Source organism: Natronomonas salsuginis (assembly GCF_005239135.1).
Lineage (GTDB): Archaea > Halobacteriota > Halobacteria > Halobacteriales > Haloarculaceae > Natronomonas > Natronomonas salsuginis.
Map to the genome: position 1 here is coordinate 1 of NZ_QKNX01000002.1, position 56,763 is coordinate 56,763.

General features: G+C 61.8%; 55 protein-coding genes and 1 tRNA gene (1 of these 56 only partly in view). 43 read left to right on the plus strand and 13 right to left on the minus strand.

The features are described 5' to 3' along the window. From DM868_RS04735 to DM868_RS04795, 12 genes are all read left to right on the plus strand, one after another. Positions 1 to 858: dihydrolipoyl dehydrogenase family protein (locus tag DM868_RS04735; protein ID WP_170964432.1), on the plus strand; the 858-nt coding region annotated here is incomplete at its 5' end. A gap of 59 nt (positions 859 to 917) precedes the next feature. After that, positions 918 to 1,721, plus strand: coding sequence for a prephenate dehydratase (pheA, locus tag DM868_RS04740; protein ID WP_137275722.1), 804 nt, complete (start codon positions 918 to 920; stop codon positions 1,719 to 1,721). Positions 1,722 to 2,001: 280 nt separating this feature from the next. Beyond that, positions 2,002 to 2,229: a DNA-directed RNA polymerase subunit H gene (locus tag DM868_RS04745; RefSeq protein WP_137275723.1), complete on the plus strand. Its 228-nt coding sequence runs from the start codon at positions 2,002 to 2,004 to the stop codon at positions 2,227 to 2,229. After that, entirely contained in the window at positions 2,226 to 3,791 is a 1,566-nt protein-coding gene (locus DM868_RS04750; RefSeq protein ID WP_137275724.1) for a DNA-directed RNA polymerase subunit B'', read from the plus strand. The genes DM868_RS04745 and DM868_RS04750 overlap by 4 nt, the downstream gene beginning before the upstream one ends. Position 3,792: 1 nt before the next feature. Further along, the gene (gene rpoB, locus DM868_RS04755) at positions 3,793 to 5,619 is read left to right on the plus strand and encodes a DNA-directed RNA polymerase subunit B (RefSeq protein ID WP_137275725.1); all 1,827 of its coding nucleotides are present in this window, start codon (positions 3,793 to 3,795) and stop codon (positions 5,617 to 5,619) included. Continuing rightward, positions 5,619 to 8,798: a DNA-directed RNA polymerase subunit A' gene (locus DM868_RS04760; protein WP_137275726.1), complete on the plus strand. Its 3,180-nt coding sequence runs from the start codon at positions 5,619 to 5,621 to the stop codon at positions 8,796 to 8,798. Before rpoB ends, DM868_RS04760 begins: the two co-directional genes overlap by 1 nt. Beyond that, positions 8,791 to 9,999 carry a DNA-directed RNA polymerase subunit A'' gene (gene rpoA2 / locus DM868_RS04765; RefSeq protein WP_137275727.1) on the plus strand — a complete coding sequence of 403 codons (1,209 nt, stop codon included), beginning with the start codon at positions 8,791 to 8,793 and terminating at the stop codon, positions 9,997 to 9,999. Before DM868_RS04760 ends, rpoA2 begins: the two co-directional genes overlap by 8 nt. A gap of 27 nt (positions 10,000 to 10,026) precedes the next feature. Then, a complete protein-coding gene (locus DM868_RS04770) occupies positions 10,027 to 10,452 on the plus strand; it encodes a NusA-like transcription termination signal-binding factor (RefSeq protein WP_137275728.1) in 426 nt (141 codons plus the stop codon). 13 nt (positions 10,453 to 10,465) lie between these two features. Then, entirely contained in the window at positions 10,466 to 11,119 is a 654-nt protein-coding gene (locus DM868_RS04775) for a flavin reductase family protein (RefSeq protein WP_246049017.1), read from the plus strand. Positions 11,120 to 11,561: 442 nt separating this feature from the next. Then, complete coding sequence (locus tag DM868_RS04785) at positions 11,562 to 11,990, plus strand: 30S ribosomal protein S12 (protein ID WP_015410678.1); 429 nt, start codon at positions 11,562 to 11,564, stop codon at positions 11,988 to 11,990. After that, a complete protein-coding gene (locus DM868_RS04790; protein WP_137275729.1) occupies positions 11,990 to 12,601 on the plus strand; it encodes a 30S ribosomal protein S7 in 612 nt (203 codons plus the stop codon). Before DM868_RS04785 ends, DM868_RS04790 begins: the two co-directional genes overlap by 1 nt. Before the next feature lie 108 nt (positions 12,602 to 12,709). Then, a complete protein-coding gene (locus DM868_RS04795; protein WP_137275730.1) occupies positions 12,710 to 14,080 on the plus strand; it encodes a PQQ-dependent sugar dehydrogenase in 1,371 nt (456 codons plus the stop codon). Between the two features lie 19 nt (positions 14,081 to 14,099). On the opposite strand, the gene DM868_RS04800 is transcribed toward DM868_RS04795, so the two are convergent. Beyond that, the gene (locus DM868_RS04800) at positions 14,100 to 14,852 is read right to left on the minus strand and encodes a DUF5781 family protein (protein ID WP_137275731.1); all 753 of its coding nucleotides are present in this window, start codon (positions 14,850 to 14,852) and stop codon (positions 14,100 to 14,102) included. 489 nt (positions 14,853 to 15,341) lie between these two features. Between DM868_RS04800 and DM868_RS04810 the strand changes: the two genes are divergently transcribed. The 7 genes from DM868_RS04810 to DM868_RS04840 all read left to right on the plus strand — a co-directional run bounded on the left by DM868_RS04810 (position 15,342) and on the right by DM868_RS04840 (position 21,827). Further along, entirely contained in the window at positions 15,342 to 17,531 is a 2,190-nt protein-coding gene (locus tag DM868_RS04810; RefSeq protein ID WP_137275732.1) for an elongation factor EF-2, read from the plus strand. Positions 17,532 to 17,697: 166 nt separating this feature from the next. Beyond that, positions 17,698 to 18,222 carry an amino acid-binding protein gene (locus DM868_RS04815; RefSeq protein WP_137275733.1) on the plus strand — a complete coding sequence of 175 codons (525 nt, stop codon included), beginning with the start codon at positions 17,698 to 17,700 and terminating at the stop codon, positions 18,220 to 18,222. Then, the gene (locus tag DM868_RS04820) at positions 18,219 to 19,166 is read left to right on the plus strand and encodes a homoserine dehydrogenase (RefSeq protein WP_137275734.1); all 948 of its coding nucleotides are present in this window, start codon (positions 18,219 to 18,221) and stop codon (positions 19,164 to 19,166) included. The genes DM868_RS04815 and DM868_RS04820 overlap by 4 nt, the downstream gene beginning before the upstream one ends. Before the next feature lie 164 nt (positions 19,167 to 19,330). Next, entirely contained in the window at positions 19,331 to 20,596 is a 1,266-nt protein-coding gene (tuf, locus tag DM868_RS04825; RefSeq protein ID WP_137275735.1) for a translation elongation factor EF-1 subunit alpha, read from the plus strand. A 3-nt stretch (positions 20,597 to 20,599) separates the two neighbouring features. Continuing rightward, positions 20,600 to 20,908, plus strand: a complete 309-nt coding sequence (gene rpsJ / locus DM868_RS04830) for a 30S ribosomal protein S10 (protein ID WP_137275736.1) — start codon at positions 20,600 to 20,602, stop codon at positions 20,906 to 20,908. A gap of 171 nt (positions 20,909 to 21,079) precedes the next feature. Next, positions 21,080 to 21,151 (plus strand) — tRNA-Ala (locus DM868_RS04835). Positions 21,152 to 21,617: 466 nt separating this feature from the next. Continuing rightward, positions 21,618 to 21,827 (plus strand): hypothetical protein, encoded by a 210-nt coding sequence (locus tag DM868_RS04840; RefSeq protein ID WP_137275737.1) that lies wholly within the window; start codon positions 21,618 to 21,620, stop codon positions 21,825 to 21,827. A gap of 2 nt (positions 21,828 to 21,829) precedes the next feature. On the opposite strand, the gene DM868_RS04845 is transcribed toward DM868_RS04840, so the two are convergent. Then, entirely contained in the window at positions 21,830 to 22,060 is a 231-nt protein-coding gene (locus tag DM868_RS04845) for a FaeA/PapI family transcriptional regulator (protein ID WP_137275738.1), read from the minus strand. A gap of 232 nt (positions 22,061 to 22,292) precedes the next feature. Between DM868_RS04845 and DM868_RS04850 the strand changes: the two genes are divergently transcribed. Further along, the gene (locus DM868_RS04850) at positions 22,293 to 22,877 is read left to right on the plus strand and encodes a hypothetical protein (protein WP_222845476.1); all 585 of its coding nucleotides are present in this window, start codon (positions 22,293 to 22,295) and stop codon (positions 22,875 to 22,877) included. Between the two features lie 163 nt (positions 22,878 to 23,040). Further along, positions 23,041 to 24,939 (plus strand): Rrf2 family transcriptional regulator, encoded by a 1,899-nt coding sequence (locus tag DM868_RS04855; protein WP_137275739.1) that lies wholly within the window; start codon positions 23,041 to 23,043, stop codon positions 24,937 to 24,939. A gap of 236 nt (positions 24,940 to 25,175) precedes the next feature. Here the strand turns inward: DM868_RS04855 and DM868_RS04860 are convergent, their stop codons facing one another. From DM868_RS04860 to DM868_RS04875, 4 genes are read right to left on the minus strand one after another with little or no spacing between them, the layout of a single operon-like run. After that, positions 25,176 to 25,565: a hypothetical protein gene (locus DM868_RS04860; protein WP_137275740.1), complete on the minus strand. Its 390-nt coding sequence runs from the start codon at positions 25,563 to 25,565 to the stop codon at positions 25,176 to 25,178. A 2-nt stretch (positions 25,566 to 25,567) separates the two neighbouring features. Further along, positions 25,568 to 28,261, minus strand: coding sequence for a DUF1156 domain-containing protein (locus tag DM868_RS04865; protein WP_137275741.1), 2,694 nt, complete (start codon positions 28,259 to 28,261; stop codon positions 25,568 to 25,570). A gap of 9 nt (positions 28,262 to 28,270) precedes the next feature. After that, positions 28,271 to 29,191 carry a hypothetical protein gene (locus DM868_RS04870; RefSeq protein ID WP_137275742.1) on the minus strand — a complete coding sequence of 307 codons (921 nt, stop codon included), beginning with the start codon at positions 29,189 to 29,191 and terminating at the stop codon, positions 28,271 to 28,273. Next, positions 29,184 to 32,012, minus strand: coding sequence for a hypothetical protein (locus tag DM868_RS04875; protein ID WP_137275743.1), 2,829 nt, complete (start codon positions 32,010 to 32,012; stop codon positions 29,184 to 29,186). The genes DM868_RS04870 and DM868_RS04875 overlap by 8 nt, the downstream gene beginning before the upstream one ends. A 598-nt stretch (positions 32,013 to 32,610) precedes the next feature. On the opposite strand from DM868_RS04875, the gene DM868_RS15055 reads away from it, so the two are divergent. From DM868_RS15055 to DM868_RS04895, 5 genes are all read left to right on the plus strand, one after another. Further along, on the plus strand, positions 32,611 to 32,748 hold the full coding sequence (locus DM868_RS15055; protein ID WP_170964433.1) for a hypothetical protein: 138 nt from the start codon (positions 32,611 to 32,613) through the stop codon (positions 32,746 to 32,748). 315 nt (positions 32,749 to 33,063) lie between these two features. After that, a complete protein-coding gene (locus DM868_RS04880) occupies positions 33,064 to 33,312 on the plus strand; it encodes a hypothetical protein (protein ID WP_137275744.1) in 249 nt (82 codons plus the stop codon). A gap of 75 nt (positions 33,313 to 33,387) precedes the next feature. Continuing rightward, entirely contained in the window at positions 33,388 to 33,579 is a 192-nt protein-coding gene (locus DM868_RS04885) for a hypothetical protein (protein WP_137275745.1), read from the plus strand. A gap of 10 nt (positions 33,580 to 33,589) precedes the next feature. Next, a complete protein-coding gene (locus DM868_RS04890; RefSeq protein WP_137275746.1) occupies positions 33,590 to 33,853 on the plus strand; it encodes a hypothetical protein in 264 nt (87 codons plus the stop codon). A 67-nt stretch (positions 33,854 to 33,920) separates the two neighbouring features. Next, on the plus strand, positions 33,921 to 34,931 hold the full coding sequence (locus DM868_RS04895) for a hypothetical protein (protein ID WP_137275747.1): 1,011 nt from the start codon (positions 33,921 to 33,923) through the stop codon (positions 34,929 to 34,931). 6 nt (positions 34,932 to 34,937) lie between these two features. Here DM868_RS04895 and DM868_RS04900 read toward each other — a convergent pair whose 3' ends face one another. Next, complete coding sequence (locus tag DM868_RS04900) at positions 34,938 to 35,942, minus strand: tyrosine-type recombinase/integrase (RefSeq protein ID WP_222845477.1); 1,005 nt, start codon at positions 35,940 to 35,942, stop codon at positions 34,938 to 34,940. A gap of 621 nt (positions 35,943 to 36,563) precedes the next feature. On the opposite strand from DM868_RS04900, the gene DM868_RS04905 reads away from it, so the two are divergent. Then, the gene (locus DM868_RS04905; RefSeq protein ID WP_137275748.1) at positions 36,564 to 37,073 is read left to right on the plus strand and encodes a phosphate-starvation-inducible PsiE family protein; all 510 of its coding nucleotides are present in this window, start codon (positions 36,564 to 36,566) and stop codon (positions 37,071 to 37,073) included. 557 nt (positions 37,074 to 37,630) lie between these two features. On the opposite strand, the gene uvsE is transcribed toward DM868_RS04905, so the two are convergent. The 3 genes from uvsE to DM868_RS04915 all read right to left on the minus strand — a co-directional run bounded on the left by uvsE (position 37,631) and on the right by DM868_RS04915 (position 41,004). After that, the gene (gene uvsE, locus DM868_RS04910; RefSeq protein ID WP_137275749.1) at positions 37,631 to 38,530 is read right to left on the minus strand and encodes a UV DNA damage repair endonuclease UvsE; all 900 of its coding nucleotides are present in this window, start codon (positions 38,528 to 38,530) and stop codon (positions 37,631 to 37,633) included. Positions 38,531 to 38,705: 175 nt separating this feature from the next. After that, positions 38,706 to 38,879: a hypothetical protein gene (locus tag DM868_RS15060; protein WP_170964434.1), complete on the minus strand. Its 174-nt coding sequence runs from the start codon at positions 38,877 to 38,879 to the stop codon at positions 38,706 to 38,708. A gap of 355 nt (positions 38,880 to 39,234) precedes the next feature. Continuing rightward, the gene (locus DM868_RS04915) at positions 39,235 to 41,004 is read right to left on the minus strand and encodes an L-aspartate oxidase (RefSeq protein ID WP_137276389.1); all 1,770 of its coding nucleotides are present in this window, start codon (positions 41,002 to 41,004) and stop codon (positions 39,235 to 39,237) included. A 131-nt stretch (positions 41,005 to 41,135) separates the two neighbouring features. On the opposite strand from DM868_RS04915, the gene DM868_RS04920 reads away from it, so the two are divergent. Together DM868_RS04920 and DM868_RS04925 are read left to right on the plus strand one after the other, a co-directional pair. Continuing rightward, positions 41,136 to 41,483 carry an MmgE/PrpD family protein gene (locus tag DM868_RS04920; RefSeq protein ID WP_281280676.1) on the plus strand — a complete coding sequence of 116 codons (348 nt, stop codon included), beginning with the start codon at positions 41,136 to 41,138 and terminating at the stop codon, positions 41,481 to 41,483. Positions 41,484 to 42,055: 572 nt separating this feature from the next. Beyond that, positions 42,056 to 42,943, plus strand: a complete 888-nt coding sequence (locus DM868_RS04925) for a fumarylacetoacetate hydrolase family protein (RefSeq protein ID WP_137275750.1) — start codon at positions 42,056 to 42,058, stop codon at positions 42,941 to 42,943. Positions 42,944 to 42,964: 21 nt separating this feature from the next. Here DM868_RS04925 and DM868_RS04930 read toward each other — a convergent pair whose 3' ends face one another. After that, positions 42,965 to 43,573, minus strand: a complete 609-nt coding sequence (locus tag DM868_RS04930) for an MBL fold metallo-hydrolase (RefSeq protein WP_137275751.1) — start codon at positions 43,571 to 43,573, stop codon at positions 42,965 to 42,967. Positions 43,574 to 43,684: 111 nt separating this feature from the next. Between DM868_RS04930 and DM868_RS04935 the strand changes: the two genes are divergently transcribed. The 11 genes from DM868_RS04935 to DM868_RS04985 all read left to right on the plus strand — a co-directional run bounded on the left by DM868_RS04935 (position 43,685) and on the right by DM868_RS04985 (position 53,193). Continuing rightward, the gene (locus DM868_RS04935; RefSeq protein ID WP_137275752.1) at positions 43,685 to 43,861 is read left to right on the plus strand and encodes a DUF5786 family protein; all 177 of its coding nucleotides are present in this window, start codon (positions 43,685 to 43,687) and stop codon (positions 43,859 to 43,861) included. Continuing rightward, on the plus strand, positions 43,858 to 44,439 hold the full coding sequence (locus DM868_RS04940; protein ID WP_137275753.1) for an endonuclease dU: 582 nt from the start codon (positions 43,858 to 43,860) through the stop codon (positions 44,437 to 44,439). The genes DM868_RS04935 and DM868_RS04940 overlap by 4 nt, the downstream gene beginning before the upstream one ends. A gap of 77 nt (positions 44,440 to 44,516) precedes the next feature. Then, positions 44,517 to 45,095: a uracil-DNA glycosylase gene (locus tag DM868_RS04945; RefSeq protein WP_137276391.1), complete on the plus strand. Its 579-nt coding sequence runs from the start codon at positions 44,517 to 44,519 to the stop codon at positions 45,093 to 45,095. A gap of 103 nt (positions 45,096 to 45,198) precedes the next feature. Beyond that, positions 45,199 to 46,344 (plus strand): nitric oxide synthase oxygenase, encoded by a 1,146-nt coding sequence (locus tag DM868_RS04950; protein ID WP_137275754.1) that lies wholly within the window; start codon positions 45,199 to 45,201, stop codon positions 46,342 to 46,344. A 432-nt stretch (positions 46,345 to 46,776) separates the two neighbouring features. Beyond that, positions 46,777 to 47,421, plus strand: coding sequence for an imidazole glycerol phosphate synthase subunit HisH (hisH, locus tag DM868_RS04955; protein ID WP_137275755.1), 645 nt, complete (start codon positions 46,777 to 46,779; stop codon positions 47,419 to 47,421). A 373-nt stretch (positions 47,422 to 47,794) separates the two neighbouring features. Beyond that, the gene (gene phnD, locus DM868_RS04960) at positions 47,795 to 48,817 is read left to right on the plus strand and encodes a phosphate/phosphite/phosphonate ABC transporter substrate-binding protein (RefSeq protein WP_137276392.1); all 1,023 of its coding nucleotides are present in this window, start codon (positions 47,795 to 47,797) and stop codon (positions 48,815 to 48,817) included. Next, on the plus strand, positions 48,817 to 49,650 hold the full coding sequence (gene phnC, locus DM868_RS04965; protein ID WP_137275756.1) for a phosphonate ABC transporter ATP-binding protein: 834 nt from the start codon (positions 48,817 to 48,819) through the stop codon (positions 49,648 to 49,650). Before phnD ends, phnC begins: the two co-directional genes overlap by 1 nt. Position 49,651: 1 nt before the next feature. After that, positions 49,652 to 50,452, plus strand: coding sequence for a phosphonate ABC transporter, permease protein PhnE (gene phnE / locus DM868_RS04970; protein WP_137275757.1), 801 nt, complete (start codon positions 49,652 to 49,654; stop codon positions 50,450 to 50,452). After that, complete coding sequence (gene phnE, locus DM868_RS04975; protein WP_137275758.1) at positions 50,452 to 51,246, plus strand: phosphonate ABC transporter, permease protein PhnE; 795 nt, start codon at positions 50,452 to 50,454, stop codon at positions 51,244 to 51,246. The genes phnE (DM868_RS04970) and phnE (DM868_RS04975) overlap by 1 nt, the downstream gene beginning before the upstream one ends. A gap of 55 nt (positions 51,247 to 51,301) precedes the next feature. Continuing rightward, positions 51,302 to 51,982 (plus strand): HAD family hydrolase, encoded by a 681-nt coding sequence (locus DM868_RS04980; protein ID WP_137276393.1) that lies wholly within the window; start codon positions 51,302 to 51,304, stop codon positions 51,980 to 51,982. After that, positions 51,979 to 53,193 carry an FAD-dependent oxidoreductase gene (locus DM868_RS04985; protein ID WP_137275759.1) on the plus strand — a complete coding sequence of 405 codons (1,215 nt, stop codon included), beginning with the start codon at positions 51,979 to 51,981 and terminating at the stop codon, positions 53,191 to 53,193. Before DM868_RS04980 ends, DM868_RS04985 begins: the two co-directional genes overlap by 4 nt. 96 nt (positions 53,194 to 53,289) lie before the next feature. On the opposite strand, the gene lrp is transcribed toward DM868_RS04985, so the two are convergent. Then, complete coding sequence (lrp, locus tag DM868_RS04990) at positions 53,290 to 53,742, minus strand: HTH-type transcriptional regulator Lrp (RefSeq protein ID WP_137275760.1); 453 nt, start codon at positions 53,740 to 53,742, stop codon at positions 53,290 to 53,292. Between the two features lie 127 nt (positions 53,743 to 53,869). Between lrp and glnA the strand changes: the two genes are divergently transcribed. The 3 genes from glnA to DM868_RS05005 are packed head-to-tail and all read left to right on the plus strand — an operon-like array spanning position 53,870 to position 56,288. After that, positions 53,870 to 55,243: a type I glutamate--ammonia ligase gene (gene glnA, locus DM868_RS04995; protein WP_137275761.1), complete on the plus strand. Its 1,374-nt coding sequence runs from the start codon at positions 53,870 to 53,872 to the stop codon at positions 55,241 to 55,243. Positions 55,244 to 55,294: 51 nt separating this feature from the next. Continuing rightward, the gene (locus DM868_RS15240) at positions 55,295 to 55,738 is read left to right on the plus strand and encodes a hypothetical protein (protein ID WP_187349119.1); all 444 of its coding nucleotides are present in this window, start codon (positions 55,295 to 55,297) and stop codon (positions 55,736 to 55,738) included. Continuing rightward, complete coding sequence (locus DM868_RS05005) at positions 55,704 to 56,288, plus strand: DUF309 domain-containing protein (protein WP_137275762.1); 585 nt, start codon at positions 55,704 to 55,706, stop codon at positions 56,286 to 56,288. The genes DM868_RS15240 and DM868_RS05005 overlap by 35 nt, the downstream gene beginning before the upstream one ends. A 22-nt stretch (positions 56,289 to 56,310) precedes the next feature. Here the strand turns inward: DM868_RS05005 and azf are convergent, their stop codons facing one another. Next, positions 56,311 to 56,763 carry the 3' portion of an NAD-dependent glucose-6-phosphate dehydrogenase Azf gene (azf, locus tag DM868_RS05010; RefSeq protein ID WP_137275763.1) on the minus strand. Its footprint extends 306 nt past the window's final position, so 453 of the gene's 759 nt are visible here — the last part of the coding sequence; the start codon falls outside the window, past its right edge — the gene reads right to left on this strand; it ends in the stop codon at positions 56,311 to 56,313.

Below are 56,763 nucleotides of genomic sequence, written 5' to 3' on the forward strand. Positions count from 1 at the left end.
ATCGGGATGGAGCTGTCGACGATGCTCGCGAAGCTCGGGACCGAGGTGACGGTTGTCGAGATGCTCGACGACATCCTGCCGGGGTACGACGAGGACGTCACGCGACTGGTTCGCAAGCGCGCCGAGGAGTTGGGCATCGAGTTCCACTTTGGGGAGGCCGCCCAGGGGTGGGAGGAGGTCGCCGCGGCCGCGCGAGTGACGACCGAGACGGAGGACGGCGAGACGAGCGAGTACACCGCCGAGCGCGTCCTCGTCGCCGTCGGCCGCCAGCCCGCTTCGGACACGTGCAACGTCGAGGCCGCCGGCGTCGAGTCGACCGACCGAGGGGTCATCGAGACGGACGACGCGGCGCGGACGACCGTCGAACACATTCAGGCGGTGGGCGACGTGGCCGGGGAGCCGATGTTGGCGCACACGGCGTATCGGGAGGGCCACGTTGCCGCGGAGGTGATCGCGGGGGAGCCGTCGCGGCTGGATTATCAGGCGATTCCGGCGGCCGTCTTCACGGATCCGGAGATCGGGACCGTGGGATTGAGCGCCGCGGAGGCCGAGGCGGAGGGGTTCGAGCCGGTGGTCGGTGAGATGCCGTTCCGAGCGTCGGGGCGGGCGCTGACGCTCGGTATCGAGGAGGGGCTCGTGCGGATCGTCGCCGACGCTGAGACGGAGTTCGTGTTGGGCGGGCAGATCGTCGGGCCGGAAGCGTCGGAGTTGATCGCCGAGGTCGGACTGGCGATCGAGATGGGGGCGCGCCTCGAGGACATCGCGGCGACGATCCACACGCATCCGACGCTGTCGGAGGCGGTCGGGGAGGCGGCGGCGAACGCGCGCGGTGCGGCGACCCACACGCTCAATCGGTAGGCGGATCCGCTCGCTGGGTACCCCACTCCTTTTAACTGCAGGCGGACTACCGGAGGCCGATGAGAGCCCTCACGCTCGGCCCGGAAGGAACGTACTCCCACCGCGCGACGAAGTCCGTCACCGACGACATCGAGTTCGTCGAGTCGGTGACGGGCATCGTCGAGGGGGTCGCCGGCGGCGAGTACGAACGCGGCGTCGTCCCGATCGAGAACAGCATCGAGGGGTCGGTCACCGAGTCGCTCGACGCGCTGGCGGACAGAAACGTCGCGGTCGTCCGCGAGATCGTCACGCCAATCCAACACGCTCTGCTCGCGCAAGCGAGCGAGTTTCAGACGGTCGCGAGCCACCCGCAGGCGCTCGCGCAGTGCCGCGACTTCCTGCACGAGGAGTATCCGAGCGCGAAAACGGAGGCCGTCGCGTCGACGGCTCGCGGCGTCGAGCGCGCCCGAGAGGATCCCACGGTCGCGGCGATCGCCCATCCCGCGACGGCGGGCGACGACCTGCAGGTGCTCGCCCGCGACATCCAGGACAGCACTTCGAACGCGACCCGGTTCGTCGTGCTCGCGCCCGAGACCGAACGCTCCGACGCGGGCGGCAAGAGCACCGTGATCGTCTACCCGAACACGAACTTCCCCGGGCTGCTCCTCGAGATGCTAGAACCGTTCGCAGAGCGGGATATCAACCTCTCTCGCGTCGAATCGCGCCCGAGCGGCGAGCGCCTCGGCGATTACATCTTCCACTTCGACTTCGCGGCCGGGCTCTACGAGGAGCGCGCCCAGGAGGCCGTCGACGCGCTGCGCGAGATCGCCACCGACGGGTGGGTTCGCGTCCTCGGCTCCTACGACACCGAACACGTGCTGTGATCGTGACGCGTTCCGTCAGTCTCTGTACCGCTTCGTGAGCGCCCGCTGAACGTGCGGCGCTCCCCGCGGCCAGCGCTGCATCGGTGCGGTATCTGTTGGATAGCTTTTCACAAGGGTTTTTGAGTGATGCCGACCAATGTGGCTTCACGAGCAGTTTCCGGGCCGAACGGGAGGCGGGCCGGATAGCCGCCGCCGTCTGATTTGACAATCCTTAAATCCTCCCCGCGTATAACGAACTGTAGTATCTCGTGACAGCTTCTTTCCCCGGCCAGCCAAACACATGGTAGACGTAAGCCAACACAATCTGGTTCCGGAGCACACGGTCCTCGACCACGAAACCGTCGAGGACGTGCTCGCGGAGTACGACGTCCGTCGCACAGACTTACCGAAAATACAGCGCCGCGACGCCGCCCTGCCCGAGGATGCGGAGGTCGGCGACGTGGTGAAGATCGTTCGCGACTCGCGAACCACCGACGAAGCGGTGGTGTACCGACTGGTGGTAGAATGAACAGGCAAGACCGACGCGCGATTTCGCGGGAGTACTTCTCGCGGGAACGACTGGCGGAGCACCACTTCCGATCGTTCAACAACTTCCTCGAACACGGCATGCAGCGGGTCGTCGACGAGAAGGAGTCGATCGAGACAGACATCGGCGACAAGGAGGGCCAAGAGCCGGTCCGCGTCGATCTCAGCAACGTCCGGGTCGTGACCCCACGGGTTCGGGAGGCCGACGGCTCCGAGGAACTGCTCTACCCGCAGGAGGCCCGCCTCCGGAACATCACCTACTCCGCGCCGGTGTTCATGGAGATGAGCATCGTCCGCGGTGGCGAGGAGGAGGAGGAACACGTGGTCGACCAAGCGGAGACGAAGGTCGGTCGCATGCCGATCATGGTCGGCTCGAACAAGTGCAACATCGCCGATTTCACCCGCGAGGAACTCATCGAGATCGGCGAGGACCCCGCCGACCCCGGCGGCTACTTCATCGTCAACGGCTCCGAGCGCGTGCTGATGACGAGCGAGGACCTCGCGCCGAACAAGATCCTGGCCGAGTACGACACGAAGTACGGCGACGAGATCCAGATCGCGAAGACGTTCTCCCAGCGCCGCGGCTACCGCGCGCTCGTGCTCTGTGAGCGCAACCGAAGCGGCATCCTCGAGGTGTCGTTCCCCTCGGTTTCGGGCTCGATCAACTTCGTGACGCTCGTCAGAGCGCTGGGGCTCGAATCCGACGAGGAGATCGTCCACCGCGTCTCCGACGACCCCGAGATCGTGAAGTTCATGCTCGAGAACTTGGAGGCCGCCGAGGTCGGCTCGACCGCCGAGGCGATCGAGACGCTCGGTCAGCGCGTCGCCGCCGGGCAGGGAAAGAACTATCAGCTGAAACGTGCGAACTACGTCATCGACCGGTACCTCCTGCCGCACCTCCACGAGGAGGGCATCGAGGACGAGGAGGTCCGGATGAACAAGGCGGTCTACCTCTGCCGGATGGCCGAGGCGTGCTTCGAGCTGGCGCTCGGTCGGCGCGAATCCGACGACAAGGACCACTACGCGAACAAGCGGCTGAAGGTCTCCGGGGACCTGATGAAGGACCTGTTCCGGACGGCGCTCAACAAGCTCTCACGCGACGTGAAGTACCAGCTCGAACGGGCGAACATGCGGAACCGACAGCTCTCGGTGAGTACGGTCGTCCGCTCGGACGTGCTGACAGAGCGGCTCGAACACCCGATCGCGACCGGCAACTGGGTCGGCGGCCGCTCCGGCGTCTCCCAGCTGGTCGATCGGACCGACTACATGGGCGTTCTGAGCCACCTTCGACGGCTTCGCTCGCCGCTCAGCCGATCGCAGCCCCACTTCGAGGCGCGGGACCTCCACGCGACCCAGTGGGGTCGCATCTGCCCCTCCGAGACGCCCGAAGGACCGAACTGCGGGCTTGTCAAGAACTTCGCACAGGCGATGGAACTGTCCCAGAACGTCACCGACGAGCGCGAACTGAAGCGCGAACTCGCGTCGATGGGCGTCGAGGGGATTCCGGGAATCGAGACGGTCGAAGCACACACCGCGGACGACTAACATGAGCCAGGGACGAGAAGCCAAAGTGTACGTAAACGGGAGCCTCATCGGCACCCATCCGGACCCGCACAGACTCGCAAACGACATCCGAGAATCGCGACGCCGCGGCGAGATCGACGAGATGGTCAACGTCTCCGTCCGCGACCGAACGGACGAAGTCATCGTCAACGCCGACGCCGGCCGTGCCCGCCGCCCGCTGCTCGTGATCGAGGACGGCGAGCCGATCATGAGCGACGAGGAACTAGAGGCCGTCAAGGAAGGCGAACTGGCCTTCGAATCGCTCGTCGACCGCGGCTACATCGAGTTCATCGACGCCGAGGAGGAAGAGGACATCTACGTCGCCGTCGACGAGGACGACCTGACCGAGGATCACACCCACCTCGAGGTCGACCCGCAGCTGATGTTCGGGATCGGTGCGGGGATGATCCCATACCCGGAACACAACGCGTCGCCGCGGATCACGATGGGATCGGGGATGATCAAGCAGTCGCTCGGCCTCCCGAGCGCGAACTACCGCATCCGCCCCGACACCCGACAGCACCTGCTGCACTACCCGCAGCTGTCGATCGTCAAGACACAGACGACCGAACAGATCGGCTACGACGACCGACCGGCCGCCCAGAACTTCGTCGTCGCGGTCATGAGCTACGAGGGGTTCAACATCGAGGACGCCCTCGTCATGAACAAAGCGAGCGTCGAACGGGCGCTCGCCCGATCGCACTTTTTCCGGACCTACGAGGGCGAGGAACGGCGCTACCCCGGCGGCCAGGAGGACCGCTTCGAGATCCCCGAAGACGACGTGCGGGGCGCCCGCGGCGAGGAGGCCTACACCCACCTCGACGAGGACGGCCTCGTCAACCCCGAGACGGACGTCGGAGAGAACGACGTGTTGCTCGGCAAGACGTCGCCGCCGCGGTTCCTCGAAGAACCGGACGACATGGGTGGCCTTTCCCCGCAGAAACGGCGCGAGACCTCCGTGACGATGCGATCCGGCGAATCCGGCGTCGTCGACACGGTCACGCTGATGGAGGGCGAGGACGGCTCGAAGCTCTCGAAGGTGAAGGTCCGCGACGAACGGGTCCCCGAACTGGGGGACAAGTTCGCGTCCCGACACGGACAGAAGGGCGTCGTCGGCCACCTCGCACCGCAGGAGGACATGCCGTTCACACAAGATGGCGTCGTTCCCGACCTCGTCGTCAACCCGCACGCGCTGCCGTCGCGGATGACGGTCGGTCACATCCTCGAGATGCTCGGCGGCAAGGTCGGATCCCTCGAGGGCCGGCGCGTCGACGGGACGCCGTTCCAAGGCGAAAACGAGGACGAACTCCGGCAGGCGCTCGTCGACCGCGGCTACAAGTCCAACGGCAAGGAGATCATGTACTCCGGCGTCACCGGCGAGAAGATCGAGGCCGAGATCTTCGTCGGCGTCATCTTCTATCAGAAGCTCTACCACATGGTCTCGAACAAACTGCACGCCCGTTCGCGCGGGCCGGTGCAGGTGTTGACGAGACAGCCGACCGAGGGGCGCGCCCGCGAGGGCGGCCTCCGGATCGGTGAGATGGAGCGGGACGTGTTCATCGGTCACGGCGCGGCAATGACGCTCAAGGAACGGCTCCTCGATGAGTCCGACCGCGAGGACATCTACGTCTGTGGACAGTGTGGTATGAGCGCGGTCGAGAACGTCGAACAACGACGCGTCTACTGTCCGAACTGCGACGAGGAGACGGACGTACACGAGGTCGAGATGAGTTACGCGTTCAAGCTGCTTCTCGACGAGATGAAGGCGCTGGGTATCGCCCCGCGCATCGAACTGGAGGACGCTGTATAATGCACGGACAAACCCCAAAAGAGATCGGCTCGCTGAGTTTCGGGCTGATGGATCCCGAGGAGTACCGGAACATGTCGGCCACGAAGATCATCACGGCCGACACCTACGACGACGACGGCTTCCCGATCGACATGGGACTGATGGATCCCCGACTCGGCGTCATCGACCCCGGACTGGAGTGTAAAACCTGCGGGAAACACAGCGGCTCGTGTAACGGCCACTTCGGCCACATCGAACTCGCCGCGCCCGTCGTCCACGTCGGCCACGCCAAGTTGATCCGCCGACTGCTCCGCGGCACCTGTCGAGGGTGCGGCCGCCTCACGCTCGCGGACCCCTCCGACCGGGAGTACCGCCGCGAGTTCTTCAAAGAGCGCGACGATACCCCGCCGCGAACCTGGTTCGTCAGCCCTGAGGACGCCCGAAGGGCTCAGGAGAAAGCCGAACAGGCCGCCGAGCGGAAACGCCAGCAGTTCCTCGACCAACTCGAGCGCACCCGCGACCTCGGCGAGGATCCCTCGCGCGTCCTGAAGGCGGCGATCCGACAGGCGCGCGACGCCGACTACTGTCCGTACTGTACGGAGGACGACGACTACCGACGGGATTACCCGACGGCCCAGTACGACATCAATCACGAGAAACCGTCGACGTATCTCGAACAGGGGCCAGTCCCCGATTCGGACGTTCGCGATCTGCTCGCCGAGGCCCTCGAGGGCGGCGAGGGTGGAACCGAGATCGAACTCGGCGAACTCGTCGAGGTCGTCAACGACGTCGTCGAGACGTGGGGTGGCGACGCGATGCTCACCGTCGCGGACATCAGCCGGCTGATGAGCGGGCAGGGGCCGGGCGACAGCGAGCGGATCGGCCGCGAGCACGTCTCCTTACTCCAGATCATCGGCGAACAGATGTCCTCTGACGGTCCGTTTGGTGGCCGCTTCGAGAGCGCGCCCGCGCCGGACGCCTTCGTCTCTTACAGCGGCGACAAGCTGATGCCGAGCAACATCCGCGATCGCTTCGAGGCGATCCCCGACGAGGACATCGAGACGCTCGGAATCGACTCGGAGCGCTCTCGACCCGAGTGGACGATCCTGACCGTCCTGCCGGTGCCGCCGGTGACGGCGCGCCCGTCGATCACGCTCGACAACGGTCAGCGGAGCGAGGACGACCTCACGCACAAGCTCGTGGACATCATCCGGATCAACCAGCGGTTCATGGAGAACCGCGAGGCCGGCGCGCCACAGCTCATCATCGAGGATCTCTGGGAGCTGTTGCAGTACCACGTCACCACGTTCATGGACAACGAAATCTCGGGGACGCCGCCGGCCCGACACCGCTCGGGGCGACCGCTGAAGACGCTCAGCCAGCGGCTGAAGGGCAAAGAGGGCCGCTTCCGCGGCTCGCTGTCCGGAAAGCGTGTCAACTTCTCGGCGCGAACCGTCATCTCTCCGGACCCGACGCTCTCGTTGAACGAGGTCGGCGTCCCGGACCGGGTCGCCAGCGAGATGACCCAGACGATGATCGTCAACGACCGGAACCTCGAGGACGCTCGTCGATACGTCGCCAACGGGCCGGAGGCCCATCCCGGCGCGAACTACGTCAAACGTCCCGACGGTCGACGCCTGAAGGTCACCGAGAAGAACTGCGAGGAGCTCTCCGAGAAGGTCCAGCCCGGCTGGGAGGTCGCACGCCACCTCATCGACGGCGACATCGTCATCTTCAACCGACAGCCGTCGCTGCACCGGATGAGTATCATGGCCCACGAAGTGGTCGTGATGCCGTACAAGACGTTCCGGCTCAACACCGTCGTCTGTCCGCCGTACAACGCCGACTTCGACGGCGACGAGATGAACATGCACGCCCTCCAGAACGAGGAGGCCCGCGCGGAGGCGCGCGTCCTCATGCGCGTCCAAGAGCAGATCCTCAGCCCGCGCTTCGGCGAGAACATCATCGGCGCGATCCAGGACCACATCTCCGGGCTGTACCTGTTGACCCACGAGAATCCGGAGTTCAACGAGACGCAGGCGCTCGATCTGCTCCGGGCGACGAGCATCGACGGGCTGCCGGAGCCGGACTTCACGAACGAGGCCGGCGTCGAGTACTGGACCGGGCGGACGCTCTTTTCGGAGCTGCTGCCGGACGGACTCGACCTCACCTTCACCTCCTCGGCTGGCGACGACGTCGAGATCGTCGACGGCGAACTCGTCGCGGGGACGATCGACGAGGACGCGGTCGGCGCGTTCGGCGGCGAGGTCGTCGACACGATCTGTAAGGTCTACGGCAACACCCGCGCCCGCGTCTTCATCAACGAGGTCGCGACGCTCGCGATGCGGTCGATCATGCACTTCGGATTCTCGATCGGGATCGACGACGAGTCGATCGAACGCGAGGCCGAAGAGCAGATCGCCGAGGCGATCGACAACGCCAACGAACGCGTCCAGACGCTCATCGAAACGTACCGAAACGGCGAACTCGAATCGCTGCCAGGCCGGACGGTCGACGAGACACTGGAGATGAAGATCATGCAGACGCTCGGCAAAGCGCGTGACTCCGCCGGTGACATCGCCGACGATCACTTCACCGACGACAATCCGGCGGTCGTGATGGCCCAGTCCGGTGCGCGTGGCTCGATGCTCAATCTCACGCAGATGGCCGGCTGCGTCGGCCAGCAGGCGGTTCGTGGCGAGCGCATCAACCGCGGCTACGAGGACCGTACCCTCAGCCACTTCAAGCCGAACGACCTCTCCTCGGACGCCCACGGGTTCGTACAGAACTCCTACCGAAACGGCCTGACGCCGAAGGAGTTCTTCTTCCACGCGATGGGCGGTCGCGAGGGGCTCGTCGACACGGCGGTTCGAACCTCGAAGTCCGGCTACCTCCAGCGGCGGCTGATCAACGCGCTCTCGGAGCTCGAAACGCAGTACGACGGCACCGTTCGGGATACCTCGGACACCATCGTCCAGTTCGAGTTCGGCGAGGACGGTACCTCGCCGGTCCGCGTCTCCTCCGCCGAGGAGTTCGACATCGATATCGACTCGATCGCCGACCGGATCCTCGACGAGGAGTTCGAATCACCGGCCCAACGCGAGGAGTTCCTCGGCATCCAAGAGCCGAAAACGAACATCTCCGAACACGGGGAATCGTGGCGCTCGGTTTCGGGTGCGGAGGTGGAATCGGATGACTGAGATCACCGAGGAGATGGAGGCCGTCGTCGAGGACAGCGACCTCCCACGACGGCTGAAGGACAACGTCTACGCAGCGATCGAGGCTCGCGACGGCGTGACGGTCGAAAACGTCGAGGACATCACCTACGGCGTCGAATCGCAGTACCTCGAATCCCGCGTCGATCCGCTCGACCCCGTCGGGACCGTGTCCGCCCAGAGCATCGGTGAACCCGGTACGCAGATGACGATGAACACGTTTCACTACGCGGGCGTAGCGGAGATCGACGTGACCCAAGGGCTACCGCGGCTCATCGAGCTAGTCGACGCGCGAAAGACCCCCGACACGCCGATGATGACGGTTCATCTCGACGGCGTCTACGCGACCGACCGGGATCGCGCCCACGAGGTCGTCTGGGAGATCGAGGCGACGAAGATCCTCGCGCTGGGTGACGTCTCGACGAACGTCGCGGACATGCTCGTCCAGATCGATCTCAACGAGGAGACGCTGGCCGAGCGATGGCCGACGGTCAACAGCATCGACGACATCGCCGGCAGAATCGCGGGCACGATCGAGGCCGAACTCGGCGTCGAGACGGACCGACCGTCGACGACAACCGTCCAGTTCGGCCCCGAAGAGCCGTCCTACCGGCGGCTGCTGCAACTCGTCGAGGAGCTTCGCGAGATCGTGTTCAAGGGGATCGAGGAGATCAACCGAGTCGTCATCCGCAAGGAGGATCTCGACGCCGGCGAGCAGTTCGTCCTCTACACCGAGGGCTCGAACCTGAAGAAGGTCCTCGACATCGAGGGCGTCGACGCCTCGCGGACGACGTGTAACAACATCCACGAGATCCACAGCAACCTCGGAATCGAGGCGGCCCGCGAGGCGATCATCGAGGAGACGATGAACACGCTCGAAGAGCAGGGGCTCGACGACGTGAACATCCGCCACCTCATGCTCGTCGCGGACATCATGACGAACAACGGCGACATCGAGTCGATCGGCCGTCACGGCATCTCGGGCAACAAGGATTCGGTGCTGGCACGCGCCGCGTTCGAGGTGACCGTCAACCACCTCATCGACGCCGCGATCCACGGCGAAGTGGACGACCTCGACGGCGTCACGGAGAACGTCATCGTCGGCAAGCCGATCAAACTCGGCACCGGCGACGTCGACCTCCGGATGGGTGCCAGACAGTCCGGTAGCCCCTCTGCGGACGACTGATCGACGCTCGGCTCACTTCATCCCGTTATGATCGTTACCCTCTCTGACGAAGCCAGACAGTACATTGCCCTTTTCGACGACGAGACGGACGTGCCGGCGATCGACTGCGTCGTCGACGATGAGTACGATCGCCTCGCCTTCGTCGTTCCCGCGGGGACGATGGGTCAGGCGATCGGCCCCGGTGGCAAGCACGTTCGCACCGTCGAATCGGCGCTCGGACGGACCGTGATCGTTGTCGAAAACGCGGATAGGGCCGCTGATTTCGTCGCGAACGCCCTCGCCCCCGCGGCGGTGTACAATGTCACGATCAGCGAGAACGACACGACGATCGCCTACGCCGAGGTCGACCACGACGACCGCGGAGTCGCGATCGGCAAGGACGGCCGCCGGATCGATCTGGCGCGACGGTTGGCGAAGCGACATTTCGATATCGACGGCATCGAGCTGACCTGATCGGGCCGTTTGATTGCGCGAACGCGCCGCAGACGAATTTAGTACTCGACGATCGAACCTGGCTTCGGTCACCGATGATCGAGTACGACGCCCGCGAGATCGGCACCGACGAGAACGCACGAATCAGCAAGACCGCGGTCACCCTCGGCCGATCGCGTGGGTCAGCACCGTTGACGGGGACGGCACCGAGAATCTCGCGCCGTTCAGTTCGTACAACTACCTCGGATCGAGCCGGCCGGTGCTCGCGTTCAGTGCCGCGACCGAGCAGGACGGCGAACCGAAAGACACCGTCGACAACGTCCTCGAAACCGAGGAGTTCGCCGTCAACGTCGTCACGGAGCCGCTCATCGAGACGATGGACGCGATGGCCGCGGGGCTGCCGCCCGAGGAGATCGAGTTCGCGTTCGCCGACGTCGAGCGCGCCGAGTGCCGGCAGATCGCGCCGCCGCGGGTGGCCAACGCCGCGGTCACGATGGGGTGTACGCTGTACGACACGCTCGACCCGTACGACCGGACGGTGATTCTGGGCGGCGTTCGACACTACCACGTCCCCGAGGACGTGCTGACCGACGGGAGGATCGATTCGCGAAAGCTCGCGACCGTCGGTCGGTTGGACAGTCCGTACTACACCGTCTCCGAACCGGTCGAGTTCGAGCGGCAGGTCTGAGTCGGCTCGGTTGTGGTATGGGGTTGATTTCATATCCTATGGATACATCAGCTGTGAGGTCCCCACGTGAACGCAACGGGGGAACGCCTTTCACGAGACGGGGAGGGGTGTTACGAAATGTCGCCAACCGGTTCCGATACCGAAGGATTGGACTTTTCACTCCGTAATGCGATTCTAGCTGTGCTTCTGCTTTTCATTGTTAGGCTCGGAACAGGGTGGGCGAGAGGCATCGTGGAAGGGGACTATCTGATAGGTATAGTAGGCTTGATTCTTGCTCTTGGACCGATCGTCTGGTTGCTGTTTGTAATCAGTGAGGCATATTTCTGAAAACTCTCTCAGATGTACTGTTGAGAGCAATTTCCGCCGCGACCGAATGGACGAAGCAAACCCGACGAAGAAAAAGATGGTGCTTAAGTAGCTCCGTAGGGAACGAACTGGTACTATGGCGAACGGCAAATACGCCGCGCGCAAACTCAAGAAGGACCGCCAAAAGCACCGGTGGTCCGACTCTGACTACGCGCGCCGTGCCCGCGGACTCGGCAAGAAGTCCGACCCCCTGGAGGGTGCCCCGCAAGGTCGGGGTATCGTCCTCGAGAAGGTCGGTATCGAAGCAAAGCAGCCCAACTCGGCCATCCGAAAGTGCGTCCGGGTGCAGCTCATCAAGAACGGCAAGCAGGTCACCGCCTTCTGCCCCGGCGACGGCGCGATCAGCTTCATCGACGAACACGACGAGGTCACGATCGCCGGCATCGGCGGCGCGAAGGGTCGTGCGATGGGCGACCTCTCGGGCGTCAACTACAAAGTCGAGAAGGTGAACGGCGTCTCGATGATCGAACTCGTCCGCGGGAACGCGGAAAAGCCGGTGCGATAATGAGCTCGGAAGCCCCCGAGCCGGACGCGCCGGCCTCGACCGACGACGAGCGCGTCTCCGCGAAGCTCTTCGGCGAGTACGAGATCGACGAGATCGAGTACGCCGACGAATCGACGCGACGCTACCTCTCGGTGACGCCGATCGCGCACACGATGGGCCGTCACTCCGAAAAGCAGTTCAAGAAGTCCGAAATTTCGGTCGTCGAGCGGCTGATCAACCGGCTCATGCAGACCGAGGAGAACACGGGCAAGAAACAGCAGGCGACCCGGATCGTCCGCGACGCCTTCGAGATCGTCGAGGAGCGAACCGACGAGAATCCCGTGCAGGTGCTCGTGACCGCCGTCGAGAACGCCGGCCCCCGCGAGGAGACCGTTCGCCTGAAGTACGGTGGCATCTCGGTCCCGAAGGCCGTCGATGTCGCCCCGCAGCGGCGCGTCGACCAGGCGCTGAAGTTCATCGCGCAGGGCACTCAAAGCGGCTCGTTCAAGACGACGACGCCGGCCGCCGAGGCGCTGGCCAACCAGCTCATCGGCGCGGCGAACTACGATCTGCAGGCCTACCCGATCGGGCAGAAAGAAGAGCAAGAGCGCGTCGCCGCCGCGGCCCGTTAAGCTCCGTTCGCTTTCTCCGCCTCTCGGACGTTCGTGCTTCGACCGCCGTACGGGCGGTCACTTCACGAAAGCAGTACGTTTTACCGATCGGCCCCGTACCGTACTGACATGTCCTCTCCCCTTCGTTCGCGTTCGCGACTCCGGCGTCGCGAACTCCTCCTCGCGGCCGGTACGGCCGCGACCGCGTGTGCTGGCTGTATCGGCCGCGTCGACGACGGTGCGACCACTCCGCATCCCGACCCGGAACCGGTCGAGTCGGCGTTCGACCTCTCGGTCGAACACGATATCGAGTCGTGGGATCGCTACGACCCCGACTGGACGGCTCCCGAGACGTCGCCGCTCGATGCGACGTTCGACGTCGAACCAATCATTGAAGGGCTCGAAATCCCGTGGGATCTCGAGTTCGCGGCCGACGGGACGTGTTTCATTTCCGAGCGCGTCGGTCGGATCAGTCGCTACGAGGCCGGCGAACTCGACGCCGTCACCGAACCCGACGCGGTGATCGACCACGCGACGTCGATCGAGGCCGGCGAGGAGGGTGGATGGTGGGAGGCGGGCGGCGAGGGCGGCTTACTCGGAATCGCGCTGCATCCGAACTATCCCGACGTGCCGGTGCTCTACGGGTTCTACACGTACGAGACGGACACCCTCAGAAACCGACTGTCGTACTTCGATCTAAGTGGCGACGACCCCGAGGAGACCGTCGTGATCGACGCGATTCCGGGCAACGACTACCACAACGGCTCCCGGCTCGCGTTCGGGCCTCGCAACTATCTGTGGGTCACGACCGGCGACGCTGGCGAGGGAGAACTGGCCGCCGATCCGAACAGCCTCGCCGGCAAGGTGTTGCGGCTCGAACCGGACGGCACGGCACCGGACGACAACCCGGACGTCGGCGATCCCCGCGTGTACAGTTACGGACATCGGAATCCGCAGACGATGACGTTTCTCCCGGACGGGACACCGATCGTCACCGAACACGGCCCGTCGGCGCGCGACGAGGTAATCGCTCTGGCGGCGGGCGGCGACCACGGTTGGCCGACGGTCCGAAGCGGCGGCGGCGACGACGAGTACGGTCGCTACGAAGACCACGACGGGGTGACGCCGCCGATCGTCAACACCGGCTCGTCGGACGTTTGGGCACCTTCCGGCGGGGCGTTTTACACCGGCGACGCCCTCTCGTCGCTTCGGAACCGGCTTGTCATCGGCGGCCTCGGATCGCAGACGCTCCGTAGCGTCACTCTCTACCGAGGAGCGGCCGCCGATATCGGTGGGTCGCGATACGACGACGAGTGGCTCCACCCCGACTACGAGGCAGTGGTTCACGAACTCTTCGAGGACGAACTGGGCCGAATCCGCCACGTCGAACAGGGGCCGGACGGCGTGCTCTATGCGATCACATCCAACCGAGACGGACGAGCCACTGATCCGTTTCCGACCTCTGGGGACGACCGACTGGTTCGGATCGTCGAGGCGTAGACACGACGCAGTTTCGATCTCAGTCCGCGGCTTGCTCGTTCGAGAGTGCGTAGGTGCGCGTCACGTCCACGAGCGCCTTCCGATACTCCGACTCGTCCGGGTCGTTCCCGAGCGAGCGAAAGTGGGTCTTAAACTGTGGGAACGGGATGCTCGGCGCGTCCGCGGCGGCCGCGGCCGCGAGATCGTACAGCCGGTGGTCGGCGTCGATCGCGTCGTGTCGCTCGAGCAACGCGAGCGCGAACGCGGCGTTGACCGCGGTGATCTCGGGATCCGCCGTTTCGGTCAATCGCGTCCACCCGACCGGCGCGCTTGACGGTGTTTCGACGAGCGCGCGCGCCAGCGAGGACTCCATAAAATCGACGAGCTTCGCCGTCGGGCCGATGTCGAGCGTGATGTCGTCGGCGTAGATGTCCTTCATATGGTTGGCGATCTGATAGCAGTGCGAGAGCTTCCGTCGCTCGACGCTGCGGCCGGCCAACGCCAAAAAGAGCGCCTCCTCGGTTGGTTGTAGGTGAGAGGGGTGTCCCTCTTCGTAGCGCGCCATGTGGGCGAACTCGTGGAGCGCGAGCTCTCTGGCCATCGCGGAGGTCGCCGCCCGCCGCGAGACGATCAACTCGTGGCGATCGTCGTAGTGGCCGACCATCGTTCGCTCGTCCGGGTTGTCGCGAATCTGCACGACGACCGGCTGTTCGAGGTCGTACTCCGTTGCGAGCAGATCACGGGCGCTGAAGAACGGTTCGACCGGGCCACCTCCCCGCACGCGAACATCCATGTCATACGATACCATGCGCTGGGCGGATTTCACTGTTTCGCCGTCGGCGACCGTCGCCGGGTTCTCCACGCGTCAGTATCCTTTCGTTCGCGCCGGCTGAGCGACCGCTATTGCTCGCACGCTATCGGCGGCCGTCGGTACGGCGGTTCGAGACGCCGCTCCGTTCCTCGCGATCACGCTTCTGTGGAGCGTCGTCATGTTGATGTTCTATGCGCTCTTTCTCGTCACGAAACCGACCGGCGTGACCTACGGACCGGTGATCCATGGGTCGGTGTTCGCCCCGCCGCTGATCGGCTTCTTCGGACACGTCCTTCGCGGGGCGCTTCGCTTCGCTCGTGACGAGCCTCGGCGCGAAACCGCCGCGCCGAAACACCGCGAGACTCGCCAAGCTCGTCTCGCGAGCTTCGAAGTGGCGACAGTCGCATACGCTCCTTCCCGCCACTTCGAAACACTACCCTTTTCACGATGCTGTCGAAAAGAGGCAGTATAATGGGCCGACGCAAGAAGATCGTACAGGAGTGTGAACGGCTGATGGACGAACCGGAGAACATCCGGAACATCGCCATCGCCGCACACGTCGACCACGGGAAAACGACGCTGACGGACAACCTGCTCGCCGGTGCGGGGATGATCTCCGACGACACGGCCGGACAGCAACTCGCGATGGACACTGAGGAGGACGAACAGGAACGCGGGATCACCATCGACGCGGCGAACGTCTCGATGACGCACGAGTACGAGGACACGAACCACCTCATCAACCTCATCGACACGCCCGGCCACGTCGACTTCGGCGGCGACGTGACGCGTGCGATGCGCGCCGTCGACGGCGCGCTCGTCGTCGTGGACGCCGTTGAGGGCGCGATGCCCCAGACGGAGACGGTGCTCCGACAGGCGCTTCGCGAGGGCGTCAAACCGGCGTTGTTCATCAACAAGGTCGACCGCCTCATCTCGGAGCTTCAGGAAGGCCCCGAGGAGATGCAGCGACGTCTCATGGGCGTCATCGGGGACGTGAACGAACTCATCCGCGGCATGACCGATGAGATGGACGACATCGACGACGACTGGACCGTTTCGGTCGAGGAGGGGACTGTCGGGCTCGGCTCCGCGCTGTACAAGTGGGGCGTTTCGATGCCGTCGATGCAGCGAACCGGGATGGACTTCGGCGACATCATCGACCTCGAGCAGGCCGACAAGCGCCAGGAGCTCCACGAACGGACGCCGCTGTCCGACGTTGTCCTCGACATGGTCTGTGAGCACTTCCCGAACCCGGTCGACGCTCAGCCCCGTCGTATCCCGCGCATCTGGCGTGGCGACGACGATCTAGATGTCGCCAATTCGATGCAACTCGTCGACGAGGACGGCGAGGTCGTCCTCATGGTCACCGACATCGGGATCGACCCCCACGCGGGCGAGATCGCCGCGGGTCGCGTGTTCTCCGGCACCATCGAGAAGGGACAGGACCTCTATATCTCCGGGACGGCCGGAACGAACCGCGTCCAGAGCGTCGGTATCTACATGGGTGGCGAGCGCGAGGAGGTCGACCGCGTCCCGGCAGGCAACATCGCCGCCGTGACCGGCCTCCGCGACGCCATCGCCGGCTCGACGGTTTCGTCGGTCGAGATGACGCCGTTCGAGTCGATCGAGCACATCTCCGAGCCCGTCATCACGAAGTCCGTCGAGGCGAAGAGCATGGACGACCTGCCGAAGCTCATCCAGACGCTCCAGCAGGTCGCAAAGGAGGACCCGACGATCCAGATCGAGATCAACGAGGACACGGGCGAGCACCTCATCTCCGGGCAGGGCGAACTCCACCTCGAGGTCATCACCCAGCGTATCGAGCGCAATCAGGGGATCCCGGTCAACACCGGCGAACCGATCGTCGTCTACCGCGAAGCGCCGCAGACGGCCTCCCGCGAGGTCGAGGGGCGATCGCCGAACAACCACAACCGCTTCTACATCACTGTCGAGCCGCTCGGCGAGGACATCGTCGAGGCGATCAAACTCGGCGAGGCGACGATGGATATGCCCGAACTCGAGCGCCGCGAGGCGCTCATGGAGGAGGGCATGGACAAGGACACCGCCCAGAACGTCGAGCACATCTTCAAGAACAACGTGTTCATCGACGACACGAAGGGTATCCAACACCTCAACGAGACGATGGAGCTCGTCCTCGAAGGACTCGAAGAGGCCCTCGAGGACGGCCCGCTCGCGGCCGAGCCCGTCGAGGGGTCGCTCATCCGACTGCACGACGCCCGACTCCACGAGGACGCCATCCACCGCGGTCCCGCGCAGGTCATTCCCGCCGTCCGCCGCGCCGTCCACAACGCCTTGATGGACGCGGAGATCAAACTGCTCGAACCGATCCAGCAGGTCCGCATCGACGTGCCGAACGAGCACATGGGCGCGGCCTCCGGCGAGATTCAGGGTCGACGCGGCCGCGTCGACGACATGTACCAAGAGGGCGATCTGATGGTCGTCGAGGGGATCGCCCCCGTCGACGAGATGATCGGGTTCTCTTCGGACATCCGCAGTGCGACCGAGGGTCGCGCGTCGTGGAACACCGAGAACGCCGGCTTCCGGGTCATGGCCGACAACCTCCAACCGGAGATCATTCACGAGATCCGCGAGCGGAAGGGCATGAAGCTCGAACTGCCCGAAATGGTCGACTACTTCTAACTCGAACCGTCCGTTTTCGGCCGCCAACGCGGTCTTCTCGACACGATCGCCCAGCCACTGCCCCGTTTGCCCGCTCTCGATAGCGGAGACGCTTGCGAATCCCGGCGCTCTTATAGCCACCGCCACGTGAGTGTGTAGTAATGATCGAACGTGCAGAGGTGGACCGATGAGCGAGGCTGACACGCGCTCGTACACGGTCCGTCTGGAACTCGTCGACGAACCGGGCGAACTGCTCGGCGCGCTTGAGCCGATCGCCGAAAACGGCGGCAACCTGCTGTCGATCTTTCACGAGCGGGGGAACGTCACGCCGCGAGGCCACATCCCGGTCGAAGTCGATCTCGAGGCGACCGAAGTGCAGTTCGACGTGATCGTCGAGGCGCTTCGCGACGCCGGTGTCAACATCATTCGCGCCGGTGCCGAGCGGTACGGCGCGGAACTGACGGTGGTCCTCGTCGGCCATCTCGTCGAGACTGACCTCTCGGACACGCTCCAGCGGTTCCGCGACTGCGGTGGCGTCTCGGTGGCCGACTTCTCGCTGTCGGCCCCCGCCGGCACCGAGGGGCCATCCAGCGCTCGACTCCGCCTCGTCGCCAGCGAACAGCAGACCCACGCGGCGCTCTCGACCGTTCGCTCGATCGCCGAGGAGAAAGACCTCCGCGTCATCGAACCGCTGATGGAGGTGTTCGGATGAGACTCGCCGTCGTGGGCGTCGGCGCGGTCGGCGCATCGGTGGTCGAACTCGCCGGCGAGTACGGACACGAGGTCGTCGCCGTCGCGGATTCGACCGGGGGCGCAGTCGACGACTCCGGACTCTATGCGGACGCGGTGTTCGACCGGAAGCGGACCGAGGGAACCGTCGGCGACGCCGACCCCGAGTCGGTCTTCGACGCCGACTACGACGTGCTGGTCGAAGCGACGCCGACGACGCTCGGCGACGCCGAGCCCGGCTTCTCACACGTCCGGCGGGCGCTCGCCGACGACCGCCACGTCGTCTTGGCGAACAAAGGGCCGGTCGCCGAACGGTACGACGAGCTTCGGACCCTCGAAGCCGAGTCGGCCGGGACGGTGCTGTTCGAGGCGACCGTCGGCGGCGCGATTCCGGTGTTGTCGACGATCGCCGATCTCAACGGTCAGGTCACGGCGGCCCGAGGTATCCTCAACGGGACGGCGAACTTCATCCTCAGCCGGATGGCCGCCGAGGGGCTCGGCTACGAGCACGTCCTCGCGGAGGCGCAGGATCTGGGAGTTGCCGAAGCCGATCCGACCTTCGACGTGGAGGGAACCGACGCCGCGCTGAAGTGTGTCATCCTCTCGAACGTCCTCTACGAGGACAGCTACACGCTCGCCGACGCCGAGGTCGAGGGGATCGCCGACCTCCCGGGCAGCGCGCTCGAGTTGGCCGCTGAGGACGGTCGGACGATCCGTCTCGTCGGCGAGGTGTCGCCCGATGGGGTCCGCGTCGGCCCGCGATTAGTGGCCGAGAACGGGACGCTCGCGGTGTCGGGCACGCTGAACATCGTCCAGTTGGAGACGACCCATGCCGGTCGACTGAACATCTCGGGACGCGGTGCGGGCGGTCCGGAGACGGCGAGTGCGGTGTTGGCGGACATCGGCCGCCTCCCCGACACGGTGTGAGCGCGTCGTAACCGGGATCCGATTCGGAGTTCGATTTCTCCGGCCTCCGTGGTATCTGCTCGCAAACCGCCCGACGCGTCCGGATTCGGCGGAATCCTTTCGAAATCGTTTTACGGGGCACCGACAAAAGAATCCGATATAGCGCATCCGCGCGTGAGACAACAATGAGCGACAAACCACACCAGAACTTGGCCGTCATCGGCCACGTCGACCACGGGAAGAGCACGATGGTCGGGCGGCTTCTCTTCGAGACGGGGAGCGTACCCGAGCACGTTATCGAACAGTACCGAGAGGAAGCCGAGGAGAAGGGCAAGGGCGGATTCGAGTTCGCCTACGTGATGGACAACCTCGCGGAGGAGCGAGAGCGCGGTGTCACGATCGACATCGCCCACCAGGAGTTCGACACCGACGAGTACTACTTCACCATCGTCGACTGTCCGGGTCACCGCGACTTCGTCAAGAACATGATCACCGGCGCGAGCCAAGCCGACAACGCCGTGCTCGTCGTCGCCGCGGATGACGGCGTCCAGCCGCAGACCCAAGAGCACGTCTTCCTGGCGCGAACGCTCGGTATCGACGAGCTCATCATCGCGGTCAACAAGATGGACCTCGTCGACTACAGCGAGGGCGACTACGAGTCGGTCGTCGACGAAGTCAAGAAGCTCCTCCAGCAGGTCCGCTTCAACGTCGAGGACGCGAAGTTCATCCCCACCTCCGCGTTCGAGGGTGACAACGTCTCCGAGGAATCGGAGAACACGCCGTGGTACGACGGCCCCACCCTGCTCGACGCGCTCAACGACCTGCCGGAGCCGCAGCCGCCGACGGACGCGCCGCTGCGTCTGCCGATTCAGGACGTCTACACGATCTCCGGTATTGGGACGGTCCCGGTCGGACGTGTCGAGACAGGTATTCTCAAGACCGGCGACAACGTCTCCTTCCAGCCCTCCGACGTGAGCGGCGAAGTGAAGACGGTCGAGATGCACCACGAAGAGGTCCCGCAGGCCGAGCCCGGCGACAACGTCGGATTCAACGTCCGCGGCGTCGGTAAGGACGACATCCGCCGCGGTGATGTCTGCGGCCCCGCCGACGACCCGCCGACGGTCGCCGAGACCTTCCAGGCGCAGGTCGTCGTCATGCAGCACCCAAGCGTGATCACCGCCGGCTACACGCCGGTCTTCCACGCTCACACAGCACAGGTCGCCTGCACCATCGAGTCGATCGACAAGAAGATCGACCCCTCCTCCGGCGAGGTCGCCGAGGAGAACCCGGACTTCATCCAGTCCGGCGACGCCGCAGTCGTGACGGTCCGACCCCAGAAGCCGCTCAGCATCGAGTCTTCGAACGATATCCCCGAGCTGGGTAGCTTCGCCATCCGTGACATGGGCCAGACCGTCGCGGCCGGCAAGGTCCTCAGCGTCAACGAGCGATAACGCATGCAGCAGGCACGCGTTCGCCTCGCGGGCACGGCTCCCGAGGACCTCGACGGCATCTGCGACGACGTTCGCGAAATCGCGGACAAGACCGGCGTCGCGCTGTCGGGTCCGGTGCCACTCCCGACGAAGACGCTGGAGATCCCTGCGCGGAAGTCTCCCGACGGTGAGGGGACGGCCACGTGGGAGCACTGGGAGATGCGCGTCCACAAGCGCCTCATCGACATCGACGCCGACGAACGCGCGCTCCGACAGCTCATGCGGATCCAAGTCCCGAACGACGTCTCGATCGAGATCGTCCTCGAGGACTGAGCGACGGCGGCGGCCTCACGGAGGCCCCGCTGTCCGGAACCGCACCAACGCGACGCCTCGTCGGATCCCGTGTCCGCCGTAGCGCTCACGCGCGATCGTCCTACCGATCGCCCGATTTCGGCGACGGCAAATCAGAAGGTTCAAACGACTCTCTCGGCTATCGTCGGTTGCGGGCTCGTAGATCAGCGGCAGATCGCTTCCTTCGCAAGGAAGAGGCCCCGGGTTCAAATCCCGGCGAGTCCATACGCGCTACGCGCGTTCAGTAATCGCAACACGGCGTTGCTTCTTTAAATACTTACCTCCCCCAGAAACCCGTGTGTTCGTACCGTCGTCCGGCACCGCTTGCCGGTAGTGTGTTGATGATTTTTTCTCACTACCCCGACGACGTACCGCGGTTTTCTATAATGACGGCTCCGACCAACCTTGTCGGTTGAGCCGCGCGCAAGCCTCGGCGACTACTGCTACGAACAGTCGCCTACCGGCTCACCAACTCGCGTCTCATACCGCGCGCCAGAACCCCACTCAGCACCGCGTGTTGACGATTTCTCCTCACTCACCCCGCACTGTCTGGCGATTTTGAATAATGACGGAGCAACTTGACGCACGCGAACCCGATGAGCGCCGCGCGCGCACCTTCACGAAGAATTGACCCGCGCCGATTTTTGTCTTTAAACTTACAGTTCTGCGGCTCATAGAGGTGGGTGTTGGTATGACTGACTCCGACCTTCCTTTCGATGTCGAACAGTTAGCCAGACTTGTTGAGGGGCATAAGAACACCACTTCTCGGACGAAGCAACGATTCATCGAACGCAACATCGTCGATGTGGCTCTCGGCAATCCCGTCTCCGAATTAAATGAGGACGAGTACGACTCCACGTCGGTTGAGGCTCGAAGAGACGTGTTAGAGCGGATTGGGTGATGCTACGGCTCGGAGGTAATACTCCAAATCAGCGAGTTACCTGCTTCTTTCGACGTGACTTTGCCCTCATCTTCGAGTCTCCGGAGTCGGTAATCTGCATTACGACGCGTACAACCTACGAGGTCGGCTACCTCTTTGGTTGCCGCAGGCTGTTTCTCGCTGACGGCTTCGATGAAAGCGTCATCAGAGTACGTCTGTCTTCCATCGCCGCCGGTACTTTCGTCGGCAGTCATACGAGAGGCTACGCGATGAGCCGTCTTAGAATTTCCTACATAGGAACGCTTATGCTTGTTTCCTACGTAGGAAATAATAGAAGGAGACCGTACCCTCGGGGCGTTGGAAAACGCCCGGTGCTGGAACACCGGACGGTGGCCTTCTGTGGACCCAGAAAGCCATGCGAAGCAACAACTCTACCGCTGAAAAGCGCATCGCTATTCAGAACGCCGTCGTCTGCGAGGTGGTCGCGTGAGCGACAAACCGAGCCGGAACGAGGAGCGAGTCGTCAAGTGCCCCGTAGAAGGGTGCGACGCCGAGAAATTGGCCCGCGGGATGCACCTCCACGTCCTCCGAAGTGTCGGCGACGGGCACGGCGACTCGGGAGAGATTCCAGACGATGTCTCCTTCGACGACCTCGAAGAAGCCGGAACGCAGGAGGTTGAGGTGAACTACCCGGCAGAGCGCGAAGTCGAGAGCGTGGCTCGGCTCTGCCCGTATTGTGGCGTACCGTTCAAAGGTAAACAGGGGGTGCTGATTCATCTCGGACAGGTCGCCGGGCGGAAGAACCACCCGCCGAATGCCTCGAAGGTCCACGAGCCGGAGGACTTCCCAGTCGTTGAACTCGACGATGACGAGAACATCGTTGGTGTCGTGAGTAGTCGTGCTGCGGCCTCCCCGGATAGCGACGCCGACGAGCAAGAAGCCGATGAGCCGGAGGCGTTCGCGACGTTCTCGAAGGACGATGTGGAACGCCTCTACGAGGCCGTCTCGAAGGCCGGGGACAAACAAGCGAAGCGTATCCTCCTGCGAGCCTACCTCCATCAGCATGAGTAGTTGAGGTATCTCAAATTCACTTACACCCCGGTGACGAAACGGCTATATTTCCTGCTCACGTTTTGTTTAGTGAGGCGGTTTCCTCGAAATTCTCTGACCCAGACTGTGTAGAGTCCGGTCTGACTCAAAGTTAGAGATGCGGGGATTTTCCGCCTGTTCTCTCATGTCTACAGTAGACCAATCAGCCGACGGCATCGCCAATACACGTAGCCTCACGACCGAGCAGGCACGGCGTAGATTGACTAATTGTCTCCAACGTGCCCTCTCTGACGAATCTGATACGCTCATCGACGCACCCACTTCTCTCGGGAAAACGCACATCGTCGCCTCCACGCCGTGGAGTAACTATTCAGAAATCACCGGGGGCCAGCCAGTAATCCATCTTCATGGGACCAAGGAAACCCGTCGAAAAGCCGCTGAGATGAGCCGGCACGCTGGCGTCTCGTACGTTGAACTGGAAAGCGGTCTTGATGTCTGTCCGACCGCAAACGGTACTTTCGACACGGAACTCTCCACCGTAGACGGGAAGTCCGCGTCCAAGTGGCTCATGAACGTCGTAAACCGGGGTGGCTACGAGTTCCACGAGGCACATCGGATGCTCCGGAGCCGTCTTGGAAAACTGCCCTGTGAAAACGACGGAGGCTGTCCAAGCAGTAGGCGGTGGGACGACATCCTCGACGATGAGGGCGAGCAGAGATACGACGTAATCCACGCAACATACGACTTCGCCTACGTTGAGCAGTTCGTCGAGGATGCAAACATCGTGTTCGACGAACAGCCCGTCTTCAACGAGGAGGTGAAAAACAAGGCAGAGTTCCTGAAAAACTCTGTAAACGAAGTCCTGTCGCAGTCAGACGACCATCTCTCGTGGGTAAATCTCGTTGATGCAGTTCTCGACCAAGACGAGGGTCTACTCGGAAACTATCAAAAGTTCCTCGCTCATACGAGCACTGGGCACAGGCCTTCCGGGCTGGGATACATTCACAGTCGAGTTCAGGACATCGCTGGAGCAGTCGCTCGCGCGGAGAGGGTGCTGGATGGAAAGCGATACTTCGGGAGGACGGGAGACACCTTGGTCGTTCTGGGCGAGCAGGGGTCGCTCCGGCAAGTCCACCAGCCACCGAACCTCTCTGATGTGCGGTGCGTCATCGGTCTCGATGCTCACCCGTCACTCCTTCTGTGGCGTCTCAATACTGTAGACGACCTCCAGTTGGAGGCCGTCCTCACTTCGGACGAACGCACACGGTGGCGAAAAGAGCGCCGAGGTCTCCACCTCGTTCAGGTAGGGAGGCACGCTCGTCCGTACACACGCGGATGGCGTGGTAAACATCCCGCAGAGAAAGCGAGGGCTATCATCGCCGAACTCAAACGGCACTACGGCTCCACGTTCCGAACCAGCATTAGTAGCAAGGCTATCGAAGGCGACGTTCGTCGGATGCTCTCCGGTGTTGGCGTGAGAGGTCTCGAAACGATGCACTTCGGCGACTTGAAAAGCCGAAACGACTTCGAGGATGAACGTGTCGGTCTTGTGGTCGGATGTAACGACCCCGGCGATGACCGTATCCTCGACCTGCTGGCGTTCTGCGAACTCAACGCTCTCCCGAAACTCGACGAAAACGGAGAGCGTGACTACGGACGAGAGTTCGTGGGACCGAATGCCGACGCCGCCGCTGAGTTCCTCGCCTCCGTTCGAGAGAACAACCTCGCTCAAGCCGTTGGACGGTACGCTCGCAACCCGCAGGACGAAGACTTCGAGGCGATGGTCTACGTCTGGAGTTCCGCGCTCCCTGACAGTCTGACCGACAGCATCGTCTCTGGAGTCATCAGTCGGGTGACCGACCTCAAGGACGAAATCGAGCAGTACGTTCGTCGAGAAGGAACGGTCACGAAGAAGCAGGTGGCCGAAGCAGTCGATACCGGAGACTCGTATGCCTACGAAGTCTTGCAAGAGTTGGCGGAGCAGGGCATCGTGACGGTCTCGAAGGGAACGGGCTACTACGGGGCAGACGAATACCAATACGTCTCGGGAACACTCTCACCGAGTGTGGAACTTGGCTTCTGAATCGTTCGCTACTACGTTCAAAGACTTTGTACGTGTAAGCGAACGGTTGAGGAACGCCTACTGTTGGACGGCCACTCGTGCTACAGTTTGCTTCTGATTACAACGCGTTCCAAACCGATGACCCGGCTGGACTGGAACCGTCTCCAGATGTAATGACCTCTACGTGTTCTGCCACTGTCCCTGTCGCTCCGAATTCTGAGTCCGCAACACGATGGATTTCGGACGCTTATGTAACCTTACTTCCGAGCCACCGCGTGTCCCGCCTTAACGACGCGCGGCTCCTCCACAAACAGATTACCCACCGGGAGGTAGACGGCGTCGCCACCACGTTCGACGCGAACGCTGAACACATCGTCGTCCACGAGGTCGCCGTCGAAGACGAACTGGACGGCCTTCGGACCGCGGAACGACCCGCTCTCACGAAGCACGTCACGGAGTTTGCGGGCGGCCTCATCGAGTTCATCCGCGTCGGTCTCGTACAGCAGGTCTTCAAGTCGCGTCACCGTTAGACGCGGCGGGAGCGTCCCGTCGTTGGCGAGCCGGCGGAAAAACGCGAGCGCCGGCAGTTCCTCCTCGGTGTCCTCCACGCGCTCCGTCACGAGATTGTAGCCGGCGTTGAGTGACATGGTCAGAATTGGGAGAGGCTCATTTCCATCACGTTCTCGTAGCGGTCGTCGCCCGTCGCGTCGGCGAGGAACTCCGCGAGTTCTTGTAGGTCGTCGGTTTTCCACTCGCTGAGGAACTCAGAGGTGTTCTGGTCGGTCTTGTAGAGGTGGTAGAGGTACTGCACCTTGTCCACGTCGAGGAGTGCGTCGGAGTCCACCTCGTCGCCGTTGAGCGTCTTCTGGGAGCCGTCCCCACTCTTGCTGAGGTTCCGCTCGATGTGGTGGACGCGCTCGTCGGCGGAGACCGGCTCCTTCTTGTCGCGCGGCCCTTTCACGAGTTTTTCGTCTTCGAGGTCGCTGACGTTCAGGTTCTTCGCCAGCAGTTGCTTGTTGAGGTCGTCGTAGCCCTCGGGACCGCGTTGAACGAACGCGGCGTACGCCTCGCTGATGGAGTCGATGCTTGCCGGGAGGTTGACCGAACCTTCGAGGACCTGCTCGATGATGGAGTCCACCGTGTCGAGCGCCTCGTCAATGTCGGCCTGCTCACCTTCGGAGTAGACGTTCGGGTAGTGCCGGGAGTAGTAGTACATACACTTCCCGCGGAGGATGACGCCGAGGTCGGCCTTCGAGAGGTCTTCGTGACGCTCGCGTTCTTCGGCGGCCATGTCCTGCAACTCGAAGAACAGGTTCTGGCGGAGTTCAGTGAGAGTGATTTCCTCGTCGGCCTGCTCCTTGTTCGCGTAGATGAGGATGTCATACTCCGCATTGTCGAGGTCGGCGATGTGCGGATTGTTTGGCATTTCTGACTGGACGGGGTACGCGCCGGTAACGGTGAATCCGCTCCGGATGAGGGCCTCCAGAATAACCGACCACGCCTCATTCTCGTTGTGATGGTAAGTGAAAACCATCTCGCCGTCCTGCTTCAGGACTCGGTGGCACTCTGAGAAGACGTTTGCAAGCGACTCAACGAAGAACTCCTCGCCTTTGTTCGCGTTGTTGTTGGCGACGATTTCACGGGCTTTCGGCACGAGTTCCGGTTTGAACTCCTCGTACTCCTCGTGGAGGCACTCTCGGAGCCATACGTAGAAGTAGTCGGATAGTTCCGAATACTGGACGTTGTCGTAGTACGGTGGGTCGGTGATGACGAAGTCTATAGACTCGTCTTCCTCACCCATCCGTTCCGAGGTCTTACAGTTCAGAGCAGTAACGCGACTTTCAGTGATGTCCTCATTGTCGACATAGAATTGCTCTACGTCCCCTTTTTGACGATTTTTGACCTTCTCGAAAGGCCGTTCACAATACTCTTTTGCATCGTAGACTTTGTCAAAGAAGTTCTTTAATGAGGAAATATTCCCTGCGTCGTTCAATGGATTCGGCTCAACTGGCTGAACTTTAGGACTGAAAGCATGGCGTTCAAATACGCTAATTCCTTTGGAGTTACCAGCATGCCAGCGGCAGAGTTTTGAATTGTATTCTAAAGAAGCAGATACTGTTGTAATCAGAAATTCAGCGATGTTCTGTTCGTCGGCATTTTTCAAATTAAGCCCGCCTACTCTACGTGCTTTGTCAAGTAACAGACCAAAGGTAAGGAGATGACGGTCGGTGAATAGTTCGTTAAACTTCTCATAGTTGTAATTCAGTAATGCACCGCTCTTGTCCCCGTCGGGAATCTTTTGTTCGGGAATAGGTAGGTTCTCACGTAACTGTCTAAATCTCTGTTCTGACTGTCCGACGCGCTTCGCATCGTCCTCGTCAAACTCTTTAATGCGTTTGTTTCCACGGGGGTCAACATACTGAAGCGCGAATCGGTCAAACGTGGGGCGTTCATCGTGACGCTTGAGAGTTTCTTTGACATCGTGTTTGTGCCCGTTAGAACAGGTGTACTTTCCGTATCCGTAGGTGCCGTCGTTAGGGTCAAATTCTTGACCGCAGTTTAGGCAAACTTCATTACCATCTTCAGAAACAGTAATAACTCCTCCATCAGCGACTGAAACTTCCGTACCCTTGTCGAGACCTTTGCTTCGGTCTTCCAGTTCGATGATGCGGTCGTCGCAATCTTGATTCGGACAGTAAAGTGCTCCCGGACGCGTTTTCATAGTCTTAGCCAGTTGGTAGCGGGGGAACAACTGAACTTTCTCATCACACGTCAGGCAGGGGATACGCTGTGACTGGAAGTAGTAGAGGACTTCACACTCTTTCCCTGTCTCCGGGTCGATAGTAGTGTAGTATTCTTCGAGTTCCTCACGCGTCTCCTCAAGAATCCGGTCGAACTCGCGTTCGAGAGCGTCGAGATTCACGTCGTCCATCGACTTCTTCTCGGTCCACCACGCAACCGGGTTGAGTTCATACCCGATGACGTCCGCACCGAGCCGGTTGCTCTCGACGAGCGTCGTCCCACCTCCTGCAAAGGGGTCGAGAACGGTCACGTCGCGGTCGATGTGTTCGTCGTTCGGATTAATCTCGTCGTGGTAGGAGTCAAGATACAAGCCGTAGTGCGTTCCCGTGGTTCGCTCGGTGAGGATGTCATCTTTCGTGATGGTGTCATCCGTCATCGCTGCGAGGCTGAGACACCGGAACGTCGAGCCGGGACGACGCGCCCACCACTTGTGGAGCGAGTAGATGGGTCGGTACACGTCACGGCGGTAGGTCTCCTTCTCGGCCAGTTCGTCCATCAGGTTTAGCGGGAGTTTGTCCCACGTCTCGGTTTTGTCAGTCATAATCTCCTCTTAGGTGGTAATTCGTAGAACGGGCGTCAGGCACTCCGGCAGGCTGAATCCCCCGTGCATGATTCGCTTCGATGCCCCGCGCTTGGTCCACGTGTAGTGACCTTTGACCACGTAGTGCCCGCCGACACGCTCGATGACGCCGGACTCGCGCAGTTGGTCGAAGGCGTACCCGTCCTCGACCTCGCGGTGGCGTCCGTGGAACTTGTTCGAGAGCGCCTCCTCGTCACTGTCCGAGAGCGCGTAGGGATTCCCCCCGAGATGGTTGATGTAACCATGGTCGCTCGTCACGAGGAACTCCCCGTGAACGCTCTCGGTGACGATGTCCTCCAGCAGGCCCTTCACGTCCTCGTAGATGTCGGTTAACTCCTCGACCGAGTAGTTTCCCTTCATCGCCTCTTCAAGCCGTTGGTCGGGGTGGCGCGTCCAGACGTACTCCGGCTCGGTGCCGGGCAACTGCGGGACATCGAGGTCGCCCACGAAGCGGTAGTCGTCGCGGTTGACCGCCGACGGACTGTTGGCATCAAACCACTCGCGGCAGATGAACTCCGTCGCGGAGGGCAGGCGCTCGACAGCGGCCCAATCGAAGGACACGTTCCAGTCGTGGTCCGCCGCGAGGTCTCGTTCCAGTTGGAACCCCTCGCGGAAACTGAGCGCGTCCATGATGACGCCACAGCCGGAGTCAAGTTGCGTGATGGGATGGTCACCCATCGAAGCCTTCAGTTCGTCATACAACTTAGGCTCTTGCTGGCCGAGGTGGTGTTCGAGCGCGCGCGTTCGGTACTCCGAGTCGTTGAGATTGCGGTCAGCGAGCGCGTCCGGCTTCGACCAGATACGGCGGAGGCACTCGAACGTGCCATCGAGAACGGATTCGCCGCTGACGAGTTCTGCGAGTTCGTCCGCCCCATAGAGTCCGTCAGTCACCCTTCTCGACCTCCATCCAGACTCCGAACTCGGCGTCGTCCGGCACGTCGAGCCGGAGTAGTACGTCGTTGAGCAGGTCGTCCCGCGAGAGAGGTATCTCCGGTGAGATGGTCAGCGTCTCATCGACTGTTACGTGGTCGGCAAGGCTGTCGGCGTCCAGACCGCGGCTGGCGACGCCGTCATCGTCAAGCGTTCCAGTATACGAGAGGTGGAGCGTGTGAATCTTCGAGTCGATGCCGAGTTCCCGTTCCAATCCGTCGATGAGTCCCGGCTTGTCGTCGGCGTCGAACTCGCCCATCAGCGGGAACCGCGTGGTGTTGCTCACTTCGAGGTCTTCGTCTTCGACCTCATCTTTCAGTTCCTCGAACTGCTTCACGAGGTCAGCGGTGTTGCCGCCCTCGACGGTGACCTTCCCCTCCTTGATGTCGGAGGCGTCGAACTCGAAGCCGCACTCGCATTTTGTGCCCTCTAACTCGTTTCCGCATTGCGGACAGGTGAATACCTGACTCGCTTCCGCAGTCGTTCCGCCGGCCTCATCGGTTCCGGGACTCGCCGTAGACGAACTGCTTGTCGTCTGCGTGGTGGTGGCATCGACGGAGATAGTCGCTGGCTCGTCGTCATCGTCGTCTTCGACGGTCTGGACGTAGTCCCCGTGGACAAGGACGGTGTCGCTCCCAATGCTCCCGACGCGCTGGCCGAAGTAGGTTCCAACCTTGACGACCTCGTCCTGACATAGCGACTGAATGGCGTCCGTGAGTTCGCGCTCGTCTGTGAGGGTCGGGTACGTCGTGTTTCGGTAGAAATCGTTGAGCAGATGCTGGTACTGGATGCCTCCCCCTTCAGCGGCTTCCACGGCCTCCTCTACGTCAGAGCGGAGTTGACTGCTGTCAGGGCTGACGACCTTGATGGTGGCGTTGTAGAAGTCGGCGTTCCCGCTCACCGGGAGTCCCTGTGGGAACAGGCCACGCTCCGTCGACGTGTGAACCGTTCCGTACTTGTCACGTACGCGGTCGCGTAGGTTCTGGTAGTTCTGGTCGTGGATGTCGTCGAAGCCGTCGGGAAGAACTTCCTCCTCGCGCTGGAGTTCCTCCCCGGCGACGACCTTCCGAGCGAGTTCCCGAATCCCCGTATTCGAGTCAACGCTGGACCGCTTCTCTGGCGTCACGAGAACCAGCGTGTTGTTGAACTCCCGCTCTTGGCCCGTCGTGAGGGCCTCAAACTCCTCATCGTAACTTCGTTTCGCGGCGAGGGAGACAACCACTTTTAGCGTCTTGTTGTCGGGGATGTCCTGCTCGGTGTTGACCGGGTTGAGGATGTGGACGTTGTTGTGTCCGCCGAACAGGTCGTCCTTGACGAGCCGCTCGACGCGATGGATAGCCGTGTTTTTGTGGATGTCCTCGGCCTTCTTTTCGATGCGAGCCGCGGGGTTCTCGTCTGTGTCGAAGGCGTACTCGCCGTTAATCCGGAAGACGTGCCACGCGTGTCCGAACACGTCCTCGGTGAACGTCTGAACGATTTCGTGGGCGTTCTTGCCCTTCCGCATTGTACCCATCAGCATCTGCCGCTTGTTCGCGCCCTCTTCTCCGCCTCGTGCGAGACTGTGGAGCAAGACGATGTTGAGCAGTTCCTCAACGTGCGGCTCGAAGACTCGCTCTCCGTTGCGGTCGTCCGAGGTCGCTTCCCCGAGGCGGTGGTAGTCGTTCAGATACTTGCTCACCAGTTCCCCGTCGATGAACCGGAACCACCCTGTGTACTCAAACACGTCAACGTCGCCGGTCAGGATGAGGTCCTCCTTGTGGTAGTTCCCAGCGAATATTTCGGTGAGGAGGTGGAGGAGACCGCGGGCGTCCTGATGGCCCTGTTGTTCGGAGAATTTGTCCATCAGGGTGTCCAACGCGACTGGGTGGAAAGGATAGTAGTCCTCGATGCGACCCTCCATCTCCTGATAGTCGGTGAGTTGAATCTGTCCGTTGTTCCGGTATACGTCGGTGTACTCCTGTGCCAACGATGCGAGGCCGTCGGGGTCGGTTACGTCCCCAACGAGCCGGTGGAGGAGGAACCGAATCTTCTCGTCACGGCGGCGTGAGAGGTCGTGGCGAAATGGGTTCGTCCGCGGGAGAATCGCCTCCACGTCTGCCTCCTCGAACAGGAGGGAGACGTAGACCGCGAGCGGGGTGTCGTCTCGTCCCGCGGCTTCGAGGAGGTTCTGGAGGAAGCCGAGGTTGTCGTCGCGGTACTCGGCTCGTCCGCTCATCCCGAACCACCGCTCGAACTCGTCGATGAAAACTGCGGTCGGTTGGTCGTCAAGTGCGTCTCGAATCTCGTGGACTCCCGGCGGGTTTCCGGTTTGCCACGCGTCGATGTCCAGATAGTCTCCGACGGCGACGTGGAGTTTGTCGTAGTCGCTATCGAGGTTCAGCATCTGGAGGGCAGAAGTCTGCGCGTCGTCGGGAAGGGAGGCGTCGATGTCGTTCTCGTTGAGCCATCGCTGTCCTAAGTCCGGGGAGGACAGCAGGTGGTACAGCACGAGTTCGATGTGGCTCTTACCGCTCCCGAACTCGCCACCGATGATGTGTGCGCCTTCGGAGACGCTCGTGGAAGCATCGAACTTCTCCGTGGTCCGTTTGATTATGGTAGTGAGCGTTTCCGTCGGGTAGGTTATGCTCAGAATCCGCTCGGCGTTCTGCTCGGGCGATTCTCGACTGTCGTAGAGGTTGTACAGGCTGACTTCGTCCAGAAGGTTGTCAGCCGTGATTTCCCCGTCTTCCGCCTGAATCTCCTCAGACGGAGTAATATAATCGGAAATTACACGAGAACTCATCTATTCTTAGTGTAAGTGGCTGTCAATTAGTCCTTGCGTTGACCGTTTACACTATCGAGAGGAGAGATGGTTGACCGCTTCAGCGTCTGTACAGGGAAGCAATTCCTGAAAAATGCAGTCAAATCTGACCACAATAGTGAGTCGAACTTACCAAATTTCGCGCGTGCCTTGCCGACTGGTGTTCCAACCCCCGACCCCTCCCTCCAGTAGACCTCCGAGAACAGGAGAATCCACTCACAGCCATCCCCGTTTGACTGCGCTTTCTGGCGGTATGGCTCCTCTCGGCGTGAAGTCGGGGCCAAGGCGCGTGCGCATTGGCTGTCGCCGACCGGTACTCTGAACTTCATCTTTCGAGGGGGTCGCTCTCTCTAAGGTTACCACTCTTAGGGTATCTACTCTCCGTGGCAACTCGCTCTTAGAACTCGTGTTTAAACTCGATGACCCCCCGGAGTACAGTACGCTCTGTTAGAACACGTTGGTTGAGAGGATGGGTTTACACTCTCTATTAGAACACGAGAGTCCCGAGAACGAGCCTTTTAGAAGTTGTATTGAAAGAATTGAAATTCACGGTTAAGCCCTCTCGAAACGTAGAGAGGGTATGGAACTCACGCCGAGAGAGGCGGCCTTTCTGCTCGACGAGATGAGCGAGATAGAAGACGACGAAACGAGGTACCCGTCGGCTCGAACCGAAGCGAGGCGGCTCCGCAAGAGGGCAGAGGCCGCGCTCACGGAGTAATCAAAAACGCGCGCGTTCGGATTCTCCCGAGCAGTTACTATCGTCGGCTTGCTTCACAGCGTATGTACAGAGGCAAAGAGAGGTTCGTCTCGGGAACTGCCCCGAGACCGGAGCAACCGCGGTGGCGCTCATCGGGTCGATACGACTGGAGACACTCGGCAGGGATTGAGAACGAGAATTCAACGCAACCCAAGCCACGGAGGTTTCGGCAGGGGTTGGCTTCGAGGTCTCGAACTCGGGGAGCGACCGGGGCAGAGCAGAAAGTGAGCAACTCCGTTTGGGTGACTGTATCGAACCGGAGGGGTGGTCGGCTCTATGTCTGACCGACCTATCCGGGTCCGATTGACAAAGACGCTCGGGCCGAACCAGCATCCAGAGTGCGGCCTGTTCACCGTACCTCCCGACGAGGCAATCACGATTACTCGGGGGATTGTTACGCAGGTCGCCCGGGAACGGCTCGGCGACGCTGACGGAACGGCATCGGACACAGAGGTTCTCGACGAAGCGACTGCCGTCCTCAAAGAAATCGAGGGAGAGTTAGAGAGACGGTTTGATACGGAGTAGATTGTCGGGGGGTCATCGAATTACACCACCTGATGTCAAATAGGCTTAAGATGGACTGTTCAATATAACTAATTGATGACAGACATCGGGGAAGCCATCTCCGCCGCGCTAATTTTGGTCGTAGGAGCAGGGGTACTTGCCATTATGGCTGGTGCTGATACATCTCTTGTAACTAACTTAATGTCGAGTGGTATAACACTCATCGTCTACGTTGGTGTGTTTGGGATTTTTGCGCTGATTCTCCTGAACATCGTCCAACAAATCTGAGGGTGGTAAGATGTCTGATGAATCTATTTGGAATCGCGTACAAGCAGAGATGCAGAAAGACGGACTTGACCTGCTTGAGCAAGTATTGGCTCTAATTACCGGAGGTGTCCTTGGGGGTAATGCGCTTCGGATAGCAAATGCGGACTTGCCAATTTTGTATGAATTAGGTGCGTATGCCGGTTTATTCGTTCTTGGATTTATTGTACTTGGAACGACACATCTTGTTGTCTCCTACAACCGTGTACTCAGCGCAGATGTAGAAGATGATGAATAGAGACCTCACCAATTCATCGTGAATTGGGGAGGTGATTTTATGTACTTGATACCAGTAACTAAATTGAATGGTTGATTTCCTGCCATATGCCGCCGTTGCTGGTGGAACACTCCTCTTTTCTGGAGGGGTGCGTCGAGTGGGTGAACTTATTGCTGAGGGAGGTTGGAATCGGATTTTAGCAGACACTGTTGAAAGAGACAACAAGAAAGACAACAAGCAGGTTCTGAGTGCATTAAAATCACAACAAGGTCAACTTGAGCAGAAAGAAAAACAGATTCAGAGCCGAGAACAGGAACTATCCGAAATCCGTGGTGAAAAGCAAGAACTCAAGAAGCGTCTATCGGACTTTGAACGAATCACTCACTCTCTGAAACGAGAAAATTTAGCCAGAGAACGTCTTATAGAGCGGTATTGGCAACCTCTACATGCGGTCATCCTCTGTTTTGCGGAGCAAACACACGACGGTGAAGAGTCTGACAAGTGGCTTCGTGACTTGCTAAAGGAAAGGTACAACCTCCACAACCTAACAGGATTCACTACTATCATTCCTCCCGCAGAAGTTCCCTCAAAACTCAAAGGAAAAAACAACAGTCGCGAGAAACTGAAGGATTGGATTGAGGAAGACCTGTATGGACAGTATGCTAATGCGAAGTCAACCATCTGCTTTGCAGGCGTGATTGACTTACGAAATGTCTATTCTCGTACTGACCTCGAAAACGAAGAACGTACACCCCTTTTCAGCACTATAGACGAGGAACTGGAATTAGAGGAGATTTTTAGTGAAGAGGATTTCTCCAAATTACTCGCTTCAGACGGAGTTAATCTTTCAAAAGCCATTGAACAAGGCGACATCCCGTTTTTGGCTTCAAAAGCAATCTCATCGGATGAGTTAGACCGGGTTCATGACCACCAAGATGAGATTGAGTCCAGTCTTGGTAACCCTAATCTGCGAACTATTGCGGAGGAGGTTGATGTTTCCAGTCTCTCCGAGGCCCTTTCACCATACGTCGAGAGTCCCGAGGATGTCGCTTCGTCGATTAAAGAGGAAGCAAAAATTTGGAAGAGGGAACTCTACTAATGGTATCTACACGTCCACGAGGTAGTCCTCCCGCCGTTCCATCTGCTCGTTCTTCGTCGCTTTGTCGTAGTGCTTGTCCATCACCCCACGAGACATGTCCACACGGTCAGCGGTCACGTCCTTCGGCTGGCCCGCGTTCAGCGCCTCGGTAACGTAGCCGCGCCGGAGCGCGTGCGGACTCACCGACGCAGGGCACTTGCTCGCGGTGTTGTAGGAGGTCGCCTCGCACTCCGGTAAGTCGCGACTCATCGGGCACTCCCCGGTGTAGTGGCACGGTCGAGTCGCGGTGTAGATGTTCCGCTGAATCGTCGTCGGCTCGCACCGCTTCCCGTGGCTCGACATCAACAGCGGCGTCCGTCCGTGTTCGTCCTCGCCGCCGGGGTGATTGAACCGGAAGTAGTCACGGAGGACCGCGGCGACTTTGTCGCTGATGCGAATGTCGCGCTCGCCTTTGCCCTTGTTCTTGAGCGGGGTCTCGGTCTCCGGACGGTGACGAACGCGGAGGTAGGGCCTGCTCCCGTCCTCAAAGTCGTCCGTGTCGAGCGCGTACAGGGAACTCCGGCGCATCCCGGTCTTCCAGAGGAGCAGGACGATGACGTGCCGGAGGGTCGCGTACTCGTGTTTGTCGAGGTAGTCGATGATTTGGGTCGCTTCGTCCTTCGTCAGGACGGCGTCGGCTACCTCCTCGGCGTCATCGGGTTTGGGGATGCGGACCATCATCCGCAGGTCTTTCGGAACGGCGTTGATGTGCTCGCAGAAGCGGACGAAGTCCTTCACGCAGGTCATGTCTGTCTTGAGCGTGATTGTCTTCACCTGCTCCTGTCGCCACTCCTTGAACTGCTGGATGTCGTCGCTGGTGAGGTTGTTGAGGTTCGTGAGGTCCTCATCTTCGAGCCAGCCGACGAACTTCCGCAGGGTCGTCTCGTAGTTCGAGAGCGTGGAGTCAGTCACGTCGTTGGCCTTGTCGTTCAGGTAGCGGTTCATTGCGTCACGCGGCGGTGTGGCGTTCATGGGTTGTCGTACCTCGGTTGCTGAACGCCGTCGCGCGTGTTCGTACTCGGGAATTGGCACCCCGCGAGTTTCTTCGTGCCCACACGGCGAAGCAAGCCGAGGCGGCCTGAGAGCCGCCGAGGGTTGCTCTGAGCCGTGTAGAGGCCCGGGGTTCAAATCCCCGCGAGTCCATTTCCTTCGTTCGCTTCGCTCACTCAGTCAATGAACTCGCCGACCTTCGCAAACCCTTCGGGTTTGCTCAGTCCCGGCGAGTCCGTTTTTAATCTATTCTTTCACACGGCGTGGCGAACCCCCGGCGAGTCCACTTATATACCTAAACCGCTGGAAAGCGGATTGGTATTTATCATCTAACTGCCAGAGATCTCATCACAATTCGTACACTATGATAACCACTAACGGCCGCAGCAATCAGTTCAAAACCAACCGCCAGCTGAGAAAATCCTCATATAGATAGTGCCCCCTGTTGAAATCATTAATCGGTGATATGTTTTTGCTGTCGTGCTGAATGTAGAGGTTCTGTGCAGCAAGGATTCGGCTGCTACGACCAACGGTATATCTGTCCGAGGCCCATACGCCTTGGTGTATGATCAACAGACGCCCCCAGAAAACATTCCTCGATAAATGAGCGGTGGCGACCAGTCTTCACCCCCGCAGAACTCGTCCGACAGCATCGAGGGTGAGTCTCCAAGATCATTCGCAGAACGATACTCACATCTCATGAGCCGATTCGTCCACGGGGTCGAGCTCGCTGCTGCAACCGTTTTTGCCCTGCTCTTTGCGATCGGAGTCATCGACCTCGTACTCCAGATACTCGAGTCCGTGAGATCAGGCACGATCACCGATCCGCTCGTCGTCATCAGCTTCATCGACACTGGGCTCCTCTTGTTGATCATCGTTGAGGTGTACCAAACGGTACTCGCGTACGTGGAACAGAACAACACCCGAAAAATCGTCCGGCTGGTCATTTACACCGGTGTCATAGCGATGGTTAGGAAAGCCATCATCTTCCGAACGGGGGAGTATGCCACGCTTGAGGACGCCCTGTTGGCCGCTGGATCCTACGCAGTGATTATCTTTTCGCTGGTTGCGTTGCTTTTTGTCGAGCGGATCTACGGGGACGACCCCTCCTGATGTCCGACGAATAACTCCGGTGGTGAGATGTACCCACGATAGCAGCCCCTGTCGAATATGGACCGCCGAAGGATCCGCCGTTCGCGTTCGGAGGCTCACGAACTCCACTGACTTCGCACTCAAAGCCGCGTACTACATACGCGCCCTCTATTCAGCACGCCATTCGTATCAACTGCTGAGGACTTCAACGGAGCCACGGTCTTCGCTATTGTTGTCGGCTTCCTCTTCGCGGCTCTCGCTATTGGTCGATTCTATACCGTTACAAAGCATCAATTACTCGAAAATAAAAGCAACATTTTGATGTAGTTGTTCGGTTCGCGTATCTGCTAGCAGATGTCTATTGGAAACGTTGTTGAGACAATAGGATTTCAACAGGCCACCCGAGTTTAAGCCATACGACCTGTGAGTTGCGTCCTGACCGGGATGCCGACGAGGCACCCTGACTGCCCGGCGGCGTGAGTATCCGGCCGACGCACATCTGTGACTACGGGACAGTCGCTGGTCTCTGGCTTCCGCGGTGGACACTCGAGAGGTGCCGAGATATTCTCGTGCCAGAATCACCCGGCATCCCGGATGCGCGGAATCGACTGCTCTTTACCGGTCGACTCGACCATCACGTCCGACGCACGTCGCAACCACTCCGGGACTGCCCTGACGTGTTCCGCGTGGTTCTGCGGGCGAGCGTCTGTCGCGCCGTGTAGACGTGCTGGTTCGGAGTAGTGAGTAACCGGGCGGACATCGCCCCACGTGTCACGCGCTACCTCGAACCCCTCGCGGTAGGTGAGTCCACGATCGGTGAATCCGTGGTGGTGATAGTCGAACGTAACCGGAGTGCCAGTCCGCGTCGCCACGCTGTCGGCGAGTTCGTCGACACTCCACAGCGACTCGGTATCGTCGTTCTCGACGGTCAGCCGGTCCCGGGCACGCGGCGGCAGGTCCTCGACGACATCACAGAACCGGTCGGCCGTCGCGTTTTTGTCCCCGTAGTGGGCACCGATGTGGACGTTGATTGCGTACCGTGGCGACCGTGGCAAGTCCATCAGGTCAAGCCACCGCCCGTGGTGGGTCACCGATTCGACGGAGCGAGCAACGGTGTCCGCGGACTCGCTCGCAAGTTTGCACCAGTGGCTTGGATGGAAGGTCAGGCGTGTCCCGGTTTCCTTTACCAAGTCGCCACAATCGCGAGCGAGCGAGCGTATCCGCTCGAAGTTCGGGAGGTCAGCGATGTCGAACTGTGAGTTCCACGGGACGAGCGTGGAGCTACAGCGGTAGAATCGGATGTCGTGGTCGAGGTTCCACTCGAGAATCACTCGCAGGTCCGCGAAGTTCTGTGCGGCCAGTTCACCGGCGTACGCGAGTCCCCGCTCCTCCCACGTCTGCTTGTGCATGTCGCGGTTACACCGTCGTGGCGGCTCTTCGTCTCGGAGGGTGTGGTTCATCGCCGCGTACCCGAGCATACGCTCACTTGGTCGCCGAATGCATAGATGTGTCCACTGCAGACACGGGCGGGTAATCACGCGCTTCGGGACACACGCCTCCGAAGTGGCCGTCGGTCTGACTGCCACTGGCGGACAGGGTCACGTACTGGCATTGCGGCGGTCGGGATTTTGTCGCCGTATTTGAGGCGACGACTCACACGTCGTCGCTGGCCTCCGAATCGTCCCCGCGTCGCGCAATCACGATGCCAGCGACGAAGAGGACACCTGCGAGCGCGAGGAGGCCGATGGTGAGGACATTACCGTCCAAGAAGAACGAGCCCCCTGCGAGGAGGGCAGCCGTTATGTGAAGGATAGCTGTCTGGTTCACACGTGTGTCAGGTGTTAGAGGGACTAAAGTGGCGCGGACCAGCGTGCTTCTGTGGCCCTCCGAGGAGAGGAGCGCGCTGTCCGGTATCGCTTCGGGCCGTGTTTGTCGTCACAGTGAACGCCGGGTGGCCGGCGTACACCTCGGCGGTTACAGCCGTCGGCGTGACATCGGCCTGTGCTAGTTAGGACACGTTGTCTCGAAGAAAGGGCCAGAACTGACAGACGATGGGGGTACATTCGGCCTCGGCGTCGAAACGTACGTACTCAGCATAGGGACGAGCCGGGTATTTGCTGTCCGCTCGCAGCTACGCTGGAACGCGAGGACGGCAACTGCACCGGTCGTAGTCGACTCGTCGTTACTCCAGTTGGTGGTAGTCGAGTTCGTGGCCTTCGTCCAGTGCGTCCTGCACGGCTTCACTGGGGCTGTCGACGGAGCCTTTGCTGATAGTCATCCGGCCGAGGTCGGCCTGCTCGTACCGGATGTTACGACGCCACGTCTCGTCAGTATCTGGGTGGTCCGTCCGGTAGTGGGCACCGCGTGACTCGGTTCGCTCACGTGCCCCTTGGAGGATCGTCTCGGCAGTCGTCAGCATGAAGCCGATGTCGATGGCGTACTCGAAGGACCGGCTGGTAAGCGGTCCGACATCTAAGTTGTCAGCCTTCTCGCGGACACGCTGGAGCGCGTCGAGTCCGGCGGTGAGTGACTCCTCGTTACGGAGTAGACCCGCGTGCTCCCACATAATGTCCTGCAGTTCCTTGAAGACGGTGTCCACGTCGTGCGTCCCGTTGCTCCCGGCCAGTTCGGCGAGTCCAGCGATGTGTGGCTCTGTGACGCGCTCGGTCAGATCGTCCGGAATCGTGCCGGCTCCATCGACTCGGTCGGCGATACGTTCGCCGGCGACGACACCGTACGCGATGGTTTCGGCCAACGAGTTGCCACCGAGTCGGTTCGCGCCGTGGACACCGGCCATCGTCTCGCCGATGGCGAACAGTCCGTCGACATCGGTTTCGCCGTGGTCGTCGACGACGACGCCGCCCATTCCGTAGTGAGAAGTCGGAGCCACCTCAACCGGGTCCGTCGACATGTCGACCCCGAGGTCTTGGAACCGCTCGTACATCCGCGGTAGCCGCTCTTTGATGAACTCGTCGTCGCGGTGAGAGATATCGAGATAGACGCCACCGTTCTCAGTGCCCCGGCCCTCGGCGATTTCCTGTGCGATAGCACGGGCCACCACGTCACGGGCATCGAGTTCCATCTGGTCGGGCGAGTACCGCTCCATGAACCGTTCGCCGTCGGCGTTGAACAGTCGGCCACCTTCACCACGGACGGCTTCCGTAACGAGCCGCCCGCTCCACGGCTCCCACCCGGAGTCGGACTCGTCGACTGCCATTCCAGTGGGGTGGAACTGGACAAACTCCATATCCATCAGTGACGCACCAGCGTCGCACGCCAGTGCTGCCCCGTCGCCGTTGTTCTCGTCGTCGCGCGAGGTATGTCGGTTGTAGACGGCCGCGTGCCCGCCTGCAGCGAGTACAATTGTTCCGGTGTTGAACAGAACGTACTCGCCGCTGTCCATATCGAAGCCGACAGCACCGTACACTTGCTCGCCGTCCGAGACGAGCTTCGTTATCATCACGTTCTCTCGGTATGGGACATCAAGCGACTGTGCACGGTCGACAAGCGTGTTCAGTAGGGACTCTCCGGTGTGGTCGCCGGCGAAGGCGGTTCGGCGGTACGATTGCGCACCGAAGAACCGCTGGTCTATTTCGCCGTCGTCGGTCCGGGAGTAGTCCATCCCCCACTCGTCGAGTTCACGGAGTCGCGCCGGCATCTGCTTGGCGACCGTCTCGACCTTGCCGGGGTCGTTGACGAAATGTCCCTCGTTGAGCGTGTCCGCGGCGTGGATCGTCCAGTCGTCTTCGGGGTCGTGAGTGCCGAGGGCACCGTTGATACCGCCGCGGGCCCACGTCGTGTGTGCATCGCCGTGATTCCGCTTACCCAGCACGAGGACGTCTTCGACGCCACGTTCGGCCAGTTCGATGGCCGTTCGGGCACCAGCGGCACCTGCACCAACTACGAGCACCGAGACGTCGACTTCGACGTACTCGGGAACGCTTGTCTCCATCGCATTGTCGGAAAAGCTCACAATTTATAATGTAGTTCAAGCCTCATGAACCCTTCGCGTGTGCCCCCACACGCGTCAATCGCAGGAAACCGCTCTACAGACTATCCACTCCCTTCGGCATTGGTACTCGGGTGCTGTCACTCCGGGTGACGCGAACCAGCGGCATCAACGAGCGGAAGGGTATCGCGAGCGGGAACGCGACCCGCAACGGGGTTTATGTCTGTCTACTGGCCGAGAACGGTATAGAGGGTCCGACAGACCTCTCCGAGAGCCAGAAGGGCTGGAAGCAAATCATCGGCGGTGAGTTCGACCTGGACATCAGTCCCGAGTGCTCGCAGTACGGCGATTCTCAGAGTGAACATTTCAACGCGCTATCAAGAGATGCGACTCAACGGAAAGTGTACGGTCGTCGCACACTTCGAGCAAACGGGCTGGACGATCACTACCGACGAGATTGTCGGTTAGTCCCGTCGAACTAACGACGGGACTGTCGAGGTGCTCCCGGCATGACTCGCTCCTTTGACTTCCAATCCGCTCGCGACGACGGTGGCGACTCCTGGACCGCGCTGATACGTCTAGGGGTCGAAATTCGGTCGGATGGCGTTCGCGTCTTCTCTGGTCGAAAGCCGCCGTTTCTCTAGACGCGCCGAGACGAACTGAAGAAGCGTTTCGACTCGACCCATTAGGGCGCTCCACACGGTCCCGTCGTCAGCGTCGTGCGTCACCACCGTCCATCGACGGCAATCGGACACGCCACCGGTACGCCGGTACGATATACCTACCAGTTTAGTACGACGACGTTAATGACCACACAACTCGATGACGGACATTCACTTTCCACGGGAAACGAAGGGCTGCTACTACCAGCGCCCCGGGAACTGCTGTGCCGTCTGTTATCTCCGTCTCACTCGGTCGCTTCTCACGCCGAGTTGAAGCCAACGCGACGACACACCGCGGCCGTCGACTCGCGAAGGGGCCTGTCTCTCCATTCCTCGCCACGACTTCGCACCGTTTTATATGTCGCGGGTGATTGTACCGACCGAACCAACGCATGAAACTGGGCCAATTCGAACTACCTGACCACACAGCGGCGAGAGCGGGAGCGATCACCGAGGACGGTGTCGTCGATCTGGCCGACGCCGGCGAGCAAGCTGGCGTGGCGCTCCCGAGCGAGACGTGCGAGCTCTTCGACGTCTGGAACTGGCGCGAGAAAGTCGAACTTGCCGTCAAGTACGCAACGGAAACCGGCGAGGCGATCCACGCTCGCGAGGACGTCACTGCGACCGCGCCGATCACGGATCCGCAGAAGGTCATCGCCATCGGCCTGAACTACATGGATCACGCCGACGAGGGTAACATGGATCTCCCCGGTTCGCCGCTGATCTTCTCGAAGTTTCCACAGGCGATCGTCGGCCCGAACGACGCGGTCGAGTGGGATCCGGAGCTAACCGCGGAGGTCGACTACGAGGCCGAACTGGTGGCGGTCATCGGCGATCGCGCCCGCAACGTCGATGTCGACGAGGCGCTGGAGTACGTCGCCGGCTACACCGTCGGCAACGATGTCTCCGCGCGCGATCTGCAGATGTCGGACGAGCAGTGGGTTCGCGGCAAGAGCCTCGACACGTTCGCCCCGCTTGGCCCGCACATCGTCACACCCGAGGAGCTCGACGACGTCGAGTCGCTCGACATCTGGACGGAGGTCAACGGCGAGCGCCTGCAGGACGCGAACACCGAGCAGCTGATCTTCTCGATCGCCGAACTCGTCTCCTTTTGTAGCGAGGCGTTCACGCTCGAACCCGGTGACGTAATCTTCACCGGAACCCCCGACGGTGTCGGCTACTTCCGTGATCCGCGCATCACGCTGGACGACGGGGACACGATGACAGTCGCCGTCGAGGGGATCGGCGAACTCACGAACGAGTGTCGCCACACCGAGTAGCGACGGGCGAGTCCGGCCGGTTCACTCCGGGTACTTCGGCTGACGCTTCTTCGCGCGCCCGAGCGCCGTCTCGACGACGTCCCGGACGTCGCCGTGGAACTCATCGCCGTGACCGGTGTACATGTGTTCGATGTCGTCGCCCATGACCTCCAACAGCGCTTTGATGCTCTCGATGAGTCGCTCTCTGGACTGGCCGGGCATGTCCGTTCGCCCGAAGCTCCCGTAGTCAAACGCGCCGTCGTCGTGGACGACGACGTCGCCGCTGAACAGCGTCGTCTCGGAGACGAACGCGACGTGGTCGTCGGCGTGGCCGGGCGTGTAGACGACGTCGAACGGCTCGTCGCCGATGAACACCTGATCGTCGTCGTCGAGTTCGCCCTCGCGTCGCGGGTGGTCGGCGTAGGCGTACAGCGGCGCGTCGAACGCGTCGAGCACGGCGTCGAGTTCGGCGATGTGGTCGCTGTGTTGGTGCGTCAACATGATCGCATCGAGCGCGTCGGTGTGCGATTTGACGGCGTCGACGACGCCGCTCCACGCCCCCGCGTCGACGAGTACCGTCCGCTCGCCCTCGACGAGGTAGGCGTTGCAGGTGAATACGTCCGCGTCCGCCGTGACGTTATATACGTCCATACGAGTCGCTCGGCTTCCGACGTATTCATACCCACGGACGGGGCGGCCACGTCCCACCGTGCCGTCGACGACGCCCCACCATTTACAATCCCGACGGTGGTATACACACGCATGGGGTTCGGTAGCTACGACGAGTCCGAACAGGGAAATCACGACATCGACACCGACGATCTGGACGAGGACGGGCCGAAGATGGCGGCGGCCCACGACGGTGAACTCAACTTCGAGTACGACGACGCCTCCAGTGAAGATCTGCTCGAGGCCTACGAGGAGTTCAAAAGCCGGTGAACGCCGGCCGCCGAGCGCTCGGGATCGCCGAATCGTACCGGGGAATCGACGACGGAGCGACGAGTACGCTCGGCGGTGCCGTCGTCCGCGCGAACCGCGCCGTCGACGATTTCGCGCTCACGACGTGTCTCGTCGGGGGGCGCGACGCGACCGACGCCGTCGCCGATCTGTGGAACCGACTCGACCGCCCCGACGTCCGATACGTCTTCGTCGCGGGCGTCGCCCCGGCGTGGTACAATCTTCTCGACCTCGACGCGCTGGCGGCCGCGACCGACCGCCCCGTGCTGGCGATCTCCTTCGAAGCGAGCGACGGCCTCGAATCGGGCATCGAGGACGCCTTCGACGGCGACGAGCGCGCGGCGCGTCTCGACGCCTACCGCTCGCTCCCGGACCGCTTTCGGCTCCGCGTCGACGACGCGCCACTGTTCGTCAGGAGCGTCGGCCTCGACGAGCCGGACGCGGCTGCCGTCGTCGAGGCGTACACCCACGAGCGCCGGCCGGAGCCGCTTCGGGTCGCGCGAGCGCTCGCCCGACGGGTCGACGCCGCCCGTCGCGACGGTCGACTCGCCTCCGAGTGATCCATGTCGAGAGCGCTCCGGCCGGACGATCCGAGGGGGTTAACTCCCATCCCGTCGATCGGGCGGACGTGACCGACGTGACTGATGAGATCGACGTGACCGACTGCACCCGGTGTCCGGCGCTGTGCGACTCGCGGAGCCGCATCGTCAACGGCGTCGGGCCGACGGACGCGTCGCTGTTGTTCGTCGGTGAGGCCCCTGGCCGACAGGAGGACGAGACGGGCGAGCCGTTCGTCGGCCGCTCCGGCGACGTGCTCGACGAGGCGCTCCGCGACCGCGGACTCGCCCGCCGCGACGTCCGGATCACGAACTGCGTCCGGTGTCGCCCCCCGGACAACCGCGATCCGCGCGCCGAGGAACTGGCGAACTGTCGGCCATATCTCGACCACGAGATCGACGCGATCGACCCCGAGGTGATCGTGGCGCTCGGGAAGGTCCCCTCCGAGCACCTCCTCGGCCGATCGGTCGCGGTGACCGCCGAGGCGGGGTCGCTCCACGACGTGTCGATCGCCGGGACGCCGCGGCGCACCCTCGTCTGCGTCCATCCCGCCGCGACGCTGTACGATCCGGGTCAGCGCGAGACGTTCACCGCGGCGCTCGACGCGGCGGTCGAGTTCGTCGACGGCGGCGACCAATCGCGGCTTGGCGACTTCTGACTCCGATCTCGCGGCTCTGTCGGTTCTTGGGGTGCCTGGAGACCAACAGCATCGAGGCAGGCTCAAGACAATCACGTTTTGTACACTGCAACCAAGAATACGTATGCTTGATTCACTTGCCCAACATGAGCGGGCGCTCAGCGGGCCAATTCCAGAGTACAGTGAAGAGGAGCTGCGTGAGCGGGCCCGCTCGTTCATCTCACAGTGTTATGAGGAGCTTGAGAGAGAGTGGGTCATCGACTTCCGGCTTGCCGAGATAGACCGTGAAATCTCGCAAAAAGGGACGTATACCCACACCGAAGAAGAACTGACTCATGGGGCGCGGATAGCGTGGCGCAACAGCAATCGGTGTATTGGACGGTTGTTCTGGCAGTCGCTGGAGGTTATCGACGAACGAGACCTCAATACCCCTGAAGAGGTTCACCAAGCGTGCTGTCAGCACATCGAACACGCCAGGAACGGTGGCACGATCCGTCCGACGATTACCATCTTCCAGCCTGACACACCATGCACTGATCGAGTCCGAATCTGGAACTATCAGCTACTTCGGTACGCCGGGTACGAAACTGACGACGGGATCGTCGGTGACCCAGCCGAGGTCGAGTTTACTCGCTACTGCCAATCGAAGGAGTGGGAAGGCAACGGCGGGCCGTTTGACCCCCTCCCACACGTGATCCAAGTCGGTAACGACGAGCCAGAACTGTTCGACGTCCCACCGGATCTGTTCGAAGAGGTGGAGATTACTCACCCGGACTACGACTGGTTTGCCGATCTTGGCCTTCGCTGGTACGACGTGCCGATTGTCTCAAACATGCGGCTCGAAATCGGTGGAATCAGTTACACCGCTGCACCGTTCAATGGGTGGTACATGAGTACCGAAATTGGCGCACGGAACTTCGCTGACGAGGACAGATACGACATGCTGGCGGCAATCGGCGACCAACTCGGGTACGACACCTCAGAAAATCGCTCGCTCTGGAAAGACGAAGCACTGGTTGAACTCAATCGGGCGGTGATACACTCTTTCGACGCCGCGGGCGTGAAAACCGTCGATCATCACACTGCGAGCGAGCAGTTTGGCCAGTTCGAACGAAACGAAGAACGTGCTGGGCGAGATGTGACTGGTGACCGTAGCTGGCTGCTCCCCCCGATGAGCTCTGCGACGACACACGTGTTCGACCAAACCTACGAGACGACAGTGAACACGCCGAACTTCTTTTATATGCCCGAGGAACTCACAAAGGAGTAGCGATTTGTGTACGCGATCTATCTACGGGACGGAGAACTGAGTCACAGCTGAATGCTCTCTATCAGCAATCTACGGCGCAACCGACAGGGTCATCCATCCGTAACGGTGCAAAAGTGACATCCCCCTCGCCGTAAACAGTAGTTGCCGAACCTCGCTGAGTAACTATGGTCACTAGAGGAGTGCGAACCGTCGCAATCCCGGAGGAAATTCTCTGTGGCTACCTCGAAGGAAATCTGATTCGGCAACTACGGTAAACGGCGGGATTCTCTCCTTGAAAAAGATGGCCCGTTCAACGAATCGAAGAAGCCGTGACTTTGGGAGAGCATCCATCTTTTCTCCAGCTACTCACCTGTCGTGTTTGTCAGCAGGGGTTTCAACAAGGCCGATCTCGCGGATGGAAACCCACTTTGCCCGCCGCCGCGGAGTGGGCGTATGAGCATCACCCAGCGAACCGCGGAGGTCGTCCTCGTCGATTACGGGCTCGGCAACCTCCGGAGCGTCACCCGCGGGCTGGAGCGCGCCGGCGCCGACGTGACGCTTTCGGACGATCCGGCCGACTTCGACGCCGCCGACGGCATCGTGTTACCGGGCGTCGGCGCGTTCAGCGAGGGCATGGAGAACGCCGGGCCGTTCCGCGACGCGCTCGTCGACGCGGCCGAGGCGGGACGCCCGCTGTTCGGCATCTGTCTCGGTATGCAGATGCTTCTCACCTCGAGTGAGGAGTCGGAGACGGTCGGGCAGGGCGATGTCACGGGCCTCGATCTCGTTCCGGGGACGAACCTCCGATTCGACCAGGGGCAGAAAGTGCCCCACATGGGGTGGAACGAACTGGCTGTCTCGCGCGAGCACCCGATCGCCGAGGGAATCGATGGCGAGTACGCCTACTTCGTCCATTCGTATTACGCCGATCCGGACGACGAGAACGCCATCGTCGCGACGACCGACTACGGCGTCGAGTTCCCCGCGATCATCGCGAACGAGGCCGGGAACGTCTTTGGTACGCAGTTCCACCCCGAGAAATCCGGCGAGACGGGGCTTCGGATCCTGCGGAACTTCGTGCAGTACTGTCTGGAGTGACCCTCGGCGGTCACGAGCCCCCGACTGGTCTTTTCCCCACGCCGACCACATTTGTCTCCGAGTACTACATCAGCGGCCGTCCGGCCGCTGTATATAGCTCTATATTTCGGTACAGTACTCTTTTACTCGTGATGACTGACCCGTACCGCTCAGTATTGCTCCCCGGTCAGCCGTACCTCCTCGTGGGGGAATATATCAATATTACTATAGCTTAATATCGGACGGTGGCTGTCGTCTGGTGATGGGATCCAATACCCCACGACGACGACGGTTCCTGAAAGGCACGGCAGCGACGGTGACCTTCGGTCTTGCTGGCTGCATCGGATCGCAGTCCGCCGACACCAGCGGCAACGGGGGCAGTAGCGAGGATCCGTTGCTCGCCGACGATAGCGAGTTCGAGTTCTCCGATCCGAACTGGGCCGAGAACAACTACCTCTCCTCTGCGCTGATCGACGCTGGGTACGAACGGGGCCAGCGTGCCGATCTCGAACGCATGGGCAGCCGCGAGGTCGACGAGGTCCCACACGGCGACCCGGTCCGTGAAGCGCCGAGCGACGAGAGCGAGTACCTCGACCCCGACACACTCGTCTTCACCGAGAGCCCCAGCGAGGACGTGGAGGGTCGCTACGAGGAGGATTTCGAGGCCGTCTTCGATCGCATCCGCGAAGAGACAGGCAAGGAAGTCGAGTACAGCCGCGTCGACAGCTATGCAGCTTCCGTCGAGGCGATGCGCTCGGAACGTGCCCACATCGCCAACTTTTCGACCGGCGCAACGGCGTTCGCGGTCAACCTCGCCGGTGCAGTCCCGTTCGCCGTCGGCCTCGCCAGCGACGGGGCGTTCGGATATCGGCTGTTCGCGACGACGCGGGCCGAGGCCCACGACATCCAGAGCGTCGACGACTTCGCCCGTGAGAATGTGACCATCGCCCACGCCGAAGAGTCCTCAAACTCCGGGCACCAGGCCCCCTCGGCGCTGTTCGACCAGAAGTTCGACGTAACGCCCGGAGAGGACTACGAGGTAAACTTCTCGGGTGGCCACTCCAACACCGCCCGCGGGATCGCCGCCGGCGACTACGACGCCGGCCCCATCTGTTCGACCTGTCTGAAAGACACCGTCGAAGGTGACAGCAGCCTCGATTTCGACGATTTCAAAGTCGTTTGGGCCTCCAATCCGTTCCCGAACGGCCCGATCACCTACCGGTACAACCTCCATCCCGATATCGTCGAGGGGATCAAAGCGGCTTGGCTCGACAGCGACTTCTCGGGCACGGACTACGCCGCACGGACCGACTACACCGAATTCCTCCCGATCGAGTACCGCCGACACTGGTACGATATCGTGACGATTCAGGGATACAACGACGTCCAGTACGAACAAGGCGCACTGAGTGAGTAATGCTGATCGTCTCCGAACTACAGAAGACCTATCCGACCGGCGACGAGGCCCTGAAGGGCGTCGATCTCTCGGTCGAGGGCAGCGAGACCGTGGCGATGATCGGTCCGAGCGGCGCCGGCAAGAGCACCTTCATCCGGTGTATCAACCGGCTCACCGAACCGACCGCCGGCACCGTCGAACTCGACGGGGAGGATCTGACCGGTCTCGATGACGAGGCACTTCGCGCGGCACGCCGCGACATCGGCATGATATTTCAGGAGTACAACCTCGTCGAGCGGCTCACCGTGATGGAGAACGTGCTAACCGGTCGGCTCGGCTACGTCTCGGCGTGGGCGGCCTTCCGCCGGAACTTCCCGCCGGACGCGATCGAACGGGCCTACGAGATTCTCGATCGGGTCGGCCTCGGTGAGATGGCCGACAAACGCGTCGACGAGCTCTCGGGCGGGCAACGACAGCGGGTCGGCATCGCACGAGCGGTGATTCAAGACCCGAAGATCCTGCTCGTTGACGAGCCGACATCCAGCCTCGATCCGGAGACCTCCGAGACAGTGATGAAACTACTGACCGAAATCGCCGCCGAGCGCGAGGTTCCCGTCCTCATCAACATCCACGAGGTGGACTTGGCGATCGAACACGCCGACCGGATCGTCGGCCTTCACGACGGTGAACTCGTCTTCGAGGGAACGCCGGGCGACCTCGACGAACACGGGCTCGACACCGTGTACCGTGGCGCGGATCCGAGGGGCACGGATTCGCACGACGTAGGCGATGCCGAGCGGGCCGACGACCGTCTCGTGCTCAATAAAACCGAACCGGCGAACGGGGGGCTCTGAGGTGGCGGCCGGCGAAGCGACGTGGGACCGTCCGAGCGTCTTCCCGCGCCGGGAAATAAAGTGGCTCACCTACCTCGCCGTCGTCGCGTTCTTTCTCTGGTCGGCGTGGGGGCTCGGTGCCGCGCCCGGACGCATTCTCGACGGGATCGGGAACGCCGTCACGCTGGCCGGCGATTTCGTCCCACCGGAAGCGACGCCACGACAACGAACCAGGATTGTCGAGAAGATGCTCGAAAGCGTGGCGATCGCGATGGTGTCGACGCTGACCGGCATCCTGGTGAGTGTGCCGATCGCGTTCATGGCAGCCGAGAACATCTCCCCGCGACCGTTGTACGCCCTCAACCGCGGACTGATCTCCATCTCGCGGGCGTTCAACGCGATCATCGTCGCCATTATCGCCGTCAAAGCCGTCGGCTTCGGCCCGCTGGCTGGTATCGTCACGATTACGTTCAAAACCGTCGGCTTCTTTTCGAAGCTGTTGGCCGAAGACATCGAAGACATCGATATGGGGAGCGTCGAGGCGGTCCGGGCGGCCGGTAGCTCGCCGGTCCAGACGTTACTGTACGGCGTCGTTCCGCAGATCGTCCCGCGGTTCGCTGGTCTGTCGATCTATCGATGGGACATCAACATCCGCACCTCGACGATCATCGGCATCGTCGGCGCGGGCGGGATCGGATCGGTGCTTCTCACCGCGTTCAACCGCTACGACTACGGCTACGTCTCGGCGATCCTGCTCGCGATCATCGCGGTCGTGCTGGTCGCCGAGGGCGTGAGCGCCGTCGTCAGACGGAGGTACCAGTGATGTCGACTGAGACGCCGACATGGGAACGCTTCGATCGCCGTCGTCGACTCGGTCGGTTCTTCGCTCTCCTCGCAACCGCGGTGACGGTCCTCGTCTCGTGGCGGTTTCTCTCCATCGAATTCGTCGCCCTCGATACCGTCCCGCGGGAGGTCGCGGACCTCCTCACTCGGATGTATCCGCCCGACGTGGCGTACACTCCGGAGATCGTCGGCCCGCTGATCGAGACGGTTCACATCGCCGCGCTCGGCACCATCGGCGCGGTCGCGCTCGCGATCCCGGTCGCGCTGTTGGCCGCCGAGAACACGACGCCGAACGCCCTCACGTACTGGCTCGGCAAGGTGCTCGTGACGGTGAGCCGCTCGGTGAACACCATCATCTGGGCACTGATCTTCGTCGTCATGTTCGGGGCCGGGGCGCTCCCCGGCGCGATCGCGATCGCCTTCCGGTCGGTCGGCTTTCTCGGCAAACTGCTCGGCGAGGAGATCGAGGAGATCGACTTCGGTCAGGTCGAGGCGGTGCGGGCCGCGGGCGCGTCACCGGTCCAGATGCTGCTCTATGGGATCCTCCCGCAGGTCAAACCCGCGCTTGTCGGGCTTACCGTCTACCGGTGGGAGATCAACATCAGGGACTCGACCGTCCTCGGGTTCGTCGGCGCGGGTGGCATCGGCGTCGAACTCTTCCGAGCGATCGACGCCTTCGCGTGGCGTTCCGTCTCGATGATATTGATCGCGATCCTCGGCATCGTCGTCCTCAGTGAACTCATCTCGAAACAGACCAGAGGGATGGTGCGCTGAGATGGCTCACCGACACGCCAATACGGCTCCGGCGTCACGACCGGATGTGGACGACATGGGCCGACGACTGCTGTTGTTCGATATGGATGGCGTAGTGCTCGAAGGTCACGGTACCGATCCGGCGGTACACGATCACGCTCTCGAAGATGCCATCGCGGAAGCCGACCTCGCAGTCGACAGCGAGACCCGATCGTTACTGGCCGGCTACGAGTACGACACCGACTTCGTTCGCGGCTGCAAGCGCCTCGGAATCGACCCCGTCGAGTTCTACCGCCGCCGGGAACGACACAGCGCGAGCCGCGCGATCGAGCGACTGAAATCCGGCCACCGTACACCGTACCCGGACAGCGACGCCCTCGACGAGCTGGCCGACGACTGCAATCTCGGCCTCGTGAGCAACAACTACAACGCCGTCACCACGTTCGTCGTCGATCACTACGGACTCGACGCCTTCGATTACGTCTGTGGCCGTGAACCGGGCGTAAGTGGATTCTACCGCCGAAAACCGGATCCACACTACCTTCTGACCGGTCGCGACGCCCTCGGCGGCGTCGGGGGTATCTACGTCGGCGATCGGGCGACCGATGTACTCGCAGCGACGCGTGCAGGGCTGGACGCCGTCTTCGTCAGACGTGCGCATAACAGCCACGTATCGCTCCCGCACGAACCGGTGGCTGAGATCGAGTCGCTGACCGAACTGCCAACGCTGCTCCGCGAGTCGCTCGACGGTTTATGAACGATCCGACCGTGCTCGTCGTCGGCGGCGGTGTGACCGGCGCCGGCACCGCCCGAGACCTCGCCCTTCGAGGCGTCGACGTCACGCTGGTCGACCGCGCTGGACTCGGAAGCGGGACCTCCGGTCGATCGCACGGTCTGCTCCACAGCGGGGCTCGCTATGCCGAATCGGACTTTGAAGGCGCGAGGGAGTGTCTCGAGGAGAACCGCATCCTCAGAGAGATCGCCGGCGCGTGTATTCGAGAGACGGGCGGCCTCTTCGTTCAACTCGCCGCCGACGACCCCGACTACTTCGACATCAAACGCGACCGGTGTGCGTCGATCGGAATCCCGACGCGGGTTCTCGATGGCGACGAGGCCGGAGCGATCGTTCCAGAGCTCTCCGACGACGTCGCCCGCGCGATGGAGGTGCCTGATGCCGTCGTGTATCCCTCGCGATTGGTCGCTGCTAACGCGGCCGACGCCCGCGATCACGGCGCGACGATCGCCGTCGGTGCGCCGGTCGGAGGGATGACTGTAACGGACGGGCGGATCACGAGCGTCGAACTCGGCGGTGAGCGGATCGAACCGGACTACGTCATCAACGCGGCTGGCGCGTGGGCCGACCGGATCGCCACGATGGTCGGCCTCGATATCGAGATGCGACTGACGCGTGGGGTGATGATCTCGATCGAATACGACGACCTCGGGCCGGTGTTGAACCGATGTCGGCCCCCGAACGACGGGGATATCATCGTGCCGCACGGGTCGGCGGTCGTCCTCGGAACGACCAGCGTTCCGGTGGCGGATCCCGACGACCATCCGATCGAGGACTGGGAGATCGAGCGAACCCGCAGAGAGTGCGGTGCCATGCTCCCGTCGATCGTCGACGCTCCGGACGGCCGCACGTGGTGGGGCGTCCGTCCGCTGTACGCACCCGATGAAGACGGGTGCAACGGGCGTGGGATTTCCCGCGGATTCTTCAGATTGGACCACGCCGAGGACGACGTCGAGAACTTCGCCAGCATCGTCGGCGGCAAGCTCACGACCTACCGGAAGATGGCCCAAGAGACCGCCGATCTCGCCTGTGAGCGTCTGGGCATCGATGCTGAGTGCACGACCGCCGAGCGCCGCTTACCCGGTTCGGACGACCCCGCTCAACTCGACGCCTTCGTCTCTGAGTTCGACGGACAGGGGCCCACTGACGCCGACGTGGTCGGTTCCGAACGCTGATGACGAACCGAGTGGAGGCCCCTGACGATGGAGATATCTCTCTCTGCCGACGGGTGTGTTACGGGCGCTCATCGAAACGTGGGTTCGGCCCCGCCCTCAGTACTCGAGATCGAACTGCTGGTTCTCGGCGACCGTGTTGAGCACGACGCTGGTGTTCGACTCCTTGATGTCGGGGTCGATGAGGAGCTCTTTGATCTGCTCGTTCATGTGGTCGGTGTCGGTGAACTTGCCGATCGCGATGATGTCGTGGTCACCGGTGACCTCGTACACAGACACCATGTGTTTGTGCCCCTGCAGTCGGTCGGTGATGTCGGGTAGCGCGCTTCCCTCGACTTTCATCTGGATGATCGCCGTCACGTCGTAGCCCAACTCGCCGTAGTCGACGATCGGGGCGTACCCGCGGATGATCCCCTGCTCTTCGAGGTCGGAGATGTGGTTCGACACCGTCGTCACCGAGATGTCGAGGTCTTCGCCGAGCGAACGGAGCGAGGCGCGGCCGTCTTCCAGGAGTGCGTTTACCAACTTCCGGTCGAGATTTTCGTACGTCATTACACGCCGCTACTGGTTGCAGGGATTAGAAGTTTACGAATATTCAGTTCTTTAGCGTAGTCCGAGAGATTTGCGCAGATCAGCAACGTTTTAGTACGGGGACGCGTCGAGTCCGCCGACGAGAAACATGACGAACCAAAACGTAACCGCCGATGGCGGCCTCACCTCCGAAGCCCAGGCCGTTCTCGACGAGATCGAAGCGCAGAACGTCGGATTCCTCCGACTGCAGTTTACGGATATTCTCGGGACGGTCAAGAACGTGGCCGTGCCAGCGGACCAGGCCGAGAAGGCCTTCGTCGACGGTATCTACTTCGACGGCTCCTCGATCGAGGGGTTCGTCCGGATTCAGGAGTCCGACATGCGGCTCATCCCGGACGCGAGCACCTTCGCCGTGCTGCCGTGGAGAAAACGCGAGGACGGCGCGTCGGCTCGAATGATCTGCGACGTCTACGACACGTCCACGGGCGAGCCCTTCGAGGGCGACCCGCGCTACGTGCTCAAACAGGCAATCAAACGCGCCGACGAGATGGGGTATATGGTCAACGCCGCCCCCGAGCCGGAGTTCTTCCTGTTCGAGGAGGACGAAGACGGCCGCGCGACGACGAACACCAACGATGCCGGCGGCTACTTCGACCTCGCGCCGAAGGATCTCGCGAGCGACGTCCGACGCGACATCATCTACGGCCTCGAGGATATGGACTTCGAGATCGAGGCCTCACACCACGAGGTCGCCCAGGGCCAACACGAGATCAACTTCGAGTACGACGACGCCCTGACGACCGCCGACAACGTCGGGACGTTCCGCACGGTCGTGCGGGCCATCGCCGCCCAACACGACCTCCACGCGACGTTCATGCCCAAGCCGATCCCGAAGATCAATGGGTCGGGGATGCACACCCACATCTCGCTTTTCACCGAGGGCGGCGAGAACGCCTTCCACGACGACGACGACGAGTTCAATCTCTCTGAGACGGCCAAGCAGTTCACCGCCGGCATCCTCGAGCACGCCGAGGCGCTCGCGGCCGTGACGAACCCGACCGTGAACAGCTACAAGCGGCTCGTCCCCGGCTACGAAGCGCCCGTCTACGTCGCGTGGTCCGATCGGAACCGCTCGGCGCTCATCCGCAAGCCGGCCGCCCGCGTCCCCGCGGCGAGCCGAATCGAGGCTCGGTTCCCCGATCCCTCGTGTAACCCGTACCTCGCGTTGGCGGTGCTCATCCACGCCGGTCTCGACGGCATCGAACGGGGACTAGAATGTCCCGAACCCGTCCGCGAGAACATCTACGAGTTCGACGAGGCGAAACGCGAGGAGTACGGCATCACGACGCTCCCGTCGAACCTCGGCGAGGCCATCGACGCGCTGGAGGAGGATGACCTCGTCAAGGGCGCCCTCGGTGACCACGTCGCCGAGAAGTTCATCCAGGCCAAGAGCCAAGAGTTCAGCGAGTACCTCGTCGACGTCTCCGAGTGGGAACTCGACCGCTATCTCGAGACGTTCTAACTGCGATCCACGCACTTTTTTCGCGCGCTCGCTCGATAGCGACTTCTCCGAGTGGCGACGCTCTCGGGATCACGCAGTTCAAGACGCTCGCCGGCCAACCGGCGGTATGTCACCTGGCTCGCCTACTACGCGGGCGGGTTCTACCCCGCGACGACGGCGAACCTGCTGTTGTCCGCCTACCTCCTCGCGTACGTGCCGGCCCGCCTCGCGTACGCGGTCGAACGGGTCCCGTACCTCGCGCTCCTGGTCGTGGCGACGCTGCCGGTGATCTCGGCGCTCGCCGTCGCCTTCTCGGGGGTTACGGACCTCTCGCTGTTCGTCGCCACTGCTGCCACGTGGCTGTGGACCGGGACGGCCGACCGTCCCCAGCGGGCGTCCCGGCCGACTGAGCCGAGAACCGCACCGCCTTCGACCGCTCGACCGCCGACGACCATTTATATACTCGGGCGAAACGTCGCGTATGGATCGCCTGCGGATCGGCGTCGCCCTTTATAACAGTGGCCGCTACCTCGCCGCGCACGAACCGCTCGAAGCCCTGTGGCTCGGTTCGCCGGCAGGGCAGCGAGACGACTGTATCCAGGGCGTCCTCCAGGCGAGCGTCGCAGTTTATAAATCGCAGGAGGGGAACGATTCAGGGGCCGCCGGGCTCGCGAAAAGCGCGATCGGGTACTTAAACGTCTGCGAGGAGATCGCCGTCGACGACCTCCTCGCGTGGCTCGGCCGACTCGCCGCCGATCCCGGTCTCGGCCGCCGCGAGCGCCCGCCAGAACTCCGGGTCGAATGCGAGGCGATCGACCTCGACGACCTCCCGCCAGAGGACGCGATCGCGGCGGTCGAGGCGGTCGCCGAGACGGAGGGCGACGAGCTGCTCGAAACGGCCGCAGCGTACGCCGATGCGGATGTACGAGACGGAAAAGAGACGAGCCCCTTCGTCGCGCTGGCGGTGGCGTATATAAACACTCCCCGACCGATCGTCCGACAGCGCCTGCGGGAACACGTCGATCGCCGACGGACGCGCGAATCCGACGTCGAGGGGCTTTTTTGATCCGTTCTCGCTGGAATAACCGCTACCCGGCCCGTTCGCCGGCCTTCCACTCCGCGGAGTTGTCCTGGGGGTCGTAGCCCAGCACCTCCTTGGCGCGCTCTAAGGAGTAGTACTTGCGGTCGTTGTCGGAGATGCCGTAGACGATCTCGTAGTCGTACTCCGCTTGCAGGGCGCAGTCGTGGATGTGCGCGCAGTCGCGGTAGGAGAGCCACATCGCCTGCCCGCGTTCGTAGTCGACCGGCGGGTGCCCGCGCGTGAGGTTGCCGATCCGGATGTTGCAGACGTCGATCCCGTACTCGTCGTGGTAGTAACGACCGATGATCTCGCCGGTCGCCTTCGAGATGCCGTAGTGGTTGCCGGGGCGGGGCAGTTCCGTGCCGTCGAGCATGAAATCGTCGTGGGTCCGGTAGAGGTCGGGTTTCCGCTCGGTTTCGAAGTGGCCGACGGCGTGGTTCGAGGAGGCGAAGACGAACTT

What these genes read in the sequence shown, in the direction of transcription:
- tuf (WP_137275735.1), top strand. Translation starts at nt 19,331, where the DNA reads ATGAGCGACAAACCACACCAGAACTTGGCCGTCATCGGCCACGTCGAC.
- DM868_RS15055 (WP_170964433.1), top strand. Translation starts at nt 32,611, where the DNA reads ATGGAACTCACGCCGAGAGAGGCGGCCTTTCTGCTCGACGAGATGAGC.
- DM868_RS04770 (WP_137275728.1), top strand. Translation starts at nt 10,027, where the DNA reads ATGATCGTTACCCTCTCTGACGAAGCCAGACAGTACATTGCCCTTTTC.
- hisH (WP_137275755.1), top strand. Translation starts at nt 46,777, where the DNA reads ATGAGCATCACCCAGCGAACCGCGGAGGTCGTCCTCGTCGATTACGGG.
- pheA (WP_137275722.1), top strand. Translation starts at nt 918, where the DNA reads ATGAGAGCCCTCACGCTCGGCCCGGAAGGAACGTACTCCCACCGCGCG.
- DM868_RS04900 (WP_222845477.1), bottom strand. Translation starts at nt 35,942, where the DNA reads ATGAACGCCACACCGCCGCGTGACGCAATGAACCGCTACCTGAACGAC.
- DM868_RS04810 (WP_137275732.1), top strand. Translation starts at nt 15,342, where the DNA reads ATGGGCCGACGCAAGAAGATCGTACAGGAGTGTGAACGGCTGATGGAC.
- DM868_RS04875 (WP_137275743.1), bottom strand. Translation starts at nt 32,012, where the DNA reads ATGAGTTCTCGTGTAATTTCCGATTATATTACTCCGTCTGAGGAGATT.
- DM868_RS04925 (WP_137275750.1), top strand. Translation starts at nt 42,056, where the DNA reads ATGAAACTGGGCCAATTCGAACTACCTGACCACACAGCGGCGAGAGCG.
- DM868_RS04800 (WP_137275731.1), bottom strand. Translation starts at nt 14,852, where the DNA reads ATGGATGTTCGCGTGCGGGGAGGTGGCCCGGTCGAACCGTTCTTCAGC.
- DM868_RS04845 (WP_137275738.1), bottom strand. Translation starts at nt 22,060, where the DNA reads ATGACTGCCGACGAAAGTACCGGCGGCGATGGAAGACAGACGTACTCT.
- phnE (WP_137275758.1), top strand. Translation starts at nt 50,452, where the DNA reads ATGTCGACTGAGACGCCGACATGGGAACGCTTCGATCGCCGTCGTCGA.
- DM868_RS04935 (WP_137275752.1), top strand. Translation starts at nt 43,685, where the DNA reads ATGGGGTTCGGTAGCTACGACGAGTCCGAACAGGGAAATCACGACATC.
- DM868_RS04785 (WP_015410678.1), top strand. Translation starts at nt 11,562, where the DNA reads ATGGCGAACGGCAAATACGCCGCGCGCAAACTCAAGAAGGACCGCCAA.
- DM868_RS04890 (WP_137275746.1), top strand. Translation starts at nt 33,590, where the DNA reads ATGTCTGATGAATCTATTTGGAATCGCGTACAAGCAGAGATGCAGAAA.
- DM868_RS04855 (WP_137275739.1), top strand. Translation starts at nt 23,041, where the DNA reads ATGTCTACAGTAGACCAATCAGCCGACGGCATCGCCAATACACGTAGC.
- DM868_RS04930 (WP_137275751.1), bottom strand. Translation starts at nt 43,573, where the DNA reads ATGGACGTATATAACGTCACGGCGGACGCGGACGTATTCACCTGCAAC.
- DM868_RS04865 (WP_137275741.1), bottom strand. Translation starts at nt 28,261, where the DNA reads ATGACTGACAAAACCGAGACGTGGGACAAACTCCCGCTAAACCTGATG.
- DM868_RS04815 (WP_137275733.1), top strand. Translation starts at nt 17,698, where the DNA reads ATGAGCGAGGCTGACACGCGCTCGTACACGGTCCGTCTGGAACTCGTC.
- DM868_RS04795 (WP_137275730.1), top strand. Translation starts at nt 12,710, where the DNA reads ATGTCCTCTCCCCTTCGTTCGCGTTCGCGACTCCGGCGTCGCGAACTC.
- DM868_RS04790 (WP_137275729.1), top strand. Translation starts at nt 11,990, where the DNA reads ATGAGCTCGGAAGCCCCCGAGCCGGACGCGCCGGCCTCGACCGACGAC.
- glnA (WP_137275761.1), top strand. Translation starts at nt 53,870, where the DNA reads ATGACGAACCAAAACGTAACCGCCGATGGCGGCCTCACCTCCGAAGCC.
- DM868_RS04760 (WP_137275726.1), top strand. Translation starts at nt 5,619, where the DNA reads ATGCACGGACAAACCCCAAAAGAGATCGGCTCGCTGAGTTTCGGGCTG.
- DM868_RS05005 (WP_137275762.1), top strand. Translation starts at nt 55,704, where the DNA reads ATGGATCGCCTGCGGATCGGCGTCGCCCTTTATAACAGTGGCCGCTAC.
- rpoB (WP_137275725.1), top strand. Translation starts at nt 3,793, where the DNA reads ATGAGCCAGGGACGAGAAGCCAAAGTGTACGTAAACGGGAGCCTCATC.
- DM868_RS04840 (WP_137275737.1), top strand. Translation starts at nt 21,618, where the DNA reads ATGACTGACTCCGACCTTCCTTTCGATGTCGAACAGTTAGCCAGACTT.
- DM868_RS04985 (WP_137275759.1), top strand. Translation starts at nt 51,979, where the DNA reads ATGAACGATCCGACCGTGCTCGTCGTCGGCGGCGGTGTGACCGGCGCC.
- lrp (WP_137275760.1), bottom strand. Translation starts at nt 53,742, where the DNA reads ATGACGTACGAAAATCTCGACCGGAAGTTGGTAAACGCACTCCTGGAA.
- DM868_RS04745 (WP_137275723.1), top strand. Translation starts at nt 2,002, where the DNA reads ATGGTAGACGTAAGCCAACACAATCTGGTTCCGGAGCACACGGTCCTC.
- DM868_RS04820 (WP_137275734.1), top strand. Translation starts at nt 18,219, where the DNA reads ATGAGACTCGCCGTCGTGGGCGTCGGCGCGGTCGGCGCATCGGTGGTC.
- DM868_RS04905 (WP_137275748.1), top strand. Translation starts at nt 36,564, where the DNA reads ATGAGCGGTGGCGACCAGTCTTCACCCCCGCAGAACTCGTCCGACAGC.
- DM868_RS04950 (WP_137275754.1), top strand. Translation starts at nt 45,199, where the DNA reads ATGCTTGATTCACTTGCCCAACATGAGCGGGCGCTCAGCGGGCCAATT.
- DM868_RS04885 (WP_137275745.1), top strand. Translation starts at nt 33,388, where the DNA reads ATGACAGACATCGGGGAAGCCATCTCCGCCGCGCTAATTTTGGTCGTA.
- DM868_RS04980 (WP_137276393.1), top strand. Translation starts at nt 51,302, where the DNA reads ATGGGCCGACGACTGCTGTTGTTCGATATGGATGGCGTAGTGCTCGAA.
- rpsJ (WP_137275736.1), top strand. Translation starts at nt 20,600, where the DNA reads ATGCAGCAGGCACGCGTTCGCCTCGCGGGCACGGCTCCCGAGGACCTC.
- phnC (WP_137275756.1), top strand. Translation starts at nt 48,817, where the DNA reads ATGCTGATCGTCTCCGAACTACAGAAGACCTATCCGACCGGCGACGAG.
- rpoA2 (WP_137275727.1), top strand. Translation starts at nt 8,791, where the DNA reads ATGACTGAGATCACCGAGGAGATGGAGGCCGTCGTCGAGGACAGCGAC.
- DM868_RS04915 (WP_137276389.1), bottom strand. Translation starts at nt 41,004, where the DNA reads ATGGAGACAAGCGTTCCCGAGTACGTCGAAGTCGACGTCTCGGTGCTC.
- DM868_RS04880 (WP_137275744.1), top strand. Translation starts at nt 33,064, where the DNA reads ATGTCTGACCGACCTATCCGGGTCCGATTGACAAAGACGCTCGGGCCG.
- DM868_RS04750 (WP_137275724.1), top strand. Translation starts at nt 2,226, where the DNA reads ATGAACAGGCAAGACCGACGCGCGATTTCGCGGGAGTACTTCTCGCGG.
- DM868_RS04860 (WP_137275740.1), bottom strand. Translation starts at nt 25,565, where the DNA reads ATGTCACTCAACGCCGGCTACAATCTCGTGACGGAGCGCGTGGAGGAC.
- DM868_RS04895 (WP_137275747.1), top strand. Translation starts at nt 33,921, where the DNA reads ATGGTTGATTTCCTGCCATATGCCGCCGTTGCTGGTGGAACACTCCTC.
- uvsE (WP_137275749.1), bottom strand. Translation starts at nt 38,530, where the DNA reads ATGCTCGGGTACGCGGCGATGAACCACACCCTCCGAGACGAAGAGCCG.